This window comes from Microbacterium xerophyticum (assembly GCF_053543555.1).
Window position 1 is genome coordinate 124,256 of sequence record NZ_JBLVOB010000004.1, and the last position, 57,671, is coordinate 181,926.

Annotated in this window: 51 protein-coding genes (2 of these 51 running past the window's edge); 25 read left to right on the forward strand and 26 right to left on the reverse strand. The window is 67.8% G+C overall.

The window, feature by feature from the left end:
* Positions 1-217, reverse strand: partial view of a cupin domain-containing protein gene (locus tag ACNPNP_RS03205; RefSeq protein WP_448964618.1) — the 5' portion only. The gene continues 140 nt to the left of window position 1, outside the view; 217 of the gene's 357 nt are visible here — the first part of the coding sequence; it begins with the start codon at positions 215-217; its stop codon lies off the left edge, out of view.
* A 45-nt stretch (positions 218-262) separates the two neighbouring features.
* On the opposite strand from ACNPNP_RS03205, the gene ACNPNP_RS03210 reads away from it, so the two are divergent.
* Positions 263-1,297, forward strand: coding sequence for an ArsR/SmtB family transcription factor (locus ACNPNP_RS03210; RefSeq protein ID WP_448964619.1), 1,035 nt, complete (start codon positions 263-265; stop codon positions 1,295-1,297).
* Between the two features lie 41 nt (positions 1,298-1,338).
* Here the strand turns inward: ACNPNP_RS03210 and ACNPNP_RS03215 are convergent, their stop codons facing one another.
* Complete coding sequence (locus tag ACNPNP_RS03215; RefSeq protein ID WP_448964620.1) at positions 1,339-1,794, reverse strand: Lrp/AsnC family transcriptional regulator; 456 nt, start codon at positions 1,792-1,794, stop codon at positions 1,339-1,341.
* A gap of 70 nt (positions 1,795-1,864) precedes the next feature.
* Between ACNPNP_RS03215 and ACNPNP_RS03220 the strand changes: the two genes are divergently transcribed.
* Both ACNPNP_RS03220 and ACNPNP_RS03225 read left to right on the forward strand, forming a co-directional pair.
* Positions 1,865-3,280, forward strand: coding sequence for a DUF6421 family protein (locus ACNPNP_RS03220; protein ID WP_448964621.1), 1,416 nt, complete (start codon positions 1,865-1,867; stop codon positions 3,278-3,280).
* On the forward strand, positions 3,273-3,947 hold the full coding sequence (locus ACNPNP_RS03225) for an SDR family NAD(P)-dependent oxidoreductase (RefSeq protein WP_448964622.1): 675 nt from the start codon (positions 3,273-3,275) through the stop codon (positions 3,945-3,947). Before ACNPNP_RS03220 ends, ACNPNP_RS03225 begins: the two co-directional genes overlap by 8 nt.
* Here the strand turns inward: ACNPNP_RS03225 and ACNPNP_RS03230 are convergent.
* Positions 3,944-4,894, reverse strand: coding sequence for a helix-turn-helix transcriptional regulator (locus ACNPNP_RS03230; RefSeq protein ID WP_448964623.1), 951 nt, complete (start codon positions 4,892-4,894; stop codon positions 3,944-3,946). The genes ACNPNP_RS03225 and ACNPNP_RS03230 overlap by 4 nt on opposite strands.
* A gap of 101 nt (positions 4,895-4,995) precedes the next feature.
* Between ACNPNP_RS03230 and ACNPNP_RS03235 the strand changes: the two genes are divergently transcribed.
* Positions 4,996-5,394, forward strand: a complete 399-nt coding sequence (locus tag ACNPNP_RS03235; protein WP_448964624.1) for a VOC family protein — start codon at positions 4,996-4,998, stop codon at positions 5,392-5,394.
* Positions 5,395-5,401: 7 nt separating this feature from the next.
* Here ACNPNP_RS03235 and ACNPNP_RS03240 read toward each other — a convergent pair whose 3' ends face one another.
* Positions 5,402-6,829 (reverse strand): MFS transporter, encoded by a 1,428-nt coding sequence (locus ACNPNP_RS03240; RefSeq protein ID WP_448964625.1) that lies wholly within the window; start codon positions 6,827-6,829, stop codon positions 5,402-5,404.
* 48 nt (positions 6,830-6,877) lie between these two features.
* On the opposite strand from ACNPNP_RS03240, the gene ACNPNP_RS03245 reads away from it, so the two are divergent.
* Positions 6,878-7,945: a threonine aldolase family protein gene (locus ACNPNP_RS03245; protein ID WP_448964626.1), complete on the forward strand. Its 1,068-nt coding sequence runs from the start codon at positions 6,878-6,880 to the stop codon at positions 7,943-7,945.
* Positions 7,946-8,056: 111 nt separating this feature from the next.
* Here ACNPNP_RS03245 and ACNPNP_RS03250 read toward each other — a convergent pair whose 3' ends face one another.
* From ACNPNP_RS03250 to ACNPNP_RS03290, 9 genes are all read right to left on the reverse strand, one after another.
* Positions 8,057-9,433 carry an MFS transporter gene (locus tag ACNPNP_RS03250; RefSeq protein ID WP_448964627.1) on the reverse strand — a complete coding sequence of 459 codons (1,377 nt, stop codon included), beginning with the start codon at positions 9,431-9,433 and terminating at the stop codon, positions 8,057-8,059.
* A gap of 151 nt (positions 9,434-9,584) precedes the next feature.
* Positions 9,585-10,355 (reverse strand): SDR family NAD(P)-dependent oxidoreductase, encoded by a 771-nt coding sequence (locus ACNPNP_RS03255; protein WP_448964628.1) that lies wholly within the window; start codon positions 10,353-10,355, stop codon positions 9,585-9,587.
* 11 nt (positions 10,356-10,366) lie between these two features.
* Entirely contained in the window at positions 10,367-11,335 is a 969-nt protein-coding gene (locus tag ACNPNP_RS03260) for a 3-hydroxyacyl-CoA dehydrogenase family protein (RefSeq protein WP_448964629.1), read from the reverse strand.
* 48 nt (positions 11,336-11,383) lie between these two features.
* Complete coding sequence (locus tag ACNPNP_RS03265; RefSeq protein WP_448964630.1) at positions 11,384-12,331, reverse strand: sugar phosphate isomerase/epimerase family protein; 948 nt, start codon at positions 12,329-12,331, stop codon at positions 11,384-11,386.
* A 122-nt stretch (positions 12,332-12,453) separates the two neighbouring features.
* Positions 12,454-13,176, reverse strand: coding sequence for a GntR family transcriptional regulator (locus tag ACNPNP_RS03270; RefSeq protein WP_448964631.1), 723 nt, complete (start codon positions 13,174-13,176; stop codon positions 12,454-12,456).
* Positions 13,177-13,203: 27 nt separating this feature from the next.
* Positions 13,204-13,932, reverse strand: a complete 729-nt coding sequence (locus ACNPNP_RS03275) for a triose-phosphate isomerase family protein (RefSeq protein ID WP_448964632.1) — start codon at positions 13,930-13,932, stop codon at positions 13,204-13,206.
* Between the two features lie 26 nt (positions 13,933-13,958).
* On the reverse strand, positions 13,959-14,414 hold the full coding sequence (locus ACNPNP_RS03280) for a ribose-5-phosphate isomerase (RefSeq protein ID WP_448964633.1): 456 nt from the start codon (positions 14,412-14,414) through the stop codon (positions 13,959-13,961).
* 1 nt (position 14,415) lies between these two features.
* Complete coding sequence (locus ACNPNP_RS03285; RefSeq protein ID WP_448964634.1) at positions 14,416-16,137, reverse strand: dihydroxyacetone kinase family protein; 1,722 nt, start codon at positions 16,135-16,137, stop codon at positions 14,416-14,418.
* A gap of 101 nt (positions 16,138-16,238) precedes the next feature.
* Positions 16,239-16,838, reverse strand: a complete 600-nt coding sequence (locus ACNPNP_RS03290; protein WP_448964635.1) for an NUDIX hydrolase family protein — start codon at positions 16,836-16,838, stop codon at positions 16,239-16,241.
* Positions 16,839-16,882: 44 nt separating this feature from the next.
* On the opposite strand from ACNPNP_RS03290, the gene ACNPNP_RS03295 reads away from it, so the two are divergent.
* Positions 16,883-17,536 carry an alpha/beta hydrolase gene (locus ACNPNP_RS03295; RefSeq protein WP_448964636.1) on the forward strand — a complete coding sequence of 218 codons (654 nt, stop codon included), beginning with the start codon at positions 16,883-16,885 and terminating at the stop codon, positions 17,534-17,536.
* Here ACNPNP_RS03295 and ACNPNP_RS03300 read toward each other — a convergent pair.
* Entirely contained in the window at positions 17,525-17,803 is a 279-nt protein-coding gene (locus ACNPNP_RS03300; protein ID WP_448964637.1) for a glycine zipper domain-containing protein, read from the reverse strand. The two genes, ACNPNP_RS03295 and ACNPNP_RS03300, sit on opposite strands and share 12 nt — an antisense overlap.
* A 70-nt stretch (positions 17,804-17,873) precedes the next feature.
* Entirely contained in the window at positions 17,874-19,136 is a 1,263-nt protein-coding gene (locus ACNPNP_RS03305; RefSeq protein WP_448964638.1) for an endonuclease/exonuclease/phosphatase family protein, read from the reverse strand.
* Between the two features lie 292 nt (positions 19,137-19,428).
* Here ACNPNP_RS03305 and ACNPNP_RS03310 point away from each other — a divergent pair, with 292 nt between their 5' ends.
* Positions 19,429-21,030, forward strand: a complete 1,602-nt coding sequence (locus tag ACNPNP_RS03310) for an ABC-F family ATP-binding cassette domain-containing protein (protein ID WP_448964639.1) — start codon at positions 19,429-19,431, stop codon at positions 21,028-21,030.
* Between the two features lie 36 nt (positions 21,031-21,066).
* Here ACNPNP_RS03310 and ACNPNP_RS03315 read toward each other — a convergent pair whose 3' ends face one another.
* Positions 21,067-22,164 (reverse strand): PA2928 family protein, encoded by a 1,098-nt coding sequence (locus ACNPNP_RS03315; protein WP_448964640.1) that lies wholly within the window; start codon positions 22,162-22,164, stop codon positions 21,067-21,069.
* Positions 22,165-22,260: 96 nt separating this feature from the next.
* Here ACNPNP_RS03315 and ACNPNP_RS03320 point away from each other — a divergent pair, with 96 nt between their 5' ends.
* The 7 genes from ACNPNP_RS03320 to ACNPNP_RS03350 all read left to right on the forward strand — a co-directional run bounded on the left by ACNPNP_RS03320 (position 22,261) and on the right by ACNPNP_RS03350 (position 30,623).
* Complete coding sequence (locus ACNPNP_RS03320; RefSeq protein WP_448964641.1) at positions 22,261-23,565, forward strand: hypothetical protein; 1,305 nt, start codon at positions 22,261-22,263, stop codon at positions 23,563-23,565.
* The gene (locus ACNPNP_RS03325) at positions 23,562-24,614 is read left to right on the forward strand and encodes a hypothetical protein (protein ID WP_448964642.1); all 1,053 of its coding nucleotides are present in this window, start codon (positions 23,562-23,564) and stop codon (positions 24,612-24,614) included. Before ACNPNP_RS03320 ends, ACNPNP_RS03325 begins: the two co-directional genes overlap by 4 nt.
* Complete coding sequence (locus ACNPNP_RS03330) at positions 24,611-26,245, forward strand: hypothetical protein (protein ID WP_448964643.1); 1,635 nt, start codon at positions 24,611-24,613, stop codon at positions 26,243-26,245. Before ACNPNP_RS03325 ends, ACNPNP_RS03330 begins: the two co-directional genes overlap by 4 nt.
* A gap of 80 nt (positions 26,246-26,325) precedes the next feature.
* Positions 26,326-27,597, forward strand: a complete 1,272-nt coding sequence (locus tag ACNPNP_RS03335; RefSeq protein WP_448964644.1) for a CHAT domain-containing protein — start codon at positions 26,326-26,328, stop codon at positions 27,595-27,597.
* A gap of 219 nt (positions 27,598-27,816) precedes the next feature.
* Positions 27,817-28,851, forward strand: a complete 1,035-nt coding sequence (locus tag ACNPNP_RS03340; protein WP_448964645.1) for a PA2928 family protein — start codon at positions 27,817-27,819, stop codon at positions 28,849-28,851.
* An 18-nt stretch (positions 28,852-28,869) separates the two neighbouring features.
* Entirely contained in the window at positions 28,870-30,069 is a 1,200-nt protein-coding gene (locus ACNPNP_RS03345; protein ID WP_448964646.1) for a PA2928 family protein, read from the forward strand.
* Positions 30,070-30,080: 11 nt separating this feature from the next.
* Positions 30,081-30,623 (forward strand): hypothetical protein, encoded by a 543-nt coding sequence (locus ACNPNP_RS03350; protein WP_448964647.1) that lies wholly within the window; start codon positions 30,081-30,083, stop codon positions 30,621-30,623.
* Here ACNPNP_RS03350 and ACNPNP_RS03355 read toward each other — a convergent pair.
* Positions 30,569-31,885: an HNH endonuclease signature motif containing protein gene (locus ACNPNP_RS03355; protein ID WP_448964648.1), complete on the reverse strand. Its 1,317-nt coding sequence runs from the start codon at positions 31,883-31,885 to the stop codon at positions 30,569-30,571. The two genes, ACNPNP_RS03350 and ACNPNP_RS03355, sit on opposite strands and share 55 nt — an antisense overlap.
* Before the next feature lie 268 nt (positions 31,886-32,153).
* Here ACNPNP_RS03355 and ACNPNP_RS03360 point away from each other — a divergent pair, with 268 nt between their 5' ends.
* Positions 32,154-33,449: a cytochrome P450 gene (locus ACNPNP_RS03360; protein WP_448964649.1), complete on the forward strand. Its 1,296-nt coding sequence runs from the start codon at positions 32,154-32,156 to the stop codon at positions 33,447-33,449.
* Here the strand turns inward: ACNPNP_RS03360 and ACNPNP_RS03365 are convergent, their stop codons facing one another.
* Positions 33,450-35,024, reverse strand: coding sequence for a beta-N-acetylglucosaminidase domain-containing protein (locus ACNPNP_RS03365; RefSeq protein ID WP_448964650.1), 1,575 nt, complete (start codon positions 35,022-35,024; stop codon positions 33,450-33,452).
* A 48-nt stretch (positions 35,025-35,072) separates the two neighbouring features.
* Between ACNPNP_RS03365 and ACNPNP_RS03370 the strand changes: the two genes are divergently transcribed.
* The 10 genes from ACNPNP_RS03370 (at position 35,073) to ACNPNP_RS03415 (ending at position 47,314) form a co-directional block, all read left to right on the forward strand.
* Entirely contained in the window at positions 35,073-36,854 is a 1,782-nt protein-coding gene (locus tag ACNPNP_RS03370) for an alpha-galactosidase (RefSeq protein ID WP_448964651.1), read from the forward strand.
* The gene (locus tag ACNPNP_RS03375) at positions 36,851-37,465 is read left to right on the forward strand and encodes an MBL fold metallo-hydrolase (RefSeq protein ID WP_448964652.1); all 615 of its coding nucleotides are present in this window, start codon (positions 36,851-36,853) and stop codon (positions 37,463-37,465) included. Before ACNPNP_RS03370 ends, ACNPNP_RS03375 begins: the two co-directional genes overlap by 4 nt.
* Positions 37,431-38,696, forward strand: a complete 1,266-nt coding sequence (locus ACNPNP_RS03380; protein WP_448964653.1) for an MBL fold metallo-hydrolase — start codon at positions 37,431-37,433, stop codon at positions 38,694-38,696. Before ACNPNP_RS03375 ends, ACNPNP_RS03380 begins: the two co-directional genes overlap by 35 nt.
* Positions 38,693-39,721 (forward strand): LacI family DNA-binding transcriptional regulator, encoded by a 1,029-nt coding sequence (locus tag ACNPNP_RS03385; protein ID WP_448964654.1) that lies wholly within the window; start codon positions 38,693-38,695, stop codon positions 39,719-39,721. Before ACNPNP_RS03380 ends, ACNPNP_RS03385 begins: the two co-directional genes overlap by 4 nt.
* Positions 39,722-39,749: 28 nt before the next feature.
* Positions 39,750-40,463: a phosphotransferase family protein gene (locus ACNPNP_RS03390; RefSeq protein ID WP_448964655.1), complete on the forward strand. Its 714-nt coding sequence runs from the start codon at positions 39,750-39,752 to the stop codon at positions 40,461-40,463.
* 89 nt (positions 40,464-40,552) lie between these two features.
* Complete coding sequence (locus ACNPNP_RS03395; RefSeq protein WP_448964656.1) at positions 40,553-41,515, forward strand: ROK family protein; 963 nt, start codon at positions 40,553-40,555, stop codon at positions 41,513-41,515.
* Complete coding sequence (locus ACNPNP_RS03400) at positions 41,508-42,086, forward strand: D-sedoheptulose-7-phosphate isomerase (RefSeq protein ID WP_448964657.1); 579 nt, start codon at positions 41,508-41,510, stop codon at positions 42,084-42,086. Before ACNPNP_RS03395 ends, ACNPNP_RS03400 begins: the two co-directional genes overlap by 8 nt.
* Positions 42,083-44,677, forward strand: coding sequence for an alpha-mannosidase (locus ACNPNP_RS03405; protein WP_448964658.1), 2,595 nt, complete (start codon positions 42,083-42,085; stop codon positions 44,675-44,677). The genes ACNPNP_RS03400 and ACNPNP_RS03405 overlap by 4 nt, the downstream gene beginning before the upstream one ends.
* Positions 44,674-46,539 (forward strand): beta-L-arabinofuranosidase domain-containing protein, encoded by a 1,866-nt coding sequence (locus ACNPNP_RS03410; protein WP_448964659.1) that lies wholly within the window; start codon positions 44,674-44,676, stop codon positions 46,537-46,539. Before ACNPNP_RS03405 ends, ACNPNP_RS03410 begins: the two co-directional genes overlap by 4 nt.
* 79 nt (positions 46,540-46,618) lie before the next feature.
* On the forward strand, positions 46,619-47,314 hold the full coding sequence (locus ACNPNP_RS03415; RefSeq protein ID WP_448964660.1) for an alpha/beta fold hydrolase: 696 nt from the start codon (positions 46,619-46,621) through the stop codon (positions 47,312-47,314).
* A gap of 24 nt (positions 47,315-47,338) precedes the next feature.
* Here the strand turns inward: ACNPNP_RS03415 and ACNPNP_RS03420 are convergent, their stop codons facing one another.
* From ACNPNP_RS03420 to ACNPNP_RS03455, 8 genes are all read right to left on the reverse strand, one after another.
* Positions 47,339-48,373: a Gfo/Idh/MocA family protein gene (locus ACNPNP_RS03420; RefSeq protein WP_448964661.1), complete on the reverse strand. Its 1,035-nt coding sequence runs from the start codon at positions 48,371-48,373 to the stop codon at positions 47,339-47,341.
* Positions 48,370-49,371: a Gfo/Idh/MocA family protein gene (locus tag ACNPNP_RS03425; RefSeq protein WP_448964662.1), complete on the reverse strand. Its 1,002-nt coding sequence runs from the start codon at positions 49,369-49,371 to the stop codon at positions 48,370-48,372. The genes ACNPNP_RS03420 and ACNPNP_RS03425 overlap by 4 nt, the downstream gene beginning before the upstream one ends.
* A 170-nt stretch (positions 49,372-49,541) precedes the next feature.
* A complete protein-coding gene (locus ACNPNP_RS03430) occupies positions 49,542-50,954 on the reverse strand; it encodes an exo-alpha-sialidase (protein WP_448964663.1) in 1,413 nt (470 codons plus the stop codon).
* 145 nt (positions 50,955-51,099) lie between these two features.
* Positions 51,100-51,966, reverse strand: a complete 867-nt coding sequence (locus ACNPNP_RS03435; protein WP_448964664.1) for a dihydrodipicolinate synthase family protein — start codon at positions 51,964-51,966, stop codon at positions 51,100-51,102.
* A 76-nt stretch (positions 51,967-52,042) separates the two neighbouring features.
* Positions 52,043-53,302, reverse strand: coding sequence for an ABC transporter substrate-binding protein (locus ACNPNP_RS03440; RefSeq protein WP_448964665.1), 1,260 nt, complete (start codon positions 53,300-53,302; stop codon positions 52,043-52,045).
* Between the two features lie 66 nt (positions 53,303-53,368).
* Positions 53,369-56,050: a family 78 glycoside hydrolase catalytic domain gene (locus ACNPNP_RS03445; RefSeq protein ID WP_448964666.1), complete on the reverse strand. Its 2,682-nt coding sequence runs from the start codon at positions 56,048-56,050 to the stop codon at positions 53,369-53,371.
* Complete coding sequence (locus tag ACNPNP_RS03450) at positions 56,047-56,868, reverse strand: carbohydrate ABC transporter permease (protein WP_448964667.1); 822 nt, start codon at positions 56,866-56,868, stop codon at positions 56,047-56,049. Before ACNPNP_RS03450 ends, ACNPNP_RS03445 begins: the two co-directional genes overlap by 4 nt.
* On the reverse strand, positions 56,868-57,671 hold the 3' portion of the coding sequence (locus ACNPNP_RS03455) for a carbohydrate ABC transporter permease (RefSeq protein WP_448964668.1). 150 nt of this gene lie beyond the right edge of the window; only the last 804 of its 954 coding nucleotides appear in the window; its start codon lies off the right edge, out of view; its stop codon occupies positions 56,868-56,870. Before ACNPNP_RS03455 ends, ACNPNP_RS03450 begins: the two co-directional genes overlap by 1 nt.

The window sequence follows — 57,671 nt, forward strand, 5'->3', positions numbered from 1 at the left end:
TGTCGCCGACGGTGATGCGCGCGAGGCCCTCCAGCACGACCCAGGTCTCAGAGTAGGGATGCCAGTGCAGGCCGGGGCCCTCGCCGGGCTGATTCTCCAGGTAGAAGTATGAGACGTCTGCTCCGTGTTCCGCACCCTCGAACCGGCGCGAGCGACCGGTTCCGATGCGGATGTCGCCCGCGGCGACGGGTCCTTGTGCGACTGATGCGGTGTTCATGCGTCCAGTCTCGACAGCACCACGGCGTCGCCCTAGAGTTTCGATGTGGATCGAAACATCTCGCTCGATCGTCCGATCGAGGGCGTCGAGTCTCCCGCGCATCGAGTCGAGTTCGAACTCAGTCCTGGCGACATCCAGTCGGTGCGCTTCGGCGTATCGCCCGGTCACGAACTCGCGCATGCCGTGCGCGTGCTGCTGCGGCCGGAGCAGCATCCGTTGCAATGGGGTTGGCTGCGCGACGTGCGAGATCGACTCCCCCGCGAGAGCTTCGCACTGCTCGCGGCGGTCATCGGCCGCGACGGCTATCTGCCGGACTTCCTCACCGCTGCACCGCGCTGGGACATGACCCCCGAGGCCGAGCTCGACGCGTTGCGGTCGGCACCCCTCGATCCGATGCGCGTCGACTTCGAGAAGATGGTGCGTCGATCGACCGGATCCCGCCAGCGCGCCCTGCGGGAGATGCAGGAGCGACCGGCGCGAGCGCGAGCGATGATCACCGAGGCATGGCGGGACGTCTGGGACGCCGTGATCGCACCGGTGTGGCCGCAGCTCGAACGACTGCTGCGCGCCGACATCGCCGTCCGGTCGCGCACCATCGCCGCATCCGGCATCTCCGCGATGGCCGACGGCCTGCACCCCGATGTCAGCTGGGGCGCGGGAGCCGTGCGAGTGAGACTGCGCAGGCACAGCGAGCATGTGGACTGCCGGGGCAGCGGACTCGTGCTCGTGCCCTCGGTCATGTCGTCATCGGGATGCATGGTGCTCACAGAACCGCCCGCGCAGCCGACCCTGTTCTACCCGGCGCGCGGCGTCACGGCGGGCTGGGCGCGCAGCGCGACCGAGACCGCCGACGCGCTCGGTGCACTGCTCGGACCCGCTCGCGCAGAGATCCTGCTCGCGGCCTGCGACGCACGCACGACGTCGCAGGTCGCGCGGGATGCCGGCATAGCCGTCTCCACGGCGTCCCACCATCTGACGGTCCTGCGTGCCGCCGGACTGATCGCCAGCGAGCGCGACGGCGCACGGATGATGCATCTGCGCACTCCGCTCGGGGAGGCGATGGTCGGGGCGGGACTATGAGCGGGACTATGAGCCGATCGACGGGCTCAGGATCGGCAGGTTCAGGGACCGCCGTCGACCGCGATCGGGCGATTCTCGTAGTACGTCTGCAGCACGACGGTGGTGTGGGTGCGCACGTTCGCCGCCAGGCGCACCTCGTTCACGAGCTGCTCGAGCGCGCGGGGCGATGCCACCCGGACGAACAGCATGTAGCTGGCGTCTCCCGCTATCGAGTGGCACGCCTCGATCTCGGTGAACGGTTCGAGCAGCTCAGGGGCATTGTCGGGCTGGCCCGGATCGAGCGGCGTGATCTCGATGAACGCCGACAGTGGTCTGCCCAGCGCCTCGGCGTCGAGGATCGGACGGTAGCCGCTGATCACGCCGCGGGATTCCAGCCGGCGCAGCCGCGATTGCACCGCCGAGCTCGAGAGCCCGACGGCCTCCGAGAGCTGGGCGAGAGTCGCGCGGGCATCGCGAGAGATCTCTGTGATGATCTGACGGTCGACAGCATCCTCCATAGTGGAATAATATCGGCATACTCACTATTTCGCCGGATATTTTCCGCTGAGTCATCGATCGGAGGTCCCGATGTCCACTCCTCTTCACACCACTGCCATCATCGGCGAGCCCGAGGTCGTCGAGGACGCCACTCGCGCCGAGACGAGCGATGCCTGGCTGAGCGTGAAGAGCGCCGCGCTCGCGCTGCGCGAACTGCAGATCAAGGACGGTTCGATCCCCGTCGCCGACCATCATGCAGACGCCCGCGCGCACGTGGCGGCGATCGTCGCCGGGATCCGGGCCCTCGCGCCGGCGTTCCCGCACGACGCGGAGTACCTCGCAGCATCCGTCCTCGACTTCGAGCGCTGGGCATCCGAGGGATTCGGCGTGCCGGACTTCCTCGATTCGCTGGTCGCCTTCCAGCCGCAGCAGCATCGCGTCGACGGCATCCGCCACCTCGTCGTCTTCCCGATGTACACGCAGAACGGCTCGCCCGACAGGCTCATCGAGGCGCTGATCGTCGAGGCGATCTGGCCCGAGTTCATCGCCGAGCTCGAGGCCGGCGACTACGGCAACAAGCTGTTCGTCTCGCTTCGTCTGGTCGATTTCACGCCCGGGTACGACACGAACTCCGCGGTGCTCTTCCCTGAGACCGTCGCGATGCGGGAGATCCCCACGTTCACCTGGGGCGCCATCTTCCAGGACCGCGAGGCCGCCCGCTATCGGCGGGTGGTGCGTGCGGCATCCGAGATCACCAAGCTGGACCTTCCGGAGCCGGCGGCGCGGATGCTGGATGACCACGATCTCACGGAGAAGACGTTCGTGATGTGGGACATCATCCACGACCGCACGCACATGCGCGGCGATCTGCCGTTCGACCCGTTCATGATCAAGCAGCGGATGCCGTACTTCCTGTACTCGCTGGAAGAGCTGCGCTGCGATCTGACCGCTTTCCGCGAGTCCGTCGCGATCGAGAAGCGGCTCGCCGTGCGCGACGATCTGACCGCGACCGAACGGGAGACGCTGGAGCACGCCGGGCTCGTGCAGTACGCGGTGATCTTCGACCGGATCTTCCGGTTCGCGATCACGGGCTCGCGCGTGCGCAACTACGACGGTCTCGGCGGGCAGCTGCTGTTCGCGTGGCTGCATCAGCGCGGGGTGCTGCACTGGACCGACACGCAGCTCGCGTTCGACTGGGCTGAGGTGCCGGATGCCGTGATCGCGCTCAGCGACGCGGTCAACGAGCTGTACTGGCGTTCGATCGATCGACCGAAGTCGGCGCACTGGCTCGCCGCATACGACCTGGTGCGCTCGGTGCTGACCCCGCATCCGGCATCCGTGTGGGCGCGCGGGCTGTCCGACGAGGTGCTCGCCGGAGCACCCAAGGGGTACACCGACCAGGTGCTGGACGACGAGTTCCCCCTGTCGATGTTCTTCGAGGCGCTGGAGAAGAAGATGCGGCCGGTGATCGAGTCGACGGCGGGGATCAGGGCGTCGGATGCGTAGCCACGGCGTGCACGGGGAACAGGCTTTGAGCGCGGCGGGGCGGACAGTGGTGCTCGCCGGCGCGACCAGTGCGGCGGGACTGAACGTGGCGCGGGCTCTCGTCGAGGCGGGTGCGCGGGTGGTCGCGACCGGGCGTTCCATCGAGCGGCTCGCGCCACTGGCGGATGCCGGGGCTGAGTCCGTCGTGGCGGACGCGACCTCGCTCGCGGACATGACGGATCTGGCCGCCCAGCTCGGCCAGGTCGATGGCGTCATCCCCCTGGTCGGAGGGTGGCGCGGCGGCGGCGGTCTCGCGGGCCAGTCCGACGAGGATTTCGACGCGCTGCTGCCCGCGTTGCAGGCCGCACGCGCGACGAGCCGCGCCTTCGACCGGTCGTTGCAGGCGTCTGATGCCGGACGCTTCGCAATCGTGTCGTCCACCGCCGTCGCGCGCCCCCTCGCGGGCGGGGCGAACTACGCTGCAGTGAAGGCGGCGGCGGAGGCGTGGGCGCGCGCCGTGGCGCACGGATACGCGAAGGCCGCTCGGGATGCCGGGGAGACTCTGCGCGCGGCATCCGTCATCCTCCGGGCGAAGGTGCTCGACGCCGAATCCCTCTCGAGAGCGGTCGTGGGATTCTGGGCCGCGGATGCCGCAGACCTCAACGACCAGACGATCGAACTCGCCTAGAGATCGCGCAGCAGGCGCTCTGCGAGGCGGCGCACCTGCGCGCGAAGCTCTTCGGGCTGTTCGATGATCGTGTCGGCATCGATCGCCGCAATCACTCCGGGGACCCAGTCGAGTCGTTCCGCGTTGATCTCCACACGGAACCCCTGACCGTCGTCCAGCGGCTGCAGCGTCGCCACCGATTCCGGCAGATGCGCGCGGATTCGCGCCCGCTCCGCATCCATTCGCAATACGACCCGCCAGCGTCGTTCCGCCTGAGCGAAGCCGTCGACCAGACGTGCCACCGCGTCCGGTGACCGGGAAGGAACGGTGAACGTGCCAGGCAACCTGCGCGCGGTTCGGATGCGATCGATGCGGAAGGTGCGCTCTTCCGCCAGCTCGACATCGAGTGCGACCAGATACCACCGCCCGGAGCGGGCGATCAGGTCGAAGGGATGCGCGGTGCGCCGCGAAGGAGCATCCTCCGCGTTCCGATAGCGCAGATCGAGCGGTGCGTGCTCTTTCACCGCCTCGGCCACGGTGAGCAGGATCCCGGCGTCCGGCGCCTCCGCTGCCTCGGACGTCGCCTCGACGCTGCTCGCCAGCAGGGCATCGAGCCGACGGGACGTCGCCGCGGGGAGCGAACGCCGGATCTTCGCGAGGGCCGTCTGCGATGAGGCCGTCGCGCCCTCCGCCGAGGACCGCGCCTGGATGAGAGCGCGCACGACAGCCACGGCCTCGTCATCGTCGAGCATGAGCGGCGGTACCCGGAAGCCCGCAGCGATGCGGTACCCGCCGTACCTGCCGCGCAGCGAGTCCACGGGGATATCCAAGTCGATCAGCTGCTGGACGTAGCGGCGCACCGTCCGCTCGTTCACCTCGAGCCGCTCAGCGAGCTCGGAGACGGTGCGCGTCTCGGCGGACTGCAGCAGTTCGAGCAGACGCAGCACGCGCGACGTGGACCCGGTCATGTCTCCATCCTCGCGCGATACCGGGCAATGACCGCCCGGTATTGGAAGTACTTTCATTGATGCCCGGGACTCCGGAGCTCACCGACCGAAGGGAACCTCTCATGCAGTTCGCAGCCACCCGCATCATCACCGACGACGTCGACCGTCTCGTCGCTTTCTACGAGAGCATCACCGGTCTGAGCGCCGTGCGCCTTCATCCGCTCTTCGCCGAGCTGCGAACCGACGCGGGCACGCTCGCCATCGCGAGCTCGGCCACCGTGCCGCTGCTCGGCGACGACGCGGCAGAGGCCGGCGCGAACCGATCCGTGACTCTCGACTTCCTCGTGGACGATGTCGACGCGACCGCCACGGCGCTGGCCGACAAGGTCGGCACTTTCGTCAACGGCCCGGTGACGATGCCGTGGGGCAACCGCGCGCTGCTCTTCCGCGACCCCGACGGAAATCTGATCAACTTCTTCACGCCCGTGAGCCCGGACGCGCAGGAACGATTCGCGCGCTGACCTGCGGTCACCGAGGCGGTTCCGGAAGGGTCGGCGGTATGCCGCGCACGGGCGGCACGGCGTCGGCAGTCGCACCGCCCTCCCCCGCCGCGGCATCGCTTTCTGCCCCGCCGACCGGCTGAGCCGGCGCGTGCGCGTAGAGCTCGGTGAGCTTGCGGTACGAGCGGGTGAGGAATGCCAGCAGCGCCGCGACGACCATGATGAGGCCCGCGAACAGGCAGACCAGCGCGATGCCGCGCGCCTCGCCCTCGCCCAGCAGCCAGCCCCACTGCTGCTGCCCGGCTTTCGAATCCATGTACGGGATGATCGCGAACTCGGCGATCGGCGCGATGAGGAACGCCGTGACAGGGGCGGCCGCGGCCTCCATGGCCGCCGCGACGCCGAACACGCGCCCCTGACGCTGGAAGGGCACGACCTTCTGGATGATGGTCTGCTCCGACGCCTCGACCAGCGGTATCAGCATCATGTAGAGCCAGATTCCGGCCGCGTACAAGGGCCACCACTCCCTGATCATGAACACCGCGCCGAGCAGCCCCATCACGATGACCGCGAGCAGCAGCGTGCGCATCGGCCGCTTCCCCAGGCCGAACTTCGCGATGAGCGCCCCGCCGATGAGGAACCCGGTGGACGTGACGCCCAGCACGATGCCCCACATCTCGACCGAGAACAGCGTCAGGCCGTACGGGTCCATCAGCGCCATGTACACGCCGCCGATGAGGTTGTTGAACGTCGAGAAGATGATGAGGGCGAACAGTCCGGGTGCGAGGCGGATCGCCTTCACGCTGCCGCGGAAATCGAGAGCGCTCGGAGAATCGGGATCGGGTTCGGGAGTGCCCTCCGGGATGCGGACGAACAGCAGATGCACGAAGCTGACGCCCATCGCCACGATCGCGATCACGAGGGTGCCGCCCATGCCGAGGAACCCGATCGAGAGCCCCGAGAACACGCTCGTGACCATGAAGGCGATGCCCTGCACCGTGCCGACGAGGCCGTTCGCGTTCGCCCGCTTGTCCTCCTCGACAAGGAGCGTCACGGTCGTGGAGAGCGCGATGTTGCGCAGCTGCTCGATCACGCCGCCGAAGAGGATGATGCCGGAGAAGAGCCAGAACCAGGGTCCGCCCAGATTCAACAGGTCGCTCTCGGGGAAGGAGAGGTACAGTCCGCCGGCGATCGCGAATGCGACCGCGGAGACGACACTGGACAGCAGCATGACCGAGTGCTTGCGGTGACGGTCGACGATCGTGCCGAACACCATCGCGAAGAAGGCCACGAACAGCATGTACGCGCCGCCGATGATGCCGGTGGCCAGCACGGACTGCGTCTCGATGTACACCCAGAAGGTCAGGGCGAACCAGAGGAAGCTCGTCGTCACGTTGGCGATGAGCGTGTTGATGAGGACGTTCGCGAAAGCCGTTCCTGCGGCGGTGCGCTTCATGGGACACAGCGTATTCGCCACCGCCGACATCCGACATAGGCTGGTGCGGTGAGCACACTGCATGACCCCGCGATCCGGGGATTCGCGTCGGACAACTACTCCGGCATCCACCCCGAGGTCCTCGCGGCGATCGCCGCGGCGAACGACGGCCATCAGATCGCCTACGGCGAGGACGAGTACAGCGAGCGCCTGCAGGAGGTCTTCCGCGGCCACCTCGGCGACGGCGTGGAGGCCTTCCCTGTCTTCAACGGCACAGGGGCGAACGTGGTCGGGCTGCAGTCGATGCTTCCGCGCTGGGGCGCCGTGATCGCGGCATCCACCGCCCACATCCATGTCGATGAAGGCGGGGCTCCCGAGCGGATCGGCGGCATGAAGCTGCTCACGGTGCCGACGGACGACGGCAAGCTCACCCCTGAGCTCGTCGACCGCGAGGCATGGGGATGGGGCGATGAGCACCGCGCGCAGCCGCTGGTCGTCTCGATCACCCAGTCCACCGAACTCGGAACCCTCTACACGGCCGACGAGATCCGCGCGCTCGCGGACCACGCGCACGGCCACGGCATGCACCTGCACATGGACGGCGCGCGCATCTCCAACGCCGCTGCCGCACTCGACGCTCCGCTGCGCGCATTCACCCGCGACGCCGGCGTCGACGTGCTGAGCTTCGGCGGCACCAAGAACGGCGCGATGCTCGGCGAGGCGATCGTGGTGCTCAACCCGGAGGCATCGACCGGGCTGATCTTCGGCCGCAAGTACAACATGCAGCTGTCGTCCAAGATGCGTTTCGTCTCCGCGCAGCTCATCGCGCTGCTCGAGGGCGACCTCTGGCTGCGTAACGCTCGGCACTCGAACGCGATGGCGGCGCGACTGCGCGCGGGCATCGAGGCAGGTCTCGCGAACGGCTCCATCCGGGGTGTCGGGTTCACGCAGCCGACCCAGTCGAACGGCGTGTTCGCGACGCTGCCCGACGGCGTCGCCGACCGGCTGCGCGAGTCGTTCCGCTTCTACGACTGGGATGCCGCGCGCAACGAGGTGCGCTGGATGTGCAGCTTCGACACGCAGGAAGCGGATGTGGACGCGTTCATCGCGGAGCTCGGACGCCTCACCGCTTTGTGACCCGATCCTCCTCGCCGAGGCCCCCTCTGAACGCCGACGCCCCCTACTGTCGGCGTCTGCCCGAGAGGGCGTCGGCGAACAGGAGGGGGCGTCGGTACGGATTGTCGGAGGTCAGTGTCCCGGTGTCGACGCCTTGTCGTCGAGCAGGGCGTCCGCCTTCGCGCTGAAGAAGCGCGTCGCCCACATCATGGCGGCGGCGAGGAACGCGAACACGCCGAGCGAGACCACGCCCCATGCACCGCTCTCGGTGGGAACGGCCTCGTTGAAGCCCGTGCGCATGATGGGCGCCACGAAGCCGCCGAGGTTGCCCAGCGAGTTGATCAGGCCGATTCCGGTCGCCGCGGCCGCACCGGTGAGGAACGAGGTCGGGAACGACCACGTGATGGGTCCTGCGGCGAGGAACGCGGACACGGCGATCGTGATCGCGAGCAGACCGATCAGTCCCTGACCGTTCGCACCCGCCCACGCCGAGACGAGGATCGCGACGCCCGTGATGACGAAGAACCAGGCTCCCCATTCCCGGCGGCGCTTGATCGTGTCGGCATGCTTGCCTGCGTAGTAGCAGGCGAACAGGCCCACCGCCCACGGGATGGCGGAGACGAGGCCCACCTGCCAGCCGACATCCTGCCCGATCAGGCCCGACACCTGCTGCGGCAGGTAGAACGTCGTGCCGTAGACGGCGATCTGCAGGCAGAAGTAGATGATGGTGAAGTACCAGACCTTCCAGTTCACCATCGCGGCACCGATGCCACGCGGGCCGTCGGTCTCCTTGACGGCGTCCTCGTGCTCCATCACGACCCGCAGCGCGTGCTTCTCGTCGTCGGTGAGGAACTTCGCCTTCTGCGGCGAGTCGACCAGGAAGAAGAACGCCGCGATTCCTGCCACCACGGCCAGCATGCCCTCCACGAAGAACATCACCTGCCATCCGGCCCATGGCGTGACCTGCTCGCCGAAGCTGATCAGTCCGCCGGAGAGCGGAGCGCCAAGCATCTGCGAGAAGGGCTGCGCGAGGTAGAACAGGGCGAACATCTGCACGCGCCGCTTGTTGGGGAACCACTGCGAGAGGAACATGATCACGCCGGGGAAGAGCCCGGCCTCGGTCACACCCAGCAGGAAGCGCAGGATGATGAACATCGTCTCGCCGTTGACGAACGCGAACGCCGCCGCGACGATGCCCCACGTGATGGCGATGCGGGCGAGCCAGAACCGGGCGCCGAACCTGTTCAGCAACAGGTTCGAGGGGATCTCGAAGAGCGCATAGCCGATGAAGAAGATACCGGCGCCGAGTGCGTACGCACCGGCGGAGATCCCCCGGTCGGTCTCCAGCGCCGCTTCGGCGAAGCCGACGTTCGTGCGGTCGAGGAAGGCGACGAAGTACAGGATGATGAGCATCGGCATCAGGCGGAAGGTCGCCTTCTTGATGCCGCTGGCGAGATGAGGACTCGACAGCAGGGACGGCGCGGTGGCGCCGGGAGTGGATTCGGACACGAAGAACTCTCCTTTGAGCGGGGTTCGGTTGTACGGCGTCAGCTGCCCAGTGCGGGGATGATCATGAAGAAGCCGGCGGCCACGCAGATCACTCCGAGCACCAGGAAGGCGATACGGCTCTTGGACCATGGTCGAGTCATGATGAAACCCTTCAGTGCATGTAGAGACCGCCGTCGACGTTCAGGGTCTGACCCGTCACGAAGCCGGCGTTCTCGCTGATCAGGAAGGCCACCGCTGCGGCGATGTCCGTCGGTGTGCCGATGCGCGGCAGCACACCGTCTGCCGCCATCGCCGTCTTGCGCTCCTCCGTGAGGGTGCCGCCCATGATGTCGGTGTCGATCGGACCGGGCGAGATGACGTTGGCTGTCACGCCGAGCGGGCCGAGCTCGCGGGCGATCGAGCGCATGAGGCCGATGACGCCGGCCTTCGACGCCGAGTAGGGCGTCTTGGAGAACGTGCCGCCACCGCGCTGCGCGGACACGGATGAGATGCCGACGATGCGGCCGAGGCCGTTCTCGGCGAGGGTGCGGGCGACGCGCTGGGTGATCCAGTGCACGCCGTCGAGATTGATCGACTCCACGCGGTGCCATTCCTCAGGGGTGACCTCGAGGTACGGCACGGGCGATGACACACCGGCGAAGTTCACCACGGCCACGATCTGCGGAAGCTGCGCCTCGAGAGCATCGACGGCTGCGACCGCCTGCTCGCGATCGGCGACGTTCGCGCCGACGCCCACCGCGCGCACGCCGTGCGCCTCGGCGACCTCGGCGGCCGTCTGCGCCGCCGCCGCGGCGTCGACGTCGATGATCCCGATGCTCCAGCCGAGCTCGGCGAGGTGGAACGCCGTGGCGCGGCCGATCCCTCGGGGGCTCGCGGCGCCGGTCAGGATGACGGTTCGTTCAGCGGGGAATGTCGTGGACATCGATGGTGCTCTCAGTTCGAGGGGTGGATGGGCGCGGGGCCGAGCTCGTCCATGAGCTTCTTGATCGCGACGTACGCCTTGTTGCGGTACGCGATGAGCTCCGGCGTCCGCTCCGCCGGGACGTCGAGGAATCCGGCCCCGGACTTGGTGCCGAGCTTCCCCGCCGAGACGAGGTCGGAGAGCACCTTCGGCGTGGCGAAGCGCTCGGGGAACTCGGTCTGCAGCGAGGCGTAGCAGAACGAGTAGACGTCGAGTCCTGCCATGTCGGCGATCGCGAACGGGCCGAACACCGGCAGGCGGAAACCGAACGTCGTGCGCACGATCGTGTCGATGTCCTCCGCGGTCGCGACGCCCTCCTCGACCAACTGGGTCGCCTCGTGGAAGAGCGCGTACTGCAGACGGTTCAGCACGAAGCCTGTGGCGTCCTTGACCCGCGCCGTCTCCTTGCCTGTCGCCGCCACGATCGCCTCGACCACTGGGAGGATCGCCTCATCGGTCGCGGCGTGCGGGATCAGCTCCACACCCGGGATGAACGGTGCGGGGTTGGAGAAGTGCACACCGAGGAAGCGCTCGGGGTTCACGACCGCTTCGGCGAGCTTGCCGATCAGGATGGTCGAGGTGTTGCTGCCGATGATCGCATCCGGTGCCGCCGCCTCCGAGATGCGCCGCAGTGTCGCGTGCTTGATCTCGATCTTCTCCGGCACGGCCTCCTCGATGAACGAGGCGCCGGCGACGGCATCCTCGATCGTGGCGGCCGTCACGCGCTCCGCGATGATCTCGGCGGCGCCAGCGGGGAACAGATCGTCGGCGACGAACTGTTCGGCCTCGGCGATGAGGCGGGCGCGGTTCTGCGTCGCGATCTCGATGTCGACGTCCGCGATGCGCACATCGGCGCCGGACATCGCGAGGCACTGGGCGATGCCGCCGCCCATGTATCCGCTGCCGATGACGGCGTAGACGGGGCGTTCCTGATCGGTCATGGTCTTCTCCTGGATCGAATTTCGGATGCGTCGAGTAGCGGGTGCGACTCAGGCGCGAGCGGGCTCTGGCAGAAGCGTGCGCAGGTAGTCGCGGTTGGTAGCGCAGACGCCGAGGCTGTCGCCGCCGTACTGCTCCATGAGGAACGGTCCCGTGAAGCCGAGTTCCACGGCGCGCGCCACCATGTCGCGGTAGTTGATCAGGCCGAGTTCCATGCTGGTGGGCACGGCGGTCTGCCAGCTGCCGTCGCCGGCCTCATCGCGGATGTAGTTCTTGACGTGCCAGTAGTTCGCGTAGGGGAGGGTCTTCTCGTGCATCTCGCGCCAGTCCTCGATCGGACGGTGCAGGCGCACGAGGTTGCCGATGTCGGGGTTGAGGCCGACGTTGTCCAGACCGATCTCCTCGATCAGCCGGACCGCGCTGTCCGCGGTGCCGAGGTAGGTGTCCTCGTACATCTCCAGCGCCATGGGCAGCCCGACGGATGCCGCGTGCTCACCGAGCTCGCGCAGTCGCTTCACGGCGAGCGCGCGGGTCTCCGCGTCGTCGGGGTCGACAGGGCCCTGCGCGGTCCAGAACCACAGCGCCTTGCGCTGCGCGGCGCTGAACGGCTGGTGCAGACCAGTAGAGAACACCTGCATGCCGAGCTCGGCGGCGGCGTCGATGGCCTGGTGCGCATACGCGAGGTTCTGCTCGCCCTTGCCCGGCTCGATCACGCTCTGGCGCTGCACGTGCACCGAGACGAGCTGCACAGCGTGAGATGCAGCGATCGACTTGAGCTCGTCGCGCCGCTCCGGGGTGAGGTCGGACGGGCGGATGTGGCTGTCCGCGATCTCGATCGCAGTGAAGCCGAGTCCGGCCACGCGGCGGAAGACGCCGTCCCAGACCTCAGCCGGTGCATCGTGCAGACGTGTGCCGTCGGCGGTGACGGGAGAAAACCCGTGCATGCAGACCGCGATCGGCCAGTTGTCGCTGTTGAGAGGGTGCGGCGTTGCGGTCATGACGACTCCATTGACGTGTTCATTCCGAAAGAAGATCTAAGCTTCCTAGATCCTATAGGAAATAGGCCACGCGTCAAGGCATGCGAATCCGGCGCCGCCATGAGCGTGGCCCGCCGGCGGGATCAGCCGCGTTCGAGATCGAGCGAACGCGATCGCACCTGCTCGATGTGCCGGCGCATCTGACGCTCAGGCGCATCGTGGTCACCGCTCGCGAACGCGTCCACGATGGCCTCGTGCTCCGCGATCGCCTCTCGCACATCCGTGACGCCGTGCAGCACCGACTGCCGCATGCGGTGCAGCTGCGCGCCGAGCGACTCGGACATGGCGTCGAGATAGCTGTTGCCGCAGTGCTGGAAGACGACACGATGGAAATCGGCATCCGCGGTGAAGTAGGCAGTGGTGAGCTCGACGGCCGGAGCACCCGAGCGCATCGAGGTGATCACGCGCTCCCCCGCGGCGCGATGCGCCTCCTCCGCTGCGCGCAGCTCCTCGAGCATCAGCGGTGCGGCCGGCGTGGCGAGCCGAGCAGCAGTCGACTCGAGCATGATGCGCGCCTCGAAGAGTTCGGCGAGCTGGCCTGCGTCGAGCGGCGGGGCGACACGGTACCCCTTGAGAGCCTCGCGGGTGACGAGGCCCGTGCGCTCCAGCAGCACCATCGCCTCGCGCACGGGTGTCGGTGAGACATCGAGTTGACGGGCGATCGTGTCGATCGACAGCCGCGCACCGGGCGAAGCGTCGCCGCTCAGCAACAGTTGCAGGATGCGGTCGTATACGTGATCGCGCAGGCCACGGCGCTCGATCGTCGCGTCCAGGCCCGACAGGCGGCCCTCGAATTCGATCGTCATGTGTGCTTCTCCCTCGCCGTCGGCTTCTCAGGCGCTCAACAGTGCGACTTCATCGAGAATGTCACGGATGGCCGTCGGATCGTGCGCGAACCTCCCGAGGAACACCCCGTCGACGCTGTCGGCGATGGTCGCGAGCAGTCCGGGGCCCGCGCTTCCGCCGTAGATCACCCTGGCGCCGTCCGGACCGCTGCGCAGATGCTCGCGCAACCGCGAGCACACGCCCCTGATGTGCGCGGACGACGCGGGCTCCGCTGCACCGATCGCCCACAGCGGCTCGTAGGCGACGATGATCGGCCCGATGGCGCCCGCGGCTTCCGCGGCGCTGAGGCCGGATCGGATCTGCTCGATGCAGACCTCGGCGGCGGCCGCCTGGTCGATCCCCTCCGATTCGCCGACGCACAGCACCGGAGTCAGTGCGTTGCGCAACGCGGCGTGCACCTTGTCGGCCACGGCCTCGTCCGTCTCGCCGAACAGGCGCCGGCGCTCGGCGTGCCCCACCTCGACGAAGCGGCAGCCCAGCTCCGCGAGCACCGCTCCCGACACTTCGCCGGTGAAGGCACCCGCGTCCGCCGCCGCGAGATCCTGCGCACCGACCTCGAGCGGACCGGCGACGGCGAGCGCCGCGGGGATCGAGGGGTGCTGCGGCATCACGAACGCGGTGACCGAGGGTGCGGCCGGATGCGAACGCATGATCTCGGCTACCGCGGTGACCCACTCGACGGTGCGTGCGTGCGTGAAGTACATCTTCAGGCTCACGCCGATGAGCATGGACGCGTCGATTCTCAGGCGCCTTCGTAGGCGCAGATCTCCTGCACCTTCTCGGCCGAGGCGCTGCTCGGGTCGAAGGTGTACGTGAGCCACTCGCCGGCGAGGCGCCTGGCCAGCTCGACACCGATGACCCGCTGACCCATGCAGAGCACCTGCGCGTCATTGGAGAGCACTGAGCGCTCGACGCTGAACGAGTCGTGCGCCGTGACAGCGCGGATGCCCGTGACCTTGTTCGCGGCGATCGCGACGCCGAGGCCGGTGCCGCAGATCAGGATCGCGCGGTCGGCGTCGCCGGCTGCGACCTTCTCCGCCGCGTTCGTCGCGATCCGCGGATAGTTCGTGTGCCCGTCCGCATCGACGCCGACGTCCACGACGGATTCGACGAGGGGGTTGGCGAGCAGATCCGCCTTGATGCGTTCCTTGTAGTCGAAGCCCGCGTCGTCCGAGCCGATCACCAGTCGAAGTGCCATGTCAGTCATTCCCCTTCAGGATGTCGAGAACCGTGTGTGCGATGAGCGCGAACGAGACCGCGCCGGGATCGGGGGTACCGAGACTCTTGTCGCCGTGCGAGCGGGCACGTCCGAGCTTGGCGGTGAGGTCTGCGGTGTCCTTGGCGGCTCGGTCAGCGGCCGCGGCGGCGTCGGACCAGGCGGCGATGAGCTCGGTGCCGGAGCCGACGAGCTCATCGAGACGATCGGCGAACGGGACGATCGCGTCGATCATGGTCTTGTCGCCGACCTTGGCCTTACCGAATGACATCACGGCGTCCTTCATGGCCGTGACGCCGGCGGCCGCGCGCACGGGGTCGACGTCGGCGTCGTCACCCAGCGTGGCGCCGAGCGCGACGAGCATCTCGCCCCAGATGGCGCCGGAGGTTCCGCCGCCCTTGTCAGCCCACGCGTCGCCGGCGTGCTGCAGTGCGGTGCGGGCACCGGCGCCTTCGGCCACGACGGCGGATGCCGCGGCAGCGGCCGCACGGCTTCCGCGCTGCATCCCTATCCCGTGATCGCCGTCTCCGGCGATGCGGTCGATCCGGCCGAGTTCATCGGCTTCGGCATCCAGCATGGTCGCGATCGCCGTCAGCGCGCGATCGATCGTCGCGGCCGCACGGCGAGAGCCATCGCTCGCAGGCCCGATCACGACCTCCTCCTCGACGACCTCGACCGCGTCGACGGTCACGCGTCCTTCGACAGCGCCGCGCCGGAAGGCCGCGGTGTCGCACGATGCGTGCCAGAGCGGCTCAAGCTCGTCATCGAGCCACAGCAGCGTGAGGGAGGCGCCAGCCATGTCGAAGCTCGTGCAGAACTCCCCCACCTCGGGTGACACGACGACGACTCCTGCCTCTGTGAGCAGGCGGTCCACCTCGGCGTACACGACGTAGAGCTCTTCGTACTTGACGCTGCCGAGGCCGTTGAGGATCGGCACGACGCGCGCGCCCTCCTGGGCGATGCCATCCGGGATCTCGGCCAGGAGCGACGACACGAACAGCTCAGCCAGACCGGCCGCCGTCGGCACGTCGACCTCGTCGATGCCCGGCTCCCCGTGGATGCCGAGACCGACGGCCATCCGGCCTTCGGGAACGGTGAACAGCGGCTCGTCGGCACCGGGGAGCGTGCAGCCGCCGAAGGCCACGCCGAGCGTCCTGGTGCGTGCATTGGACAGCGCAGCCAACCTCTCGACCTCGTCGAGATCGAGACCGGACTCTGCGGCGGCACCCGCGATCTTGAAGACGACGAGGTCGCCGGCGATACCGCGGCGCTTGTCGATCTCGGTCGCCGGTGCACTGGAGATGTCATCGGTCACCACGACCGTGCGGCAGTCGATCCCCGCCGCACGCATGCGCTCCTGCGCCTGGGTGAAGTGCAGCACGTCACCGGCGTAGTTCCCGTAGCTCAGCAGGACGCCGCGACCCTCGTGCGCCGCCGTGGCGACGCTGTGCACCTGGTGGGCGGACGGAGACGCGAAGAGGTTGCCCATGGCGGCGCCGTGTGCGAGCCCGGGGCCCACCAGTCCAGCGAAGGCCGGGTAGTGGCCGCTCCCGCCGCCGATCACGACCGAGACGGTCGGCTCTGCGCCTCGCGTCGAACGCACGACTCCGCCCGTGACCGGACGCACCCAGCGAGCTGACGCCGCGGCGAAGCCCGCCGCTGACTCGGAGGCGAAGTCATCCGGATCGTTGAACAAGCGCGTCATTGCGGTCTCCTCTAGGCGAAAGGGGGCGCGTACGCACCCACACTCTCGATCCTATAGGAAATTGGATCAAATGGAACCAGTCGATCCGCCGCTCGACGAGATCAGCGCAGCAGTCCGAGACTCGCCAGCGCCATCCTCACGAGGGTGCCGCGGCCGCCCTCCATCTCGGCGGACACCGCGTCGGATGCCGCGTCCTCCGGTGTGAACCAGGTGATCTCCAACGCGTCCTGGCGGGGTTCGCAGGTGCCGGTGACGGGGACCACGAAGGCGAGCGACACCGCGTGCTGCCGGTCGTCGTGATACGCGCTGACGCCGGGCAGCGGGAAGTACTCGGCCACTGTGAACGGCAACGGCTGCAACGGCAGCAGCGGGAAGGCCATGGGTCCGAGATCGTTCTCGATGTGGCGGAACAATGCGTCGCGCACGGTCTCGCCGTAGCGCACTCGGCCGGAGACGATCGTCCGCGTCATCTCGCCGAGGGGTGTGGAACGCAGCAGGATGCCGAGCTCGGTCACCAGCCCGGAACCGTCGGCGCGCACGGGGATCGCCTCGACGTACAGCATCGGCAGGCGACGGCGCGCTTCGGCGAGTTCGAACTCGCTCAGCCACGCCGGGTTGTTCGCGTCTGCGGGCAGCTCGCTGAACCGGGAGAGGTCGTCGTCGCCCCCCTCGGGGTCAGGATCAGGTGTGCGCACCGACATGCCTCATTTCTATCAGTGTCTTCGCCTGCTGGCAGGATGGACGTGTGAGCGATGAACTCCGGATCGACGTCGACGCCACCAGATGGTCACCCGGCGAGCGCGCAGGGCTGCCGCTGGTCGTGCTGCTGCACGGGTACGGCGCTGACGAGCACGACCTGTTCGGCCTCGCACCCTTCCTGCCGGATGGCATCGCCGTCGCGTCCGTCGCCGCGCCCCTGGCTCCGCCCTGGCCCATGCCGGGCAGGTCGTGGTACGCGATCGACGGTCTGGACGGCCGCAGCCCGGACGGCGTGACCACCGCGGCGCACGCGTTCCTGCGCTGGCTCGATGACGCGGCAGGCGACGCGCCGTCGGTGGCGCTGCTCGGGTTCTCGCAGGGTGCCGCCGTGGCGCTGCAGGCGCTGCGCCTCGACGCCGCCCGCTTCGATGCCGTGGTCGCCCTCAGCGGTTACGCGTCGCCGGGAGATCTGCCCGATGACGAGGCGCTGCGCGAACGGCGCCCCAAGGTCTTCTGGGGTCGCGGTACGCACGACGACGTCATCCCCGGCGCCCTCATCGCCCACACGTCGCAGTGGCTCCCCGAGCATTCCGAACTCACCGGTCGTGTCTACCCCGGGCTGACGCACAGCATCTCCGAGGACGAGCTGGCGGATGTGCGCATCTTCCTCGAGAAGTGGCGCGACGCCTCAGCGGGCTGAACCTGGTTCCTCGTCGGGCGCATCGCCTTCGACGTCCGGTTGCGCTCCGTCGTCCACGGCGTGCTCGCGCGCAGCATCCGCACGGCGTCCGACCATTGCCATCACCACCGCGAACGCGACTCCGATGGCGATGCCGAGCGTGATGCCGCGGCCCATGTCATCCAGTGCAGCGCCCAAGGCCACGCCGACTCCCATGCCGATCGCGATCCCCGCGCCCCAGGTCATCCGCTGACGCGCTTCGTGGCCACTCATCCGCTCGTCAGGCATGGCTCCACGCTAGCCAGTGCCGAACCTCGCGGCATCCCCCGTGAGACGGATTCCGCGCCCTGCCCGCGCCTCAGTGCTTCTTGCCGCCGCCGGGGACGTCGACGTCCGCCCAGACGAGCCGGTGGTCGCTGGAGGGGAACGGATAGACGCCGGTCAGGCGCGAGAGCGGGTCGTCCGACGCCGGCCAGAACACGCCGGAGTCGATGACGCGGATCTGACGGCTCGGCAGCACGTAGTCGACGCGGATGTTCCCCGGCGGCTCGGCGAAGTCGGCGGTGTCCTGCGCCGGGTCGCCCACGTGCTCGAGGTTGATGCCGCCCTGCAGGTCGGCCGCCTCAGCGGCCCCTTCGCTCTCCGGCACGGATGCCGTGTTGACACGGGGGCTCTCGAGCAGCTGCTGGATGGCGCCACCGGTGGAGTCCCCGTCGTTGGGGTCGGCGTTCTGGTCTCCGGCGATCACGAACAGCTCGCCTCGTCCGAGGCCTCCGCTGCGCCCCTGATCGTCGGTGATGTACGACCCGGCGCGGCCCCCGGCGACGTAGTCGGCCCAGAGGCGGATCTCGTCGTGATTGCGGCGGCCGTTGCGGTCCTCCGCGCCGTCGAAGGTGGGCGGGGTCGGGTGCGACACGAGGAAGTGCACGGTCTTGTTCTTCGACACCTGGATCGGCACGTCCCAGTGCGACTTGCTCGAGAGCGGGAACTGCGCGAGCTCCTCCGGCGAGTAGAAGTCCGCGGGTTCCGCGGTCGCGGAGTCGTCGGGCAGGAGCGCGCCCGGCATGTCCGCCCAGAGGAGGTTCTGGAACGTGCGGACGGCGTCCTGGCCGATCGGATGCTTCGAGTACACGGCCATGCCGTACTGCCCGGGGAACAGGCCGAAGCCCCAGGCATCGTCGCCGCCGGAGATCGCGCCGTCGTTGTTCAAGTCGAAACCGCTCGGCACACCGGTGTTGACGGGTGCGGAGTAGCGGTAGGCGTACTCGACGGGCTCGGCGTCGCCGTGCGCCACCGACAGATAGTTCTCCTGGAACAGTCGCAACGCCTCGCCTGCCGCGTCGTAGTCGAACTCGTTGATCAGCAGCACGTCGGGGTTCGCGCGCTGGATGATCTCGGCGATGACGTCGGCCTGCGGGTTGCCGGGGGCGGAGAGGTCCGCGACGAGCGCGCCCTCGGTGCCGCGGTTGAGGGAGGCGTTGAAGGTGGCGAAGCGCAGATCCGATCGGTCGCCTGCTTCGTGCGGAGGCGCGGCGACGGCCGGCGCTGCGGTCGAGACGGCGGCCCCGACGACCAGTAATGCGGCGAGAGCTGCGGCTCGGGCGCGACGATGCGTGTTCATGCGAGCAACGCTAGCCCGCCACGATGACGCCGAGAAGACCGATCGATGAACGGATGACGACCGCGACACGCCCGGGGGTTGCATGGAGCGACACGCCCGGGTATCGTCGTCACGTCCTGTCCGCCGTGTTTGGAAGTTCATTGATCTGATCCGTCGCCTCCGCGCTCTTCTTTCCGCGCGCTGACACGGATCCTTCCTCCGGTTCATCTCCGCCTCTCTCGGCGACACCCTTCGACGGGCTCAGGGACCAGCGACCCGTGTCGGTGCATCCGCACATCCCGGGAGACACCCCATGTCATTGCAGAACACCCACGCATCGGTCACCCTCGACCGCCTCGCTTTCACCTGGCCGGATGGCCATGCGGCCCTCGACGGCGTCACCGGCTCGTTCGGCACGGGCCGCACCGGCCTCGTCGGCCGCAACGGCTCAGGCAAGTCGACGCTGCTGCGCCTGATCGCCGGAGAGCTGCCTCCGACGGCGGGCGCGATCCACACCACCGGCGACGTCGCCTACCTTCCCCAGAGACTGACGCTCGACGTCGATCGCCGCGTCGCCGAACTGCTCGGCGTCGCGGAACCGCTGGATGCCGTGCGCGCCATCTCCGCGGGCGACGTCGACCCTGCGCAGTTCGACGCGGTCGGCGACGACTGGGACATCGAGGCCCGAGCCGAGGCGTCGCTGGCCGAGGCCGGGCTCGATCCGTCGTTCCTCGATCGCCGCGTCGGTGAGCTCTCCGGCGGGGAGGCCGTACTCGTCGCGATCTCCGGCATCCGTCTGCGGCGCGCGCCGATCACGCTGCTCGACGAGCCGACCAACAATCTCGACCGCGACGCCAGGGCTCGTCTGGGCGACATGGTGCGCTCGTGGAAGGGGACGCTCGTGGTCGTCAGTCATGACGTGTCGCTGCTCGAGTTGATGGACGACACGGCTGAGCTCTATGCGCACGCGCTCAGCACGTTCGGCGGCCCGTACTCCGAATGGCGTGCGTGGCTGGACGGCGAGCAGGATGCCGCACGCCAGGCCGAACGCGATGCGAAGCAGTCGCTCAAGAAGGAGAAGCGCCAGCGCATCGAGGCCGAGACCAAGCTGGCGGGCAGGGCCCGCATGGCGAACAAGGCGTTCGTCGAGAAGCGCGTCCCGAAGATCATCGCGAACGGCAGGAAGATGGCCGCTCAGGTGTCGGCCGGACGACTGCGCACCGAGGTCGCCGAGAAGGAGAGCGAGGCGAGGGCCGCGCTCGATGAGGCCGGGCGGCGGGTGCGCGGTGACGCCTCGATGAAGATCGAGCTGCCGGATCCGGAAGTGTCGAGCGCACGGCGCATCGCCACCCTCGGCGACGGCGAACGGTCCTGGATCATCCAGGGACCGGAGCGGGTGGCGCTGATCGGTCGCAACGGCGTCGGCAAGACGACGCTGCTGGAGCGGCTGGTCGACGGCATCGCGGACGGCTCGCCCGCCGCGCCCGCCCACACCGATCGCATCGGCTACCTGCCGCAGCGCATCGACGGGCTCGACGATGCGCGCTCGGTGCTCGAAAACGTCGCGGCGGCCGCGCCCACGATCCCGGAGAAGGAGTTGCGCAACAGGCTCGCGCGGTTCCTCATCCGCGGTGACACGACGGACAGGCCCGTCGGCACGCTGTCGGGCGGCGAGCGCTTCCGCGTCGCGCTCGCGAAGGTCCTGCTCGCCGACCCGGCACCGCACCTCGTGGTGCTGGACGAGCCGACGAACAACCTCGACCTCGACACCGTCGACCAGCTCGTCGAGGCGCTGCGCGCGTACGGCGGCACTGTACTGATCGTCAGTCACGACGACGTGTTCCTGGATCGGCTCGACCTGGATCTGACGCTCGAGATCGTCGAGGACGGGCGGATGCAGGAGGTGCCGATGTGAGACGCCGTGGGGCTCGACGCCTGGGCGCCGGCGGCGTCAGAGGATCGTCATCCACCACGGCATCTCGCCGATGGGCACGGCCGTGAAGGCACCGTCTTCGCCGAGGATGAGGAGCTGGTTCGCGTACCAGGCTCCCGGCGGGGTGGAGATGACCGCGGTCGAACCGCCGCCGGTGATCGCACGAACCGCTTCATAGGGCATCTCGCTGGATGAGACGATCTCGCCGGTCACGGCATCCACTGCGCTCAGCAGTATCTGCTCGGCGTTGATCGATTCCCGATGCTGCACGAGCAGGAAGCCCTGCTCGATGCCGGCGGGTACCGGTACCTCCGAGAGGTCGCCGGGGAGGATCGCGGCGTCCACGAACTCCGTGGACCTCGACGGCGGTCCTCCCGGCGGCGTGATCTCCAGGATGCTCCGCTGCACCGCTTCCGAAATGGATTCGATCGCGTAGACCGTTCCGTCAGATCCCTCTGCGACGTCGACGGTCTGCGTCAGGGCGCTGTCGTCGAAGTGCGATGACGTGCTCAGCACGTCCCGCCAGGCGCGCACGGTCATCAGGTCCGCCTGCTCCGCCTGCGTCCGCCCGACCGGGATCTGCAGGATCTCGCCCGTGCCGCTCAGCACCGTCACGACGTCCGCACCTTCGTCGTAACCGTACGCACTCGCCTCGAAGACGGCGCCTGACCCGAGTCCGTCGACGTCCGCGCCTTCGGCGTGCACTTCTCCGGATGAGGAATCGAGGATGACGAGCCCATGATCCGTGCCGACGTAGACCCAGTCGGCGTCACCGGCGAGCACGACCGCGTCGCCGGCGAGATCGTCGTTGAGATGCGTGTCCCACAGCTGCTCACCGTCGCTCAGGCGGATGGCCGCGGCCCGCATCTGGAACGCCGGCTCGAAGAACCCGGGCCGCGACGTGTCCAGGTACGTGACGACCGCGACCTCTTCTTCGCCCATCGCGATGACGGCGGATGTCGCGGTGACCTCGACGTCCCGTGACGAGGGGGTCGAGACGAGGACAGCGATGAGGATCGCACCGACGACGATGAACGGTGACAGGATGATCAGGGCGAAGATCCATCGATGCTTCTTCGACGAGCGATCCGGAAGCGATTGCACCGTGATGTCCATGGGCTGCTCCTCCTTTCACTGTCAGGATCGCACGACGGCTCCGCTCCCGATCACGGGTTGTGCCGGCGTCGCCGCGCCTGGCTAAGGTTGACGCATATGAGCCCGTCCACGAAGCTCACTCCAGCGAATGCAGCACCCGCTGAACCGGGTGCGCCGCGCCCGCGCGCCCTGGTGATCTCGGAGGCGTGGCTCGCCCTCGGCGACGGGGTCGCACCACTCAGCAACGGCTCCGGACGTCCGCTCGCACGCACGGTGAAGCTCATCCTCGAGCCGCTGATCATCCGCCCCGTGCAGAATCCGCAGCTCGCGGGATTCTCTCTCGCGCCGGATGCCGCGACCGAGCTGGCCGCGCGCATCGCATCCGCCGGCGACGATCTTCTGGCGACGGCGGAGTGGTTCCTCGTGCTGAAGAGGGCCAGGCGCGTTCTGCGCATCACCGAGGGCAACCCGCAGGAGAAGTACTTCCAACGGTGCTTCGAGCTGGCGCGCACCCAGGGCCGTCCCGCGCCCGCTACCGCCGACGAGACCGCGTCCGAGATCGTGTCGGAGATCGCGCACGCCGGCGGCGACGCTCTCATGAGTCGCATCCGCGCGCTGCTGCAGGATGCCGACGAGGTCGGACGTCTCGAGGGCGCGCTCGAAGAGGCGTGGAGGACGCGCCAGCGGCACGCGCCTGGACCGGACGCGCGAGAGATGCTCACCGCTGTGCTCGACGACTGCGGCGGTGCGCGCACTCCCGAGCTCGATGAGCTGATGGACGCACGCGCCGGCAGTGCGGCGGCGGCGCAACTGGAATCCGCCGACGTCGCGCGCCGGCTCGGCCTCACTGAACTCGAGCGCCCGGCGGCTCCGGCGCTCGGTGCAACGGCGTCCAAGCGCGCGCTGCCCCGTCCGTTCGATCGATCGGTGTTCGAGCGTCTGTTCGCCGCGCTCTCGGGCGGCGCTCCGCTCGACACGGCCATCGGAGCGGACGAGGTCGTGGAGGACGAGATCGCACGCACGGCGAGCGCATGGGAACTCGCGAACGAGCAGAGCCGCGTCGTCATGCTGCTGGGGGTGGAGGCCAGTCACGCGCTGGAGCCCACCGAGCTGCTGCATCCGACGAACGCCCATCGGCTTCTCAGCGGGCGGTGGGAGCGCGAGGCCTACGTGCGCCGTGCGCTGCGTCTGCCCGGTGAGTTGAGCGGGGTCCCTGAAGCTGTGCGCGATGACATCCGCACCGTTCGTCAGGGCTATCTGCGCAGGCTGTGGGTGCGCCTGCACGGACGCGAACTGCGCGACCAGCAGACGACGGGCGCCGAGCTGTGGGACACCCTCGACGGCGTGCTCCGCTCTGTCGTGATGGATCAGCGACAGCGGCTGAAACTCGCGATCGGCCGTGATGTGGAGGGCGTCGCATGAGCATCTGGATCCGCATCTCCGACGGCTCGGCGCTCATCTCGCACTCGGCACCGGCCGTCGAGCGCGCAGCCATCCGCACTGCGTTGGTCGAAGCGCGCGGGGCGCTTCTCTCATGGGATGCCGCCTCTGACGAGCGTTTTCCGGATGCGGAGATCCACGGCCCCGTGCAGGCTCTGGCGTGGCTCGCCGAGATCTACGGCGTCGACATCGCCGCCGCTGTCCGCGCCGCCGTCGACGCTTCGCTGCCCCTGCCGCAGGACGCCGAGCTCGTCGATGCCGCGCATCGTCTGGCGGCTCTGAGCTGGGCACGCCACTGGTGGCCGGCGGGGATCTACACCCCGGCGTTGAACGGTGCGATCCTCGCTGCCGAGACGGTGCTCGCCGCCCATGCTGTGGAGCACCTGCTCGATGATGAGGATGCCGTCGAACGCGCACTGCACGAAGCGGCGGGGGCTCCATCCGCCCTCGCCATGGTGCCGCCGCGATTGCGAGCCGACGCCGCGTCCCTCGCGGACGCCCTCACGTCCCTCGCCGACGACCATGGCGTCGTGCTGGATCCCGCCGTGATCTCCCAGCCCGAGGGCTGGGCGCTCGCCGCCGGTGCGCGCACGCAGCCGGACGACGGCATCGAGATCAGCCACGGCACGTCTCCGGTGCGCTGGGCCGACGTCCCCGCCCGGACCGTCGCGGCGGACAGCGACGCGCAGTGGTCGCTGCGACACGTCGATGGCGTCCCGCACCTGCACATATCGGTCGCCGCCGTCCCTGGTTCGTCGGCCGACCTCTGGGCCCGCTTCGGCCCGGAATCGCTCGATATCGATGTCCCGCTGCACGGCGACGGCAACCTGTTCACCGGCCACGCCCAGGTCGCCGCATCCGTCGCCCTCCTGCCTCTCGATGACCGCACGCTCTGGGTGCGCGACCCGATCCTTGCGCCGGTGCCGGGCCCGCCCGAGGCCGAAGACGACCGCGATGCGGTGCGCGAGCACGCCGTCGCACGGCTGGATGATCCGCAGTCGAGCCTCGCGGAGCGGGCGGCGGCGGAATGACCGACCGCGACGATCCGCGCGCCATCCGGGGGCGGGTGCCGACCAGCGAGCCATGGATCCCGGTGCGCGATCTCAACAACGACGGCGCGAATCTGCTCAGTCGGGGCCTGCTCGACGAAGCTGCGCAGAAGCTGGGTGAGGCGGTTGCACGCACGGAGGGCAGCGACGAGATCGATGCTCGGGATCTGCGTTCACGGGCGCTGCTCAATCTCTCCGGGGTCTACGACCACCGTGCCGAACTCGACGAGGCGCTGCGCCTGGTGGATGAGTCGATGGCTGTCGGCACCGCGCTCATGGAACAGATCGGTGATGAACACGGCACACGCACCGTGCTCGTGAACGCCATGGTCTCGCGCACACAGATCCTCGCTCAGAGCGACCATCTGCCCGAGGCGCTCGCCCAGATCGACGAGGCGCTGGCGACGCTCGACGCGCATGACGTCGTCCAGGGAGACCTCATGCGCTTCCAGTCCCACCATCTCCGGTCCTCGCTGCTGCTGTTCGTCGGTCGATTGGAGGAGGCAGCGTCCGAGGCTCGGCGCGCACTGGATCTCGCCGTTCGTGTGGATCCGCGCCTCGCCTCGCACGCTTACCTCACCCTTGCGGCCGTCTCGCAGCGCACCGGCGACCTGGTCGCCGCGAACGAGTACATCGAGCTCGCACACGAGGTGCAGGGCGAGGACAGCGACGCCGTCACCCGGCAGATCACCCTGGAGAACCGCGCGAGAGCCGCGATGCAGCAGGGGCGGTACGACGATGCCGGTGAGCTGTTCCGGCAGGCGACCGCGCTCGCCCACGATGCCGGACTCGTCACACGCGAGACCGCCAGTCGCATGGGTGTCGCGGCGGCCTATCTGCAGACCGGGAATCCGGCGCTGGCGGCGAAGGTTCTGCGCACGCTCATCACTGCGCTCGGAACCGATGGCGCGGTGCACGATCGGTTCGAGGCGTACAGTCACCTCGGTGATGCGGAGTCGAAGCGCGGCAAGTTCGTTCGGGCCGAGGATGCGTATCTCGCGGCCCGCGAACTGACGCGCTCCGCGTACGAACGCTGCCGCGTCGACCTTCGTCGGGCGGAGATGCAGGCGGAGTGGGCGAGCTTCACCCCGCTGCCGGGCAAGCGCATGGCGCGGCTGCGCGCGGGGCTCGACATGGCGATCCCCGTACTGCTGGCGACCGAGGCGTTGCGCGGTGACTTCGGGCCCGGAGCGATCCGCGAGCGCTGGAGCCTTCAGGTCGCGGCGCCCGCACGAGAGCTCGCGTTCCGGCTGGCGATGACGCTGGGCGATGGACAGGTGCTGTTCGAGTTGATCGAGAATGCCGCAGCGTCGGCGACCCTGCAGGCAGAGGCGATAGAAGCTCAGCTGACGAGCGAGGGGTCGGACGACGCTGCGGTGGCTCCCATCGTCGATCTGTTCGCCGATGAGGCGATCGACTCGGACGTCGAGCTCCCCGCAGCCGCATCCGGTTTCGCCGGAGCCTCGGCCTCGTCACCGCCGCTGCGCTTCGCCCCTCCGCCACGGGTGGTGGCCCAGCCCGGGGCCGAGCCCGCGCTTGAGAAGTGGATCCGCATCGCCGAGGCCGAGTACGGCGTCGCCGTGCGCTCTGAGACGGTCGTCGCGGCGTGGTGAGAGGTCTGACTCCGAAGAACTGGCGCGAGGCGAGGCATCTCGGGCCCGCCGCCCAGAGAGTGCAGGTCGACGGATCCGCGGTGCTGGCCGACTTGCCGGACGACGTGCAGCCCGTCGCCCGGCTGCGCTACGTGGACGGCGAGGATCTGTTCGTCAACTGGATCTGGGATCACCAGCTCGATTCGCCGCGTATGACGGCGATCGAAAGGCATCTGGTCGCACCGGCGCTCGAGGAGCTGGCACGAGCGTTGCCCACGCCGTTGCCAGGAGAGACCGGAGAGCAGGCGCTGAAGCGGGCGCTGACCGACGGCGTCCTGCTCGATCTCGAACGCGAGCAGCGTCTCGCCGAGTTGCTCACCTCAGCGCTGATCCCTGGCTGGCTCGGCGTCGAGCTGAATGCCCTCGAGATCGCGGGGAGGCGCCCGCACTTGCGCATCCAACTGTCCCCGTCGACGGCTCAGTTGCCGTGGGAGCTGATGAGCACCTCGAACGGCGAGCGCGGCATCGACATGGTCGATGCGTCGGTGCTGTTGCCGGCGTCACTGCGCAACGATCCAGCGCGGGTGGTCTCGCCGTGGAGCGCGGGCTCTGCCGTCGTCGCGGTGCTGGATCCCGTCGTTCCCGGCTTCTCGGCGGCGAGCGAGCTGGGCAGCGTGCTCGGGCCCGTCGACGCCGGCTCACCGCTGGCCGAGATGGTGCGCGATCTCGGAGGTCGCGTGCTCCCGTCGGTGGATGCCCCCGAGTCCGCGTTCCGGCGGCGTGATGTGGGCCGGGTGGAGCTCGGCGAGGCGGTGCGGGATGCGGGGCGTCTGATGTATGTGGGGCACGTCACGTCGTCCACGCATGCGCTGGATGCGCGCATGCATCTGTCGGATCGGGCGGATGCGCCAGGGTCGACGCCTCCGACCGGGCCGCATCGCCCGTATTCTGCGGCGGACATCGCTCTGGGAGCGCCCGGTCTCGAGCCGCTGCGTGCACCGAACAGGGTCGCACTGATCGCGTGCGACTCCGGGAGCGATATGCGCTTCGCCGAGCCGACCGGGCTCGTGGCGGCGTTCACTTCGCGCGGTGCCGAGTACGTGACGGCGACTCGGTGGACGCTTCCTACCGAAGCGGGCTTGCGGCGCTTCGTCTCGACCCTCGGCGATAGCGCCGAGGGGATGCTAGCCGAGGCCGTCATCGCGGTGAACTCGGCGCACGAGGCCCCTGATCCTGTCGCCGCGATGGGGCGCTGGCAGAGGGAGAAGCGTCGCCTTTGGACGCAGACCGGCGACCCGCGGCACTCCCCGATCATCTGGGGGACGCTGGCGACGGCATGGGCGCCTAAGCCCGCGAACGTAGGCGCGCGATAGGGGCGGACTCCGTGATCGGGAGGACGGGGCGAGCCGCCAGTATCACGGAATGGAACGCGAGAAGGGCGCACTGCCGGGCGCCCCGCCGCGGTGTGGAAGAGAGAGTCGCATTGCTCCTCGCACGTCGCGCGGCTTGCCGGTCACGAGCTCGCTCGCACGACGACCCGTGATCGGTAGCGCAGGCCGCTCGTAGGTTGAGATCAGGCGGAGGAGGATGCCATGTCGGGCGACACGAGCAGCATCTGGCGGAGACTGAGCACTCCGCTGATCTACGTCGCCGTGCTCCTCGTCCTCGTCACCGGCATGTTCGTCGTGGTGGCGCAGGCCTCGGGCCCCGCGCGCAGCGAACCGGCGGGCACGATCGCCACCGGGGAGGTCGACGGGCGCAGCGTGGCCGTCGTCGTCTACAAGGCCGACACAATGGGGCATCTCGACATCTTCCGCCTCGAGGCTGCGGGATTCAGCACCCAGGCCGAGGCGTTCGATCTCGTCACCGGCGATCGCATCTGGGACACGATGCTGATGACCGAGTTCGGCGGCACAGACGCCGAGGTCCTCGGCATGGGCTCGGACTACGTGTACGTCCGCAGCGCGAAGGGTCTGCTGATCCTGGATGCTGCAACCGGCGAGATCGTCGCTCGGGAGGCGGAGATCGGCGGGCTCGGTGACGACTACATCGCGTCGTTCGACGCGTACGCGTGGGATGCGCTCGCGAATGGCGTGGTGCTGCTCGATGCGAACGGCGCGGTGCTCAGCATCCCCGCCGGTGCTCTGGAGGCGGAGCCAGCCGACGCATCCGTCGTGGAGCGCTGGGTCCGCGTGCTGAACATCGACGATGACTATCCGTCGGCCTTCGATCCTTCGTATTGGGAACAGGTGGAGTCGCGGGCTCCTGTGCCAGGAGGAGGTCGGATCGATCCGACATGGGCTGCGGCCGGATGGGACGTGGACGTGCTCCTCGACGCCGACACAGGCTTCGCTGCCGGATGGCCGTACGGGTTCGCCGTGACGCAGACCTATCAACCAGCCTCGCGGGGTGATGCACCGTACGCGATCGAGGCCGGTGACTTGTCATCGCAGGAGCTGTTGGGCTCCGTGGAGGTGCAGACCGGGGTCTCGTTCGTCGTCGACGACGGGCGTGGACACGTCGTGATGCTGGCCGGAGGCGACGACAATCGCGGTCGTCTCGTGATCGCCACGGCCGACGGCATCCGCTCCAGCATCATCGGCGAGCGCGGCTTCTTCGGGCAGTGAGGGCGCGAGATGAAGGAGATGACACGCACGACGCGCTCACGCATAAGGTCCGTCGTGGCATCGATCGGCAGAGTCGCCGCGACGATCGGCGTGATCGCGTTCCTCGCGGTGTTCTTCGTGATCCCCGGGCCGCTGATCAGCACAGCCGCTGAGGTCGGCCAGGGGATCGCGTTCGCCGAGGTCGACGGGAGGGATGTCGCGATCGTCTCCTACGCGGATCACGGGTACGGCGGCTTTTCTTTCTTCCTCCCCTGGCAACAGCACGCCAGGGTGGTCGCCATCGACCTCGCCACGGGCGAGAGCGTCTGGGATCGCGGCGTCAGCGATACAGCAGACGTCCCAGCCGTGCTCGCCGCCGGCGATGAATACGCGTATCTGCGGGACGCCATCGACCTGATCGTGATCGATCTCACTGATGGATCGGTCGTCGCGCGCGCTGCGGATATCGCCGGGCTGGGCGACTTCGAAGCGTTCCAGGCCGAGATCATCCACAGCCCCAGGGAGAACGCGATCATGCTGCGCCCGGAAAGTGGTCGGGTGCGCGCGATCATGCTCGACACACTCGTCGCCGTGGAGGTCGACTCCCGCACGGATGCCACGTGGGGATGCGTGCTCGAACGTGGTGGGCAGGCGTACTTCACCGCGGTGCCTGAGCCGGTGCTGATAGACCGGGTGCCGACCGACGATGGCTCGCTCGGATTCGGGCTGCCGGCTGGAGCGGCCCCCGGCACACCAGGGAAGCTGCTGTCGCGCGGAGACGAGGAGGGAACGTCTGTCGCGGTGGGCTCCCAGACTTTCGTCGCGGGCGGATTCGTGGCGGAGTCAGTCATGAACGAGCCACAGGTCGGGGCGTGTCCGACCGCGCAGTGGCATGATGATGTGTTCCCGGGTGGCGAGAGCACCCCGGCGCCTCTCGGCGAGGCGCCCGGCTTCGCCGTCGTCGAGCACGATGCGAGTGCGCGAGACGACGACAGGGCGATCTCGGTGGTCGACACGGCATCGGGTGAGGTGCTCGGGACGAATCCCGCCGACTGGGGTGTGACGCAGGCGCGCAACGCGCCCGACGGTGGAGCGGTGGTGGTCGTGCAGAGATTCATCCGGGGTCCGTTGCCGAGCCTCAACGTGCCGATCACCGCGACAGTCGTCATCGTCGCGAGCGACGGCAGCACCCGGGAAGTCGTGCTCGCGAAGCACGGCTGGTTCGGGTTCTCATGGTGAGCGGTCGGCGGATGCGACGACTGGAGCGGTTCGCGTTCGCATACGGGATGCAGTTCGCGGTCGAGCCCGCGGGAGAGCGCCGCGCAGCGAGCTTCTTCGTGCGATCGGATCATCAGGATGCCGTCGCATGGTTCGGCGTTCCCGGGACGAAGGGGTTCGAGGTCGCGCAGCACATCGAACGGGTCGACATCGGCGGAGCGGACAACAAGGAGATGAAGACCCGCTGGACCTGGGCGGTGTTCACCCTGCGTCAATCCGGACGCTTCGCCGACGCCACGGCGGCGGGAGTCTGGTCGATGCTGCCGCGCCGCTGGAGCGTCGAGGTGGTCGGATCAGAGTTGTTCCTGGTGACGACCAGGCACACGTCTCTCACGTCTCCTCGGCTGTGGCGGATGCTGCGCGAGGTGCAGCAGGCACTGCATCCGGTGCTCGCGCACCCCGCGCGCACGTCGTCCCTGGCCGAGCGCGAGCGGCGCGGCGTCGTGTGCGAGATCACTGCTCAGAACGGCGCTTCGGATGGCATGCGGTCGGCGACGTCGGCGAGGGTGACGTAGGTGGCGACGCCGGGTGGGCGATCGACGTAGATCCTGCCGGTGGGGCTGGTCCATTCCAGCACGCCACCGCCGAGTTGTCGGACTTTCCAGGGCGTCTGATGCTTCGTCACGTGATGTCGGCGGCAGAAATCGGCCAGATTGGCGACGGTCGTCGCACCACCGTGCGCGTGATCGATCGTGTGATCGTCGTCGCACAGCCTTGCCACCAGTCGGCATCCGGGGAACCTGCAGCGCCGATCTCTGGCTCGCAGATACCGACGCATCTCGGACGAGGGGCGATACCTGTCGACTCCGAGCACCATCCCCGACGCCGGATGCGTGAAGACTCGATCGAAACCGGGAGCGTTGCCGACCAGGATCCGCGCGGTCGCAGGATCGACCGGGCCGACGCCCTCCAGATGCGCGGGAGAAGCGATCGCGTCGGGGTCGGTCAGGCTCAGCGCCGGGACCGTGATGTCGATGTGCGCGCGGATCTCTCCGAGCAGTCCGTCTTCGGTCTCATGGCCGGTCGGGGTGCCCGTGAGGATCAGGTCGGCGAGCAGATCGAACCGCAGTTGATTCATCGACCTCTCGTCTGCGAAATCGTCTGCCCCAGCATCCGCCGCAGCACCACCGCATTCCTTCGCGAGCCGCGCGTTCTCGGCCTTGACCTTCAGGCCCATCTGCGTCGCCCTGTCGTGCATGCCGTTGACGATCGCGCTCGGTCCGAACAGGGTGAGTTCGCTCATGCCGTCGTCGCGCCCGCGCACCCACGCTCCGCGCTTCTCGCGCGCTTCGCGATGCCGCTCGGTGAACGAGGTCTCCCGGAAGAGTTCGGCCGTCTGCGCGGCGAACGGACGCAGCCTGTTCGGGGACTCAGCCTCGGCGCGCGCGACCACAATCGCTTCGTAACGCGCCCTGTTCTCAGCATCCTCGATCTGCTCGCCGGCATCCATGATGACCCGCACATGCGCCTGCGAGATGTGACCCGCGCCGAACGATGCCGCCGTCGCAGGGAAGCGCTCCTGAAGCATCGCGGCGGTGCCCATATGCGACTCGATCGTGCGATCGCTCAACCGCAGCGCGGCGCCGATCTCGGTCGCGATCGCGCGCTGCGACATCTCCCGCGAATCGACGGAGTCGAACGGCTCATCATCGGCGATGCGGGAGGCCGTCGCCAACAGCGCCGACTTCGTTGCCATCAACTGATTGATCGTCTGGTCCACGGATGAGAGCGTCGTGACGACATCTTCAAGCAGTGCGTTCAGCACCGGTGAAGTCATCGTCGAAATGTTCATAAATACATTGAACTACTGGCCTCAGACATTCGTTCATAGTTGTGGAGTTGAGACCTCATTTCTACTCCGATGCTCTGTGGGTTCCCATGGATATCGGAGTATCGCGGGCGAGTTCCGTGATCACGGCGACCAGCAGCCCGGTGGACTGGCGGGGCGCGCACCACCCGACCCGATCGGACTCACTCGTCTAGCACAAAGGATCGAACCGCGCCTCCCCCTGGAACTTCGGTTCTGCTTCCTGCACCGTTGCGGCATGAGCAATCTTCTTCGCGATGACTCGGTCTCCATCCTCACCCGCGGCTACGACTTCGGTGCGCATATCTGGCGCAGGGTGCGGGCAGGTGCGAGGTCGGCGCCCATGCGACTGCTCGGAGACGAAGCGATCCTCGTGCGCGGCGCGGAAGGCGTAGAGCTCTTCTACGACGAACGTCTCATCGCGCGCCACGGCGCCATGCCCGCGATCGTGCAGGAGACGCTCTTCGGACACGGGTCGGTGCACAGCCTGGACGGTGAAGAACACCACCATCGCAAGGCGACGTTCGTCGATGTCGCCTATGAGGACGCGGAGGTCGAACGGCTGGTGCCGCTTCTGGAGCGCGAGTGGCACGCGGAGCTCGACGCCTGGGCAGACGGCACCAGCGGACGCTCCGCCTACGATGCGGCGGTCAGCGCGTTCGGAAGGTCGATCATGAGATGGGCGGGGCTGCCAGGCACTCCCGCCGCGAAGACGAGGTGGGCAGCGAGGCTCGCGCAGATCGTCGACGGTTTCGGAGCGCCCTACTCCCCCGGATTCGTGCTCGCCTGGCTGAACAGGGGCTGGTCGGACCGGCACGCCGAGAGGCTTGTCGAGGCCGTTCGTGCGAGCACGCTCTCGGCCGAGGCCGGCACGGCGTTGTACGAGTGGTCGTGGCACCGGGACCGCGATGGCGCACTGCTGCCGGCCCGCCTCGCGGGCATCGAGCTGCAGAACAGCATCCGCCCGATGATCGCTGTCGCGCGCTTCGTCGCCTTCGCCGCGAAGGAGCTGCACGATGGTCCCGAATTGCGCGCGCGCATCGCCTCCGAGACCGAAGAACGTGGCGTGCTGGTCGGCGGCGTTCTCGCCACGGCGTTCGCCCAGGAGATCCGACGCTCCGCCCCGTTCGTACCGATGCTGCCGGGATGGGCCCTCCAAGATGTCGAGCTCGACGGCGAGCGCGTCCCGGCGGGCGGTCGAGTGGTGCTCGACATCCTCGGCACGAACACGGATGCCCGTTCGTGGGCGTCACCGGAAGAGTTCAACCCCGACCGTTTCGTGGGCGTCGAGGATTATGAAGCGCTCGGGGTGTTCGTCCCCCACGGTGGCGCAGATGTCGCGAGCGGCCATCGCTGCCCCGGCGAGAAGCTCGCGATCGCCGGACTCGCCGCCGCCATAGCCGCCATGAGCGATCCCCGGGTGACGATCTCCGGCAAGGGCCTCGGTGTGAACCGTCGGCGCCTGCCCACGAAGCCCGCCTCCGGTGGCCGGGTGCGAGCAGCCGGGGCACCGTCGCGGTGCCCGTTCCATTGATCAGGAGCGGGAGCGCTCAAGCACCTGACGCACGAACTTCGGCATCACATCGACGCCGACCGTGGCCTTGTGCGCCTCTGCGCGGGTCAGCGCAGCCTCAGCATCCGCCGCTGTCGTTCCCGGCCGTCCCTCGTCCAGGTCCAGCGCGATCAGGCCCGCCGCCGCCATGTCCGCCGCAGCACGCAGCCACGGCTCCAATGAGCGAGCCGGCTCCGCCGATGTGTCGACGTCAGCGAGCACCTGCCACTGCTCCAGACGCATCCGCAGTTCGGCCGCGTTCGAAGCCGATTCGAGCGCCCGATCCGCCGCATCAGCGAGCGACTGGTCCATCGGCGCCGACGGCGGCCACGAAGACAGCGTCCGCACCAGCGGCGCCAGTGCCTGCGCCTGCGAACCCGCCACGACCCGCAGCGAAGCCCGCGCAGATCTGGAGGAGACATAGCCTGCGGGGTTCCACGCCCAGTCGGCGAACGAGGCGATGCCGAACCCACCCGGCGCATACTCGACCATCGGGTTCGACCACGCGCCGTGCAGGGCTGACCCGGCGAGGTCCGTCGTGCGTCCGAGCAGCGGTCCGAGGAACGCGCGCCGTCGATCGAAGTCGTTCACCGGGAAGTTGTCCCACAGAAGCAGCCGATCCCCGAATACCTCAGCCGCGGCGTCGATGTCCAGCCGGGTGATCTCGCCCACGACGGTGTCGGCACCCGTCCACCAGACCAGCGCATTATCGGGCAGTCCGGCCGCGAACGCGGTGCGATACTCCGACGCCGCCGTCCCGGCATAGTCCATCGGCACCACCAGAAGGTGCTCCCCGGAGAGGCGCGAACCCACAGCATCCTGAGACCGTCTGATCGTGAGGGCGTGCGCATCACCCAACGCAGCGCCGCCTTCGCCGAACCGCTCCGTGTCCCGCTCGTGCACTGGCGTCGGCGGCACGTCATCGAAGAGCAGGGCTACGTCGGGAATGCCGGCATCGAGCAGTTGCCGTGCCTTGGCCGCGAGACGCTCATGCTCGGCATCGTCCGCGAAAACCATCGATCCCGCCGGATGCAACCCCACCACGACGTCGACGCCATGCTCCGCCCCTTCTTCGGCGAGCTCGACGAGCCTCGTCAGGTCATCCGGAGGGTACGGCTCGCGCCACCGCTCGCGGTGGAGCGGATCATCCTTCGGTGCGTACACATAGGAGTTGAGCTTCAACCGCCCCGCGAAAGCCAGCGCGGCGAGACGCTCGGCGTGCGACCACGGCTCGCCGTAGAACCCCTCGATGATCCCTCGTCGCGCGAGCACCGGCGCATCATCGATCGAGATGTCCGGCACCTGCCCATCGTGAAGTCGCGCGAGTTCATCCAACGTGACTCTGGCGTACCGGAATCCACGCGCGTCAGCGGCGCGCACGGTGGCACGACCGCCCCGCACTTCGACGCTATATCCCTCGGGCGCGACGCCCGGCTGCCGAACTTCGACGATGTCGGAGATCACCTCCGTCACAGGACGACCGCCGCCGCGGAGTTCGCCGCGCTGCGGGCGGGGGACCAATTGCAGGTCGAAGAAGTCGGTGTCATCATCGCGCACAGTGGCACGCTACTCGATCCTGGGAACGTTGTCATATAACCTGGAGACATGAGTTCTGCTCCCTCGCTGACGAGCGATCCTGATCGACCCACGATCAAGGGGGCGACCTACTCCCTCTCCTGGCGAACCGGACCGAACGGGATCACCCGCTCCCCCTACTTCGAATTCGCCGGCGCCGACGGCGACCGGTGGATGCGGTTGAGCGCGCTGTCGAGCGCACACACGCGTACCGCGCACGACGAGGCCATGCAGATCGCTGAGCCGCAGGTGCGCACCGAGCCGAATGCGATCGTCGTCAGTGTGCACACGGAATCACCGGTCTGGCAGGAGCATGCTCTCGAACTGCGCTGCACGGCAGACTCGGTCGAGATCACCATGATCGTCACGGGTAGCGGCGAACTCACCGACGTCACGATCCTCGGCGGCGACGGCATACTGCCGACCGGCGCGAGCGGCACCTTCCGATCCGGTTTCGATGCGCGCTCCCTCTATGTGCCGAGCCCGACCGAACCCGTCGCCTTCGTGCGCCCGATCTGGTCGGCCGCATCGCTCGGGGTGGTGGGCGACGCCGACCCCGGCCGGCTGAACGGCATCTTCTCCCCGCCGCCCCTTCTGCTGGCGTTCGGCCGCGCACCCGCCACCGATGCGTTCGCCCCCGGCGAAGGCCCCTGGCTCGCTGCGTGGCTGCGCGCGCCAGTGGAACAGCTGCGATTCACCACCATGCGCTTCGATCCGGTCGACGACGGCGCACTGCTGCGCCTGGCGTTCGAGGGCCACACCCCCGTCAGCGGCACATGGCGCTCGCCGACCGTCGTGCTGCGGCCGGTCGATGCACCCGCCGCCGCGTTGGCCGACTACCGCGCCGACCTCGTCGACACCGGATGCGCACCCGCCTCGACGAAGCAGGTGCGACCGTGGTGGCTCGAACCGATCTTCTGCGGTTGGGGTGCGCAGGTCGCCCGCGGTGGTGCGCCGGCACCGGACCTGTGCCGGCAGGAGATCTACGACGAGTTCCTCGGCACCCTCCAGGCCGCATCACTCGATCCAGGGACCATCGTCATCGATGACCGCTGGCAGAAGCACTACGGCACGGCGGAGCCGGACACCGACGCCTGGCCGGACATGCGCGGCTGGATCGCCAAGCAGCATGCAGAGGGACGCCGCGTGCTGCTGTGGTGGAAGGCGTGGGATCCGGCCGGTCTTCCCGTCGATGAATGCGTGACGGATGCCGCCGGCCGGCCTGTCGCGGTCGACCCAGGGAGCCCCGCCTACCTGGCGCGGCTCGACGCGGTCGTCGAACGACTGCTGTCGGCCGACGGGCTCGACGCCGACGGTTTCAAGGTCGACTTCACGCAGCGCACCCCGAGCGGCACAATGCTGCACTCCGCTCCCGACAGCGACGGCGTCTGGGGCATCGCCGCACTGCACCGGCTCGTCGGGCGTCTACATGCGACGGCGACCGGCATCAAGGATGACGCACTCATCATCACGCACACCGTGCATCCGGCGTTCGGCGGCATCTCCGACATGATCCGCACCAACGACGTGCTCGAGCACGACACCGCCGGTGAGCCGGTGTCGGTCGCCGCCCAGCTGCGCGCGCGGCACGAGATCGTCGCGGCGACGCTTCCGGAGCATCCGGTCGACACGGACCAGTGGCCGATGCCGAACCGTGAAGAGTGGCTCGATTACGCCAGGTCGCAGGGGCAGTACGGTGTTCCTGCGCTCTACTACCTGGAGCGCGTCGGCGAAGGCGACGAGCCGATCGACATCGAGCATCTCGCCGAAGTGGGGCGGCTGTGGGATCGGTATCGGGAGACGCTGAGATGACGGCGACGGAGATCGCACGGGGTGTGTGGCGGATCGCCGACACCTGTCAGGTGTATCTCATCGTCGATCCAGACGACCCGGGAGACGAGCGCGACGCCGTGGCCATCGACTTCGGTTCCGGCCTCGCGCTCGAGCACCTCGACGATCTCCGCATCCGCCGCATCACCGATGTGCTCATGACGCACCATCATCGCGACCAGGGCCAGGGGCTCCCCCTGGCAGTCGAGCACGGAGCGCGCATCCACGTCCCACCGGTGGAGCGCGAACTGTTCGACCACGTCGAGACGATGTGGGAGGGGCGCCCGCTCGACAACGACTACAACCTGCGCCAGGACCGCTTCTCACTGCTCAGCTCGGTGCCCGTGCACGCCGTCGTACCCGAGTACCGCGAGCTCAGCGTCGCCGCCGTCAGCGTGCATGTCCTCCCCACTCCCGGTCACACGATCGGCTCCGTGAGTTATCTACTCGCACGCGACGGCGATGTCATCGCGTTCACCGGAGACCTCATCTACGCCCCAGGCAAGGTGTGGTCGCTCGCGGCGACGCAGTGGCGTACACGCAGAACGAGGGCCGGGGATGACCGTGCTCAGTGCGCGGATGCTGGCACGTGAAGGCGTCACCCGACTCGCCCCTTCGCACGGCGACGTGATGGAAGACGCACCGGCAGCGCTCGAGCAGCTTGCCGACACGATGCAGGAGTACGTCGACTCCCGGCGCTCCTACCCTTGGGATCTACTCGCACGTCTGGACGACCCGTACGTCGCACTCTCGCCCCACCTGCTCATGAATCGCACGTCGATGTCGTGCTCCTACGTCGTGCTGTCCGAGACGGGTGAGGCCCTGATCATCGACTACGGATACGACATGACGACCGGCCTCGTCCCCAGCCAGGAGCGCGCAGCCCGCCGGCCCTGGCTCGCCTCACTGCCCGCCCTTCGTCGCAACCACGGCGTGACGCGCATCACCGTCGCCCTTCCGACCCACTATCACGACGACCACATCGCCGGCATGCCGCTGCTGCGCGACGTCGAGGGCACCGAGCTGTGGATCCCCGAGAACGTGGCGCCGACCATGGCCGACCCGTGGCTCGAAGATCTGCCGTGCCAGTGGTACGACCCGATCTCCGCCGACCGGGTGCTGCCGCTCGATGAACCCTTCACCTGGAACGAGTACACGTTCACCGCCCATGCGCAGCCGGGGCACACGCTCTACGCCGTGGCGTACTCGCTGGAGATCGACGACCTCGTCGTCGTCTTCACCGGCGACCAGCAGGAGGGCCTGGGGGGTCGCGACGGCCGTCGGGACATCATGAACTATCAGTACCGCAACCTGTTCCGCCTGGGCGACTACTCCCGAAGCGCCGCGCTGTACCGCCGCCTCGGGCCGGGCCTGATGGCGAGTGGCCACTGGGAGCCGCGTTGGGCGGACGCGGCGTACCTCGACTATCTCGACGAGTCGGGGCGACTCGTCGATGATCTGCACGAGCGACTGCTGCCGCTCGAGGAGGTCTCGATAGGCCCGGACGGACAGGCGGCGCGCATCACGCCCTACCGCGGAGAAGCTGTGGTCGGCACCGAGACGGAATACTCGGTGCGTGTGCGCAACCCGCTCGGCGAGCGCGCAGCGACCAGGGTCCGGATGGTGTTGCCGGTAGGCTGGCGCTCGTCCCGGTCCGAGATCGATCTCGACCTCGGACCCAGCGAGGAGGCATCCGTGCAACTTACCGTGACACCGTCCTCGGCGGGCAGGCGGCAGCGCGTCGCGATCGACGTCACGATCGGATCGCTGCGTCTCGGCCAGCACGCGGAAGCCCTGCTCGACGTTCGGGACGCCCACGCATGAGCGAGCAGCGACGTCAGCCGGTGGTGCGCCCGACCATCAGAGAGGTCGCCTCTGCGGCCGGCGTCTCGCGGTCCACCGCGTCACGTGCGCTCTCCGGCAACGGCTACGCGGCGCCTGAGGTGCGCGAGCGCGTGCAAGCCGTCGCGAAGGAGATCGGCTACGTCGTCGATGTGACCGCGCGCAGCCTCAAACAGCGCACCAGCCGCTCGGTCGGGCTGCTCGTCTCGGACCTGCGCAACGTCTTCTACGCGGAGCTCGCCTCAGGCATCGGTGAGGAAGCGCGGGCGCACGGGCGCACCGTGGTGCTCGTCGATCTCCGGGGAGACGAGAAGGATGAGCTCGCCGCCGCCGAGACGCTCGTCGGCTCGCGAGTCTCAGGTGTCATCGCCACTCCCGTCACCGCTCAGCTCAGCGAATACCTCGGCAGGATCGGCGTGCCGCTGATCGAGGTCGACCGGCGCTTCGACGCCGAGGCGACCGACGCGGTCGTCGTCGACAACCGCGCCGCGGCGCGCGACACGACCACGAGACTGCTCAAGGCAGGCCACCAGCGCATCGCGCTGTTGATCGACGAGACCGAGTGGACGACCGGTGAAGAGCGCCAGCGCGGCTACATCGACGCCTTCGAGGCGCGGAAGGTACGTCTCGACGAGTCGCTCATCGTGCAGGCCGGATGGGATGCCGACGAGGCCAAGGATGCCGCACTGCGGATCCTCTCCCGACCCGACCGACCCACGGCGGTCTTCGCCGCGAACAACGTGCTCGCCGAGGGATCCTGGCGCGCGGCATCCGAACTCGGACTTCGCATCCCCGAAGACGTGAGTATCGCGGGCTTCGACGAGGCCCCGTGGATGAGCATGGTCCATCCCGGCGTCTCCACCAGGGTGCAGGATCCAGGCGCGCTCGGCGCCGCCGCACTTCGTGCGCTGCTCGAACGCATCGAGTCGCCGCACGCCCCGGTGCGCACGATCGTGATGCCCACCGTGTTCGTCGATCGCGGTTCGATCGCGGCTCCCCTGGACTGACCCGGCGGCGCCCGTGCAGACTGGACGGATGTTGCAGGGAGCGGGCGGTCACGTCCGTCTGGTGAAGCACGGCGGACGCAGCCTCGTCGAGAAGCGGATATCTGACCCGGTGCGTCACGACGCCGAGGTGCTGGCCATGACTTCTCTCGCAGGCACTGATCTTCCGGTTCCCGAGCTGGTGAAGGTCGAACCCGGCTCGATTCTCATGACGTTGATGCCCGGTGAGCGGCTGGACAGCATGGATGCCGACACCCGGCTCGACAGGCTGCGTGCCTCTGTGACGCTGCTGCGCCGCCTGCACGAGGTGCTGCCTCCGCACGGATTGCCGCCCGCACCCGATGACGAAGCGATCGTTCGTCACTACCGGGATGCCGGTGGCCCGCCGCTGCCGCTGGCGATCCCCGAAGCTCACGAACCCGTCTTCTGTCACGGAGACTGGACAGACGGCAATGTCCTCGCGATCGATCGCACGATCACGGCCGTGATCGACTGGGAGGCCGCGCACTTCGGCGATCCGATCCGAGAAGTGTCGCGCGCGGCGTGGGGTGCGGCGCGTAAGGACCCGCGCTCGTTCGAGATCATCGTCGATGCGTACGGGATCGAGCTCGCGACCGCGGCGGCTTGGGTGCCGATCCATGCGGCCGAACTCTGGCTTTGGTTCGCGGAGGCCGGACCACCCGAGTACCTCGAGCAACTCACGGCAGACCTGAAGAACTGGCCTCTCCCGCACGAAAACCCCTGATCGGCTGTTGCGACGATTCGTCGCGTTGCTATGATGTGGGAACGATGTCACATTGTGCGCAGAACATGTCGCACAGGCCGGAGGAATGAATGGCAACCAGGCGGGGCGTGCTCGCGCTCGATATCGGCGGGACCAAGCTCGCCGTGGCGATGGTGACTCCTGACGGTCGCACCCACGCCTTCCTCTCAGAGCCGACTGAGAAGCACCGAGGACCGGATGCAGTCATAACGCACCTGTTCGACATGGGAAGGCGCAGCATCGCGGATGCCGGCCTTGGAGAGCCGCTCGCCGTCGGCATCAGCTGCGGCGGTCCGCTCGATGCGGCCGCCGGAGTGCTCACCCACCCGCTGCACCTGCCCGGCTGGATCGACATCCCGATCGTCGCGATGGCCCAGCACGAGTTCGGAGTGCCGACCGTCGTGGAGAACGACGCGACGGCCGCTGTGCTCGGCGAACACCGCTTCGGCGCGGCGCAAGGCGCCGACATCGCCCTGTACCTCACGCTCTCGACCGGCGTCGGAGGCGGATCGATCATCGACGGCCGGTTGCATCGCGGCGCCGCGGGCAACGGCGGCGAGTTCGGCCACATCACCGTTCGGCCCGGCGGTCGCGACTGCCTGTGCGGCCGCCGCGGCTGCCTCGAGGCCTACGCCTCCGGCAGCTCCATCGCTGCACGCGCCGCTGCCCTGCTCGCGGCATCCGATCGCGACTCATCGCTGCGCAAGCTGCCGGTGATGCGTGCCGAGCATGTCTCCGCCGCGGCCGCCGCCGGCGATCCGCTCGCCGGTGACCTGTGGAACGAGACCACCGACCTGCTCGGGCAGGCGGTCACCGACCTCGTGAATCTCTTCGAACCGCACGTCGTCGTCCTCGGCGGTGGCGTGACCCGCTCCGGTGCGCAGCTGCTGGATCCTGTGCGCCACATCGTACGCACGACCGCCATGGCGCCGGCAGCACGCGCGACAGTGACCCTCGCCGCCCTCGGCGATGAGGTCTGCGTCGTCGGCGCCGGAGTCCTCGCCCTCGACCTCATGGAGACCACCCGTGTCTGATTGGCTCGACAACCAGCTCACCGCGCACATCCGCACCGCTGAAGGCGCAGAAGCACTGCTCCCGAGAGTTCGCGAGGTGGGCGACATGCTCATCGATGCGTTCGAGCGCGGCGGCACCCTCTACACGTTCGGCAACGGCGGCAGCGCCGCCGACGCTCAGCACTTCACCGGCGAGGTCATCGGGCACTACCGGCGAGACCGGCGACCGCTGCCCGCCGTGACCCTGACGACCGACGCCACGGTGTCGACCTGCATCGCCAACGACTACGCCTTCGAGGAGATCTTCTCTCGTCAGGTGGAGGCTCTCGCTCATCCGGCCGACGTCGTCGCCGCGTTCACCACCTCGGGGCGTTCGGAGAACATCGTCCGCGGGCTCACCGCCGCCCGGGCCAACGGCGCCACCACGCTGCTCTTCGCCGGCGGCGACGGCGGTCCGTCGCTGGACCTGGCAGATCATGCGCTCCTCGCGCCCTCCGATGAGACCCCGCGGATCCAGGAGCTGCACACCTTCCTTCTGCACGCGCTTTCCGAGATCCTGGATGCCTGGGCAGCCGGAGAGGACCTTTCGTGAGCACGCCAGCCAAACGCGCACCGATCGCGAACGCCCCCTCCGGCGCGCAGCCCGGCGACCTCATCCCGGCGGCTCGCCCTGTCGCGACGCCGGATCGCACGCTGCATATGATCGGCAACGCGCACCTCGACCCGGTGTGGCTGTGGCCGTGGCAGGAGGGCTATCAGGAGGCGCGCGCCACCTTCGCGAGCGCACTCGACCGGATGGACGAGTACCCCGACTTCATCTTCACCTGCGATCAGATCGTGCTGCTGTCATGGGTCGAAGAGCAGGATCCGCAGATGTTCGCACGCATCGCCCTGCGCGTCGCCGAGGGTCGCTGGGTCAACGTCGGCGGCTGGTGGGTCGAACCGGACTGCAACATGCCCATGGGCGAGTCGTTCGCGCGCCAGGGCCTCTACGGTCAGCGCTATCTCCATTCCCGGTTCGGGAAAATCTCGACGGTCGGCATGAACGTCGACCCGTTCGGTCACAGCGCGAGTATCCCGCAGATCCTGCAGGGGCACCGGATGGACTCGTACTGCTTCATGCGCCCCGGCCCGCACGAAGGCGATCTCGAGGAGACGCTCTTCCACTGGGAGTCCGCCGACGGCTCCCGGGTGCTCGCCTACCGAATCCCCTTCGAATACTGCAGCCCGCCCGGAGACGTCTCCGGTCAGACCGAGAAAGCTCTCGGCCAGCTGGACCGCACTCTCGGAGAGATGATGGTCTTCTACGGTGTCGGCAACCACGGCGGCGGGCCGACGAAGGCCAACATCGACTCGATCCACCGTTATGACCGGATGGGAACCTTCGGGAGGATGGCGATGTCGTCACCGCGCGTGTACTTCGACGAGATGCTCAGCCGCGGCGAGGGCTTCCTCGACAACCTGGTTGTCCGCCGCGACGACCTGCAGCACCACGCGCCGGGCTGCTACTCGGCGCACTCGGGCATCAAGGCGTGGCAGCGCAGGGCGCAGCACGCTGTGCTCTCCGCCGAGCGCTGGGCTGCGGTCGATGTGGTCCTCGGTGCCGAGGACTACCCGCGCGAGGACCTCGAGCGCGCGTGGAAGCAGATCCTCTTCAACCAGTTCCACGACGTCCTCCCCGGCTCCGCGATCGAGCCCTCATACGACGATGCGCGCGACCAGCTCGGCGAGGCCGTCGCGATCTCGAAGCGCATCATCACCCGCGCGCACAACCGGATCGCGCGCCGGATCGACATCCCGATGGATGCCGCGACGCAGCCGATCGTCGTGTTCAACCCGCATCCGTGGCCAGTCTCCACCGACGTCGATTTTCAGTTCGGCGTGCAGCCGCACGGCGTCAGGGTGGTGGATCACGACGGTGTCGAGGTGTTCTCGCAGGCGACGCAGTCGACCGCGACCACCGGCGACCGCGGTCGCGGCGCTGTCACGTTCCGCGCCGACGTGCCGGCGTTCGGTTATGCGCTGTACCGGCTGCTCCCCGGGCCCGCGATCCCGCAGCCTTCTTCGCTGTCCGTCTCAGCCGACGGCACCGTCATCGAGAACGCGCACCTACGGGTCGAACTCGACCCCCGCACCGGCGATGTCATCTCGTTGCGCGACAAGGCGACCGGACTCGACCCGCTGCACGGCACGAAAGGACAGCCGCGCACGGCAGTCTGCGACGACCCGACCGACACGTGGGGCCACCGTGTGATCTCGTACGCGTGGCCAGGTGCTGCGATGACGCTCGACCGCATCGTGGTGCGCGAGACCGGTCCGCTCCGTTCGCGAGTGCGCGTCGAGCGATCGTGGGGTGCGAGCACGCTCATCGAGGAGTATCTCCTCGACCACGATGCGCGCGAAGTCAGGGTCGAGGTCACGATCGACTGGCGCGAGAAGGCTCATCTGCTCAAGCTCCGCTTCCCGGTCGGGCTCGACAACCCGTCCGCCACCTACGAGATCCCCTACGGCACGATCGAACGGCCGGTCGACGGCGCTGAGGAGCCGGCCCAGTCGTGGGTCGACCTCACCGGAACGGTCGACGGCGCCCCGGCCGGTCTGACCGTGGTGGCCACCACCAAGCACGGCTGGGACGTCTCACCGGCCGGATCCGCCGGACTCGAGACTTCGAGCATCGGCATCACCGCCGTGCGCAGCCCGGTGTACTCGTGGCACGACCCGCGCCTGCTCGACCCCGAGGGGATCTACTCCTTCCAGGACCAGGGCATCCAGCGCTTCAGCCTCGAACTCATCCCGCACGCGGGCGACTGGCGCACCGCGCAACCCACTCGGCGCGCGGCGGTGCTCGGTGCACCGGTGCGCGCACAGCAGGAGTCGTTCCATTCCGGCGACCTTCCGGCGCGCAACAGTTTCGCCGACGACGGATCGGAAGCCGTGATGATCACGGCAGTCAAGGGCAGTGAAGACGTCCCGGATGCCGGCCCGGCCGACATCGTCGTGCGTGCTGTCGAGACCACGGGGCGGGCTGTGAACGCCCGGCTGGAGCTGCCGTTCGTCGACCGCACGATCGAGGGCGAGTTCCGGCCGCACCAGGTGCGCACATTCCGCGTTCCGCTCGATCCGGATGCCGATATCGTCGAGGTCGACCTGCTGGAGTGGCCGTTGGGCGAGCAACCGGCGTGAGCGCTCCCGATCCGGGTCGCCCGCTGGCCGCCGGAATCCTCGAGCCCGAGATCCTGGACGCCGATGCGGCGCTGTTCCGGATCGACGTGCACGCCGACGGCGAGGTCCGCCGCGTCTGCGTACGATACCTGGGCACGAGCCCCATGGCGGCGGCAGTGCGCCTGTCGGTCAGGATCGCGGATGCTGTGGAGCCGTGGTGGCTGATCCCCGGACTGTTCTACGGCGACAACCGGCCGGCCGGGAACGACCGGCCGTATCCGCGGTTCGAAGCGCACCCCGCCTCGGATGCCGACGCGTTCGTCAGCGACGAATGGCACTTCCGCTCCGACCGCGCGGCGACCCCTGTGGCGTTCGTCTGGCCGGATCCTGCACGCCACGGCGTCGCACTGTCTGCACCGCCCGTGACCGCTCTCGGTCTCACCGGTCTCGGCTTCGCCCTGCATGGCGGCGACGCCGTTCTCAGCGTGACCTTCCCGGCCCGCGAGTTCCCCGTCACGTACTACGGCGATGCGGCGCCGCGCGAGCCCGAGGTACTGCATCACGTCTTCGAGGCCGGCGAGACCGTCGAGATCGTCGTGCGCGTGCATGAACTCTCGGACGACCGTCACGACTACGCGCGCGTCCTGCGCGAGTTGCATGCGGCATCCGCGCCGTCCGCTCCGCTTCGCCCGTGGATGGACGTTCCGAGCGCCGCCGCATTGAGTGCGGAAGGTCTGCACCGATGGCACTACGACCCGGATCCCGGGGTGCTGTTGGAGACGGTGGGCTTTGACCGTGAGGTGTCCGGCCGCGACGGCAAGTCCGTCGATCGGCAGGCGATGCACGTCGGGTGGGTCTCCGGTATCCCCTGGGCCTATGCGATGCTGCGCCACGCGGCCCGCACGGAGGACACGGCACTGCGGCAGGCCGCGGAGCGCGTGATCGACTTCTGCACGGCCGAGCTGTCGCCGAGCGGTACGTTCTGGGGCGTCTGGTATCGCGGGAGCGGCTGGACGCAGAGCTGGACTTCGCACCGTCGCGGCCTGCACGGGCGCTCACTCGGCGAGGCGACGCAGTTTCTCGTGCGTGCGGTGGCGCTGACCGAGCGTGACGATTGGCGGCACGCCGCAGCATCCAACCTCGACGCCGTCGTGACGCGTCAGCGCGCAGACGGCAATCTCGGCAGCATCCACCATGCGGAGACAGGCGAGGTCCTGGTGTGGGACGGTTCGGCGGGCCTCGCCTGGGTCGGAGCGCTGGCCGAGGCCGCAGAGTGGGACGAGCGGTATCTTCCCGCGGCCGTGCGCGCAGGCGACTGGTACGCGCGGCTGGTGCTCGACGAGGACCTGCACGGTGCTCCGGAGGACGTCGATCTGGCCGGCACCAGCGAAGACGGCTACGTCGCCGTGATGGCGTATGTGGCGCTCTACGACGCGACCGGCGAATCCCGCTGGCTCGATCTCGCCCGGCGCGCGGCCGAATTCGCGCTGTCGTTCCGCTACACGTACGACGTCGTCTTTCCTGCGACGTCGATGCTCGGGATCTTCGACTTCGGGACTCGAGGTGCCGATCAGGCGTCGCCCTCCAACCAGCACCTGCATGCGTACGGGCTCGTGATGACGCGCGAGATGCTGCGGCTGGCTGAGGTGACGAGTGACGCGCACTTTCGCGAGCGGGCGCTGGAGTCCCTTGCGTGCTTCCGGCAGTTCGTCGCACGCTTCGACGGCGACTTCAACGCGTACCGCGGCATGGTCACCGAGCGCTACTACCAGACCGAGTGCTTCCAGCCGAAGGGCATGCTGCTGACCCTGTCTCATGCCTGGAGCGCAGGCGTGCTGCTGCTCGGCTGCGAGGACGCGATCGCAGCCGGCGAACCGGACTGACGGGAACGCTTCGCTGTCAAGCCCCTCGGCGCGCTTCCTTCTCCTGCGCAGGATGATGATCGACCCCGAAGGAGGCGTGATGGACGTCATTCTGGTGCCCGGCCTGTGGCTCGACAGCTCGTCATGGCAGGAGGTGTCCGACCGACTCAGAAAAGCGGGTCATGTGCCCCACCCTCTGACGCTGCGCGGTCTGACCTCTCGCACCGCCGACCGTTCCGGCGTGATGCTCGCCGACCACGTCGCGCTCATCGTGAACACGATCGACCAGATGGGCGGATCCGCGGCGCTGGTCGGCCACGCCGCGGCGTGTGGCCTGGTTCATGCTGCCGTCAATCGACGCCCCGATCGGGTCGCGCGCGCGTTCCACGTCGGTGGCCTGCCCAGCGCCGACGGCACCTACGTCCTCACCGGCTTCACCGCCGACTCCCACCATGACACAGCCGAGATCGCTCGGCGTTGCGCGGTCGACGACGCGCTCGCGGCGCTGCGCGAGCGCCAGCGCACGGGCGACGGGCAGGGCATCGACACCCCGCAGCGGCTGACGGATGAACGGCGCTTCGACGTACCGGCGACCGTGATCGCCTCGGAGTACACCTCTGATGATGTGCGTCGGTGGATGGCGGAGGCCGGCGATCCGGCCACTGAGCTGACGCGCATCCGCGATGTGACGCTGGTCGATCTGCCTGCGGGCCACTGGCCGCAGTTCGAGTGCAGCGCGGATCTCACCCGCATCATCGTCGACACCTTGGCGGTTGACGCGCGCTCAGCCGCCTGAGCGGCGGCACCCATAGGCGTGGCTTCAGGCGGTGCGCACGCGTGCCGCGTTGTGCACGGCGGTGATCGCCCTGCTCTGGGCCGACTCGTAGGCGGCGAGGATGACGCCGAGCACATCGATCCCCTCGACGTGTGTCTGGATCGGACGGCGTCCCTCGCGCAAGCATTCGGCGAAGTGCGCCACCTCGGCGGCGAACTCGTGCACCGGCTCGAAAGCCACGGTCACCGGCTCCTCACCACGCACTCGAGATACGAGCGTCGTGCCGTCGGAGCTGAGCGAACCCTTCTCACCGACAAGCGAGAACTTCTCGGTGCCGACAGCGGGCTGGTAGGCCCAGCTCGTGGTCACATGGCCGACCACGCCGTTGTCATAGCGCACGAGCACCTGGGCCGAGTCCTCACCTTCCATGAAGTCCAGGCGATGACGCGAGAGCATCGCACCGACCTCGACAGGGGTGCCGTCCGCGAGGTACTGCAGCAGGTAGAGCGGGTGATAGCCGGTGTCGATGAGCTCACCGCCTCCCGCCGTTGCGGCATGAGCACGCCAGCCCATGCTCTCGATCGTGAAGTCGTTGTAGAAGCTGTCGGTCGTGCGCACCTCGTACACGCGGCCGAGCGCCCCGCTGTCCACGAGCTCCTTCGCCGCGGCGACCGCCGGCAGGAACAACTGGTTGTGCGCGCACATGACAGTCACCCCGTTGCGCTCGACCGCCGCTGCGATGGCTGCTGCTTCGTCGAGCGTCAGGCACAGCGGCTTCTCGCAGAGCACATGCAGCCCGGCATCCGCCGCCGCGATCACGGCCTCGGCATGCAGGTGATGCGGAAGGCAGATGTCGACGGCATCCAGCCCGCCAGCCGCGATCATGTCGCGATAGTCCGCGTACACGCGCACATCCGGGTCGTCGCCTCGGCGCTTCTCGGCGTTCTCCGGCACGGGGTCGGCGATGGCCGCGAACACGACGGTCTCGGCGTTGAGCCGGTACCCGGCGACGTGCGCGCCGGCGATGCCTCCCGCCCCGATGAGCCCGATCCGGATTCTGTCCTCAGCGAGGTTCGTCATGCGTGCCCTTTCTGTTCGATGGCGGCCGTGCCGGACGCCGCCGCGGTGTTGGCCGCCACCACGAAACGCGTGAGATCGATCGCGGCCTGATGGTTGTCGGAGGGGTCGTCCCCACCGCGGATCGCATTCACCCAGAGATCGAACGGAGTCGCCGCACCGGAGTCGAGCGGTACAGGCCTCCAGTCGTCGCCGAGCCTTCCGCCCTTCCCGAGCAGCTCTTCACGCCCGAAGCCGAACAGCAGCGAGGCTTCTGTTCCGCGAAGTTCCAGCGCGAAGGCACCGGGGGTCGTGACGAAACTCGCCTCGGCGACGCCCAGAGCGCCGTCGGCATAGCGGGCGACGACCACGGCGTTGTCTTCGACGGCGCGATCGGTGACGTTCCCGTACGAAGCGACGATCGTGCTGGGGCGCGCACCGAGAAAGCGCTGCACGAGGTAGGCGGGGTGGCATCCGAGGTCGGCGAATGCGCCGCCGATCGCAGCGATCGGGTCGGCGAAGCGTTCGGGCAGCCAGCCGCCGAGCCAGCCGTCATGCGCCATGCGCACGCGCGCGTACGTCACGTCGCCGAGTGCGCCGTCATCGATCAGAGCGGATGCTGTCGTGATCAGCGGTTCGGAGAGCCTCGGTAACGAGACGACGAGTGCGACACCGTTTGCGCGGGCGGCGGCGACGAGCTCCTCCGACTCGGCTACGGTCGGGGCGAGCATCTTCTCCGTGAAGACGTGCTTGCCCGCAGCGATGGCCCGCCCGATCACGTCGGTGTGTTCGTTGGTCGCGGTCGTCACGGTGATGGCGTCGACATCCGGATGGGCCAGAAGCACATCGAGGCTGTCCGCCTGCTCCATCCCCCAGTGCTTCGCGCCGTCACCGCCCCGGTCACGGTCCTCGTCCCACGTGGCGACGAGTCTCGTACCGGGATGCTCGCTGACCTCGCGCGCGTAGTCTTTGGCGTGAACATGCCAGAAGCCGGCGACTCCGACGCCGATGGTGTCAGTCAAACCTGCACTCCTTCGTGTGTCTGCGCCGCTCGCACGCACATCGAACTGCAGGTGCGACCGGGTGGATTGTGGCAACGTTACCACATACTCCGCGGCCATCGGCAGTACGGTCAGTCGCGAGCACTGCGCAGCCCGGCGTCCTCAGCAGGGAGCCGGGCCGCACGTCGTGGTCAGCGCTGCTTGCCAGTCACCGTCACCCAGTCCGAGGGTGCGGATCTCTCACCGGAGCCGTACGCATTGACGGCGGTCACCGTCACGCTGTAACGCCCCGGACGCACCCCTGAAAGTGTCGTGGACATCGCCTCACCGGCGACTTCGACCGTCGCCGTCTGCCCGGATCGAGCGGTCGCCTCGATCACGTAGCCGATGACTCCCGCATCCCCGGAGTCTGACGGTGCTGCCCAGTTGACGGTGAGCGATCGCGCACTCGCATCGGCTGAGGGTCGTTCCGGTGCACCCGGCACATCACGCATCGAGAGGTCCTCGATCGGCACGCGCGTGTACTCGACGTCCTCCTTGTTCGTGCCATACGAAACGTAGAGGAACTCACCCCAGACGACGCTCTTCTGATAGCTGTATCCGAGGTTCTTGGACTTCCCCTCGTACCGCAACGGCTGGAGGTCGTTCGAGTCCCGCAGCACGAAGCCATCGGTGAAGGTCTCTCCATCAGCGCTCAGCACTATCACCAGCGGGTGACGTGTCTTCGTGCCGGTCAGGCTTCCCACCAGATATGCCGTGCCGTCCGGAAGGTTCCCCGCGCTCTGCTTGGTGCGGGAATCAGGAATGTCCGTCACGACCGACTGCGACCACGTTTCGCCGTCGTCCGCGCTGACCGCTGCCAGCTTGAACATGCTGCTTCCACCCTGATCGCGAAACGTCATCACGACGTCGCCGTCTTCCCGAACATGCCAGCTCGGTTCGAGCTCTCGGGACATCTCGTCAGGGAGGTACTCCTGATTCTCGAATTCACCCTGTGTCCATCCCGTCACACCGAGCGGGTCGTCCGTGTAGTAGGGCTTGACCTGCAGCCCTGGCTGGACGTGGAACGCGGTGAGGACGCGACCGCTCGGCAGCGATTTCACATCCTGCTCGATGATCCCAAGAACCGGGTCGCCGTTCTGGTCGGTGACGTGTGCCGGCTCTGTCCAATTGACGCCGTCCGTGCTCGACACGTACAGCGTGTACCCGCCGCGAGGCGACAGGTCGGCTGGCCACACGTTGAGGTAGGCGACGAGTGTCTCGCCGTCGGTCCACCAGCCGCCGTTCGAGGTGTACCCGTCCGTCCTCGGCGCAGTCAGATCGATCGGATCCGACCACTTCTCTCCATTGTGGTCGCTGACGCTGTACCGGACGATGGTCTCTGGCGCGTCCTCGTCGCGCTCGGAACTCTGCCACTGCGCATACAGCCTGCCCTTGAAAGGCATCAGCACAGTACCGTGGTTGAACTTCAGATCGTCATCGCCGGGCGAGAAGACGGTGATGGTCTCGGCATTCTCGGCCTGCGGCAGCCCGAGGGCATTGAGGTCGCTCGTGTCGATGAGACCGTCGATGACCGCGACGGGAGGTTCCTCCACATCGGCCATGGCCGGACCCGCCGCAAATGCAGCGACCAGCACGGCCGCGCCGAATAGAGCGCCGGCAGCGATGGATCGCCGCCGGAATGGGACTACTGAGTGCAACATTGCTTCTCCTTCGTCTCGCGGCGCCGCGTTGAGCGGACACCGCTTTTCAGTGGAATCGCGGTATCGCGCGTTCCAACCGCGCGAGTACCGCAGCATCCGGTTCGGGGATCGGCATGCGCCGCCCGCCGACCGGACGCCCGGCGAGTCGGTGGACGGAGCGCATCCGCGCGGGGGATCCGTTCACCGCCTCGACGACTTCGTTGATGTCCGCCTGAAGTTCGGTCACGCGTCTCTCGTCACTGACGATCAGCGCTTCGCGCATCTCGGTGAACGGACGCGCGAATGCTGACGCCACGCCAGAGATCACACCGTCGGCGCCCGCATGGCCGGCCCGGGCAAAGTCGCCGTCAGAGCCGGTGTAGATGCGAAACCCCTCAGGAAGCCGATTGCGGAACGATGAGATGAGGTCGAGCGATTCCCCGCTGACCTTTACCCCGACGACACCGGTCAGCTCGGCAAGCCGGACGATGAGCTCCTCATCGACCGGGATGCCGGTTCGCGCTTCGAACATGTAGACGTAGACATCGAGTCCTGCCGCTTCGTCAACCACTTCGCTGAAGAAGTCGAAGACCTCTTCAGGCGGCGCGGGGAGGTAGTACGGCGTGAGCACCGCAATCTCCGTCGCCCCCGCATCGCGTGCACCGCTGACCAACTGCGACACCTCGTACCGGCTCGCAGCCCCGACGTGCACAATCACGCGCATGCCTCGCAGTATTTCGACAGACAGCGCCGCTACATCATTGCGCTCCTGTATCGAAAGCGCCGGGAACTCTCCGGTGGTGCCGAGGACGAGCGCCCCCTGCACCCCCGATCCTGCGACGTACTCGAGTATCGCCCGACTGCCGGCGAGGTCGAGCGCGCCGCTCTCGTCGAAGGCGAGGGGGACGGCGGTGATGATGTCGTGCGATGGCATGCGTGAGTGTTTCTTTTCGAGAAGCGGCAAGTGGAAGCTCTGGGGCGGCATGGCAGCCGCCCCAGAGCAGGCTGGATCAGCCCGTGAAGGCCTCGTCCATCGACCGCAGCACATCGTCACGGCCGGCCTGGTCCGAGAAGAGTTGCTGCACCCCGATGAACAACGCCGACTGCGCCTTGGCGTTCGGCCACCCCTGATCAGGCATCGGGGCTGTTCGGCCGTCGGCGATCACATCGGCGGCGGACTGCATGACGGAGTCGAGCTCGACCTCGGCGGTGGTCAGAGCCGGGATGCCGGGCGCCGCTTCGAACCAGACGGCGGTAGCCTCGGGGCTCGCGAGCCAGTCCACGAAGTCGAGGGCGTTGACGCTGTTCTTCGCGCCCTCGTTCACGGCGAAGCTCACGCCGATACCCCGCGGGATCGACGGCTCACCGGAGTCGTCACCGGGCAACGCGAAGAAACCGAACTCGGTTCCCTCGGGCGCGGTGGAAGCGATCTGGGGGTAGGACGCGAGCACCTGGACGACGCCGACGGCCTCACCGGAGTTGACGAGGTCATAGGACGCCGTCACGTCGGTGCCGAGCGGGTCGTCGTTGAAGCAGCCGCCCTCACTCATCTCGAGATACTTGTCGAGCGCATCTCCCCACCCCGAGCCGTCGAAGGTGTCGGAGCCATCGGTCAATTGCTCGTCGAAGTCGGGGTCGTCGCCGTAGACGGTCGAGGCGACCAATGCGTACGGGATGAGCTGGGTCACCCAGTCGGTCTGGATTCCGAGGGCGAAGGCGACCTTTCCTGCATCCTTGACGTCCGCGCAATAACTGAGCAGATCGCTGTAGGTCGTCGGAACCTCGAGCCCCAGTTCGGCGAGTGTGGCGGTGTTGTAGATCGTTCCGACAGCGTCGAGTTTGGATGGCAGTCCGTACGTCTTGCCGTCGATCTGAAGCGTCTCGGCGGTGCCCGGGTCGACATCGCCGACCCATTCCCGATCGGAGAGGTCGGCGAGGTAGCCTGCTCCCTGGAGCACGTCGATGGCGCCGGGGTTGCCTCCACCCGCCCAGACCGTGAAAACGTCCGGGGCAGTGCCGCTGGAAAGCTGCGTGCGGATCGTCGTCTGGAACTGCGAGGTGTCGGCGACCGTCAGATTGACGTCGATGCCGGTCTTCTCCTTGTACGCCTCGACCACCGCCTCCATCGGGCCCTGGTTGTTCGAGGTCGTGGCGATCGTGAGTGAATCGGTCGGCTCGTTGGACGGCGTCTGCTCTGACGATGAGCACGCCGACAGGCCAAGGCCTGCGACGGCCACACCGGCGACGACGGCGATGTAACGCGATTTCATGGTGACTAGACTCCAATGCAGGAAGGGGGCGTGAGCCCCCGGTAACGGGTGAGAATGTGTCAGTTGCTACCCGGCGGAGAACCGGAATTGGTAGATTCCGGGCTCCAGCCGAAGACGGGTGGTGTTCTGACCGTTCTCCATCAGGGTGACGCCTTGCGAGTGCGTCGCGTTCTCGCCTCCTTCCGTGATCTCGGATGCTGTGGGAAGGTCTGCTGTGGCAGCCGGCCCCGGCGGGACGTGCACGGTCCAGTCGATCTGTTCCCCTTGGCGCTGCCAGGCGCTTTCGATCCGTCCGCGCGGACTCTCCAATGCCCCGGATGCGTGATCGAGGAAAGTATCGAATCGAGGTGCGAGCTCGATGCTCCGGTAGCCTGCCGAGTTCTCTGCCTGCCGGATTCCGAGGATCCCGGAGAGGAACCACTCCCCGACCGAGCCGAGTGAGTAGTGGTTGAAGCTGTTCATCCGCGCGGATTGAAAACCGTTCTCCGCTGTCCAGCCGTCCCAACGCTCCCAGATCGTAGTCGCGCCGTTATGAACGGAGAATAGCCAGGACGGGTAGCGGTCGTTGTGCAGCAGACGGAACGCGAGGTCCTCTCGCCCGACGGCTGCGAGCACCGGGCAGAGTAGACCGACAGTAACGAACCCCGTGGTGAGGGCGACGTCGCGGCGCTCGACGGCGCGGACGAGCTTCTGAGCGATCCGGTCGCGCTCAGCGTCGTCGTCAAACAATCCGAAGGCGAGCGTCAGCAGGTAGGCGCCTTGGGTGTCACCCGCCACCGTGCCGTCACCGGACAGGAATGCGGTGCGGTACGCCTCGCGTATCCGATCCCGCAGTTGGCGGATGCTGTCGGCATCGGCTGCGCGTCCGAGCACGTCGAGAGCGCGCGCCGTCAGATCAGCGCTGTAGGCGAAGTACGCCGTCGCGAGCACATCCTTGCGGGTTTCCTCACTGATCTGGAGCCAGTCGCCGTAATTGTTGCCTACCTGCTGCCGCCAGATCAGTGCCGGGTTGTGACGTTCGATATGGCGCACCCAGGCGACCATCGAGTCGGCAGCCTCAGCCAGTACCCGTTCATCGCCTGTCGCGCGATACACGCTCCAGGGGATGGTGACTCCGCCGTCGCCCCATGCCGGAGCCCCCTCCCGCAGGTGGATCAGGTGCGGTGCGATATCCGGGAATGCGCCGTCAGCGCTCTGCGCACTGCGCACGTCCCGCATCCAGCGCTTAAGCAGCGGTCCAAGGTCGGCGAGAACGAGGGCGGTGGGTGCGAAGACCTGCGCGTCAGCAAGCCAGCCCAAACGCTCGTCGCGTTGCGGACAGTCTGTCGGGATCGAAACGAAGTTGCCGCGGAGACCCCACTGGATGTTCGCGAACAGCCGATCCAGGGCCGTGTCGGATGAGCTGAAGTCGCCGATGAATTCGACGTCGTTGTGCAGTACGACGGCCTCGATGTCGTCCACGAGCAGATCGCCCTGGATCCCCTGCACTTCGGCGTACCGAAAGCCGTGCAGCGTGAACCGCGGCTCGAACACCTGGTCACGATCCCCGTTCGTCCAGAAGACGTCGACGGGTTCCGCAGTACGCAAGTTCGCGGTGTAGAGCTCGCCGCCATCCAGGACCTCAGCATGATTGAGCTGAATTCGTCGGTCTGCTGGCTGGTCGCGCAAACGCAGGCGCACCCGACCGACCAAATTCTGACCGAAGTCGACGATGAAGCGTCCACCACCACGCGACTCGACCGAATGGGCGGGGAGCCGCAGGGTGGCGCGCACGCCGGGGTCGACCTCCGGAGTAAGCAGATCGACCGACCGGTCGGTGACGACCGCGTCCGACCAGTCCGTGATGTCGTGCGTGGACAGGAACCAGGATGGTTCAGCCCGGCGCGAGTCCTCGTATTGGCCCATGAGCATATCGGCGTAGAGGATGTCGGAGGCCTGCTCCTTCCAGCCCACGTCGGTGGCGAAGATGCTGCGCCCCCCGTCCGACGAATCAAGGACGAGCTGCGCCAAGAGTGCCGGCTCCTTCCCGTAATGCTGCGCCTGGTGACGGCGGTCGGTGCCGATGAATCCGACGTACCATCCATCGCCGAGGAGAGCTGCCACGCTGTTGCGGCCCGGGCTCAGCAGCGCGGTGATGTCCCAGGACTGGTATGTGATGCGGTCGCGGTACTCCGTCCATCCCGGGGCGAGCTCGTCGTCTCCGACTTTCTTCCCGTTTACGTAGAGCCGGTACGAGCCCTTGGCTGATACGTGCACCTTGGCGACAGCAGGCACCTCGTCGAGGTCGAAGTGGCGCACGAAGCGACGCACCGGCTGCAGCTTATTGACGGTGAAGCTGATGTCCGTGTCCTGCGGCGGCAGGGCCACCTGGCGATACGCCGGATTGCGGCCGATCCACGCAGCATGCCACTCGTCACGATGGACGATGCCCGTCGCGAACGCCCCGTACGCCCTCTCGACCATGCCGTTCTCGTCTTCGACGTCCAGCGTCCAGGTGTAGTCGGCAGAGGAACCCAGTGGCGCGCCGGCGTAGTGGGCTCCGATCGTCGAATCCGTTTCGACGCGCCCCGAGTCCCACACGAGCGCAGTGGCGCCGGTGGGGAGCTGCTGCGACACGGAGATCTGAAAGGCCTTCTGCCGAGCGCCTCGCGTTGTTGCGCGCAGCCGCCAAGAGAAAGAAGGAGCGCGGATGACTCCCTGCGGCGACGATTGACCGTCCGCACGCAGCGCATATGGGGTGAGCGTCATCCCTTCAGCCCTCCGGCGAAACCCTTGATGATCTGCCGTTGCATCAGGAAATACACCAGCAGTACCGGTGCCACACTGATGACCAGCCCGGCGAACACGACTGGCCAGTTCGACACGAACTGTCCGACGAACGCGTAAAGCGCAACGGTCACCGTCTGCTGCGGCGTGCCGCTGAGGTACAGCAACGGCACGAGGAAATCGTTCCAGACGGTGATCGCGTTCAGGATGATCACGGTTCCGGTGATCGGGCGCAGCAGAGGGAAGACGATGCTCAGGAACGTGCGGAACGTGCCGGCGCCGTCAAGTGCGGCCGCCTCTTCGTAGTCTCGCTCCAGGGTGCGGAGGAACCCCGTGTAGAGGAAGACCGAGAATGGCACCTGACTGCCCGTGTAGAACAGAATCAACGATGCGAGCGAGCCGAGAAGTCCCAGGTCGCGCATGGTCTGGTAGAGCGGGATGAGCGCCACCTGGAACGGGATCATCATCCCGACCAGCACGATCCAGAACACCGTCGTCGACAGTTTCGACATGACGCGCGCCAATGGATAGGCCGCCATCGATGAGATCGCCACGATGAGCACGACACTCGTGATGGTCACGATCGCACTGTTGAGCAGCGCCTGCGCCAGGCCCGCCTGATTCCAGGCCTGGGCGAAGTTGTCGAAGGTCGGCTGGAGTGACGGCACCAGCGGCGAGGTCGCATCGTTGGCCGGCCTCAGAGCCATGTTCACGAGCACATAGACCGGGAAGATGAACAAGAGTGCGACCAGGAGCATCCCCAGTTCCCGCGCGAACGTGCTCTTGGTGTAACGGAACATCAGCGTCCCTTTCGCGACATGCGCTGCTGCGCGACGGAGAAGAACACCACGACGATCGCGAGAACGAGCGCCAACGCGATGCCGTAACCGAACTCATTGAATTGGAACGCCGACTTGTAGAGCAACGTCGACATGGTCTCGGTGGAGCCGCCTGGTCCGCCGGCTGTGAGGACGAACACCTCGGTGAACATCTTCAGTCCGCCGATGATGGTCAGCATGATGTTGATCGCGGTCGCCGGCGCGAGAAGCGGCCATGTCACGGACCAGAAGCGACGCCACGAACCCGCGCCGTCCACAGCCGCGGCTTCGTTGATCTCCTGCGGGATCGACTGGAGACCCGCGATGTAGATCACCATCGAGTAGCCAGCGTGCTGCCACACGATCATCATCACGACTGACGCCGCTGCCCAGAAAGGATCGCCGAGCCAGCTCGGCGCCAGATCTCCGAGACCTATGGCACCGAGCACCGTATTGACCGCGCCGTTCGGCGTGAGCAGGAACTTCCAGAGATAGGCGACGACCACCGGGGTGATGACGACTGGCGCGAAGAACAGCACACGCAGGAAGTTCTGAGACTTGAGCCCGCTGTTGACACCGAGGGCGAGAAGCAGACCGATCCCGTTCTGCAGAATAGTGACAGCGATGGCGAAGATCAGCGTCATCCGTAGCGCGTCGAGCGAACTCTGCGATGTGAAGATGCGGACGAAGTTATCGAACCCGATGAAGTCGTAGTTCTGAGACAGGCCGTCCCAGTTCGTGAACGCAAGCACGGCTCCTCTGATCGACGGAACCAGTACGGCGAA

Bases quoted from the DNA above. Each gene is read 5' to 3' on its own strand.
- ACNPNP_RS03415 (WP_448964660.1), top strand. From the start codon at position 46,619: ATGGACGTCATTCTGGTGCCCGGCCTGTGGCTCGACAGCTCGTCATGG.
- ACNPNP_RS03325 (WP_448964642.1), top strand. From the start codon at position 23,562: ATGAGCATCTGGATCCGCATCTCCGACGGCTCGGCGCTCATCTCGCAC.
- ACNPNP_RS03385 (WP_448964654.1), top strand. From the start codon at position 38,693: ATGAGCGAGCAGCGACGTCAGCCGGTGGTGCGCCCGACCATCAGAGAG.
- ACNPNP_RS03435 (WP_448964664.1), bottom strand. From the start codon at position 51,966: ATGCCATCGCACGACATCATCACCGCCGTCCCCCTCGCCTTCGACGAG.
- ACNPNP_RS03225 (WP_448964622.1), top strand. From the start codon at position 3,273: ATGCGTAGCCACGGCGTGCACGGGGAACAGGCTTTGAGCGCGGCGGGG.
- ACNPNP_RS03270 (WP_448964631.1), bottom strand. From the start codon at position 13,176: ATGACGATCGAATTCGAGGGCCGCCTGTCGGGCCTGGACGCGACGATC.
- ACNPNP_RS03255 (WP_448964628.1), bottom strand. From the start codon at position 10,355: ATGTCCACGACATTCCCCGCTGAACGAACCGTCATCCTGACCGGCGCC.
- ACNPNP_RS03450 (WP_448964667.1), bottom strand. From the start codon at position 56,868: ATGTTCCGTTACACCAAGAGCACGTTCGCGCGGGAACTGGGGATGCTC.
- ACNPNP_RS03260 (WP_448964629.1), bottom strand. From the start codon at position 11,335: ATGACCGATCAGGAACGCCCCGTCTACGCCGTCATCGGCAGCGGATAC.
- ACNPNP_RS03445 (WP_448964666.1), bottom strand. From the start codon at position 56,050: ATGACGCTCACCCCATATGCGCTGCGTGCGGACGGTCAATCGTCGCCG.
- ACNPNP_RS03280 (WP_448964633.1), bottom strand. From the start codon at position 14,414: ATGGCACTTCGACTGGTGATCGGCTCGGACGACGCGGGCTTCGACTAC.
- ACNPNP_RS03390 (WP_448964655.1), top strand. From the start codon at position 39,750: ATGTTGCAGGGAGCGGGCGGTCACGTCCGTCTGGTGAAGCACGGCGGA.
- ACNPNP_RS03310 (WP_448964639.1), top strand. From the start codon at position 19,429: ATGTCATTGCAGAACACCCACGCATCGGTCACCCTCGACCGCCTCGCT.
- ACNPNP_RS03360 (WP_448964649.1), top strand. From the start codon at position 32,154: ATGAGCAATCTTCTTCGCGATGACTCGGTCTCCATCCTCACCCGCGGC.
- ACNPNP_RS03240 (WP_448964625.1), bottom strand. From the start codon at position 6,829: ATGAAGCGCACCGCCGCAGGAACGGCTTTCGCGAACGTCCTCATCAAC.
- ACNPNP_RS03420 (WP_448964661.1), bottom strand. From the start codon at position 48,373: ATGACGAACCTCGCTGAGGACAGAATCCGGATCGGGCTCATCGGGGCG.
- ACNPNP_RS03430 (WP_448964663.1), bottom strand. From the start codon at position 50,954: ATGGCCGATGTGGAGGAACCTCCCGTCGCGGTCATCGACGGTCTCATC.
- ACNPNP_RS03370 (WP_448964651.1), top strand. From the start codon at position 35,073: ATGAGTTCTGCTCCCTCGCTGACGAGCGATCCTGATCGACCCACGATC.
- ACNPNP_RS03340 (WP_448964645.1), top strand. From the start codon at position 27,817: ATGTCGGGCGACACGAGCAGCATCTGGCGGAGACTGAGCACTCCGCTG.
- ACNPNP_RS03215 (WP_448964620.1), bottom strand. From the start codon at position 1,794: ATGGAGGATGCTGTCGACCGTCAGATCATCACAGAGATCTCTCGCGAT.
- ACNPNP_RS03265 (WP_448964630.1), bottom strand. From the start codon at position 12,331: ATGACCGCAACGCCGCACCCTCTCAACAGCGACAACTGGCCGATCGCG.
- ACNPNP_RS03315 (WP_448964640.1), bottom strand. From the start codon at position 22,164: ATGGACATCACGGTGCAATCGCTTCCGGATCGCTCGTCGAAGAAGCAT.
- ACNPNP_RS03290 (WP_448964635.1), bottom strand. From the start codon at position 16,838: ATGTCGGTGCGCACACCTGATCCTGACCCCGAGGGGGGCGACGACGAC.
- ACNPNP_RS03350 (WP_448964647.1), top strand. From the start codon at position 30,081: ATGCGACGACTGGAGCGGTTCGCGTTCGCATACGGGATGCAGTTCGCG.
- ACNPNP_RS03380 (WP_448964653.1), top strand. From the start codon at position 37,431: ATGACCGTGCTCAGTGCGCGGATGCTGGCACGTGAAGGCGTCACCCGA.
- ACNPNP_RS03220 (WP_448964621.1), top strand. From the start codon at position 1,865: ATGTCCACTCCTCTTCACACCACTGCCATCATCGGCGAGCCCGAGGTC.
- ACNPNP_RS03375 (WP_448964652.1), top strand. From the start codon at position 36,851: ATGACGGCGACGGAGATCGCACGGGGTGTGTGGCGGATCGCCGACACC.
- ACNPNP_RS03320 (WP_448964641.1), top strand. From the start codon at position 22,261: ATGAGCCCGTCCACGAAGCTCACTCCAGCGAATGCAGCACCCGCTGAA.
- ACNPNP_RS03300 (WP_448964637.1), bottom strand. From the start codon at position 17,803: ATGCCTGACGAGCGGATGAGTGGCCACGAAGCGCGTCAGCGGATGACC.
- ACNPNP_RS03330 (WP_448964643.1), top strand. From the start codon at position 24,611: ATGACCGACCGCGACGATCCGCGCGCCATCCGGGGGCGGGTGCCGACC.
- ACNPNP_RS03305 (WP_448964638.1), bottom strand. From the start codon at position 19,136: ATGAACACGCATCGTCGCGCCCGAGCCGCAGCTCTCGCCGCATTACTG.
- ACNPNP_RS03355 (WP_448964648.1), bottom strand. From the start codon at position 31,885: ATGACTTCACCGGTGCTGAACGCACTGCTTGAAGATGTCGTCACGACG.
- ACNPNP_RS03395 (WP_448964656.1), top strand. From the start codon at position 40,553: ATGGCAACCAGGCGGGGCGTGCTCGCGCTCGATATCGGCGGGACCAAG.
- ACNPNP_RS03285 (WP_448964634.1), bottom strand. From the start codon at position 16,137: ATGACGCGCTTGTTCAACGATCCGGATGACTTCGCCTCCGAGTCAGCG.
- ACNPNP_RS03230 (WP_448964623.1), bottom strand. From the start codon at position 4,894: ATGACCGGGTCCACGTCGCGCGTGCTGCGTCTGCTCGAACTGCTGCAG.
- ACNPNP_RS03345 (WP_448964646.1), top strand. From the start codon at position 28,870: ATGACACGCACGACGCGCTCACGCATAAGGTCCGTCGTGGCATCGATC.
- ACNPNP_RS03235 (WP_448964624.1), top strand. From the start codon at position 4,996: ATGCAGTTCGCAGCCACCCGCATCATCACCGACGACGTCGACCGTCTC.
- ACNPNP_RS03440 (WP_448964665.1), bottom strand. From the start codon at position 53,302: ATGAAATCGCGTTACATCGCCGTCGTCGCCGGTGTGGCCGTCGCAGGC.